Source organism: Kribbella sp. NPDC006257, assembly GCF_040613535.1.
Taxonomy (GTDB): Bacteria; Actinomycetota; Actinomycetes; order Propionibacteriales; family Kribbellaceae; genus Kribbella.
Genome location: NZ_JBEXSJ010000012.1, coordinates 1 through 56,672 on the forward strand (window position 1 = coordinate 1; position 56,672 = coordinate 56,672).

Below are 56,672 nucleotides of genomic sequence, written 5' to 3' on the forward strand. Positions count from 1 at the left end.
TCGCGGTGGTACCGGCGCGGGTGTTGCTGGGGTGCGGGTCGTGCGGCGTGGTGGTGTTGGTGGGGCGGGTGTCATGTGGCGCGGTTGCCGTGGTGCCGGGGCTGGTGCGGGGGCGGCGGGTGGTGGCGCCGGGGTGGGGGCTGTTGGGGGTGGTGGGGAGGTTCGGTAGGAGGGCTCGGGTGAGGGCTTTGATGAGGTGCTTGCGCAGGGAGTTTTGCGGGATGGGGCCGTGGTGGTCGGCTTCTCCACCGGCTGCTGGTTCGCCGTTGATCAACGCGTTCACCTCGGCAGCGGTCGCATGGATCACCACCATCGCTTCGGCACCGATCGATGCCTCGTCCGGTACCTCGGGATCCGGCCGGGCTGCGGCCTGACCAAGGTCGTCGGCGCGGTCGTCCTCGGGGTGCTCGGCCGCCGAGTCGTCCTCAGCCGGCTCGTAGTCGCGATCACCGAACGGATCGCCGCCGGCGCCGCCGAACGGCTCATAGCCACGATTGTCGAGCGCCTCGTCGCCACCGTCATCGAACGGATCCTGACCAGGCTCGCGGGACGGCTCGTGCCCGAGGTCGGGCGGCTCGTGTCCCCTGTCGGCGGGCGACTCGTGGTCACGCTCGTGAGGCGGCTGGTGGCCACGGTCGTCGAACGGGTCGTAGCGGCAGTCGTCGGGCGGTTCGGTGCTGCGGTCGTGGGGCGGTTCGGTGCTGGGGTCGTGCGGTGGTTCGGTCGCCATGGGTGGCTTGAGGTCGTGGGGCGGTTCGGTGCTGGGGTCGTGGGGTGGTTCGGTCGCCATGGGTGGCTTGAGGTTGTGGGGTGGTTCGGTGGCGGTGGGTGGCTTGAGGTCGTGGGGGTGGCTGTTGGACGCGGTGCCGGTTCGTTGGTTGCGGTGGCGTGGTTCGTGGGTGGTGCTGGCGCCCGGTTCAGCCGGGGCCGGTTCGCCCGCGCGGGTGGCGGTGCCGGCGACGGGACCTGGGGTTTGACGCTGCGTGCGTGGGAGGAGGCGATTCAAGGCGATGTCGGCGCGGAGTTGGCCGGTGGTGCGGGGGTCGCCGTTGCGGCGGGCTCGGGCGGCTGCACGGGACAGGCTGGTGGAGACCGCGGCGGCGTCGATGGCGTCTTGGTCGAGGATCAACACTGCCCGGCCGTCGCCGTCGGGGACCATCCGGACCGAACGTTCGTCGTGGGCGCGTTGGTGGCGCCTGCTGCTGGCGGCCGGGCAGCGGCGGGCGGTTTCGCGTCGGCATTCCTGCTTGAGGTCGGTCAACGGGTGGGTGCGGGCCTAGGCCAGGACGGCGGTCTCGGCGGCGCGGAGATCATCGAGGTCGTCCAGGACCGATAGCTGGTCAACGATGGTGAAGGCGGCGCGTTCGGTCAGCCACCCTTCCCGCAGCGCGTGGAGGGTGGCGGGGAAGTTGTGGACGAGTTCGCACGAGGTGTGGATCCGGGTGGTGGCGTGCGGTTTGCGGAGGTTGAGGATCAGCGCGATCTCGTCGGCGACCGAACGCAGGTCACCGGCGTGCCAGCGGCGCTCGCCCGGGGCCGCGGGGCGGTCGCCGGGCTGCGGGTGACGGTGACCGAGATCGGCAGACACACCGTGCAAGGCGTCATCGAACCCGGCGATCGCTTCGGACTTCCATGCCGCTACGCGCGAGTTCATCCGCTCCAGCGCCTCAAGCCGATCCGCCCACTCATCCGCCGACAAACCAGTCGTGTCCTGCAACGCCAAAGCCTCATACAACGCGACCCCGCCAGCAGGATCATCGGCGACGTCATGACACAGCAGACTGTTCCGGCCTGGGCGCCCGGGGACCGGCCGTGACGGACGCGACGGTCCGTCAGCTGGCCGGGCACCGGGGAATCTGCTCACGTAATCGATACTATGTTCGAATACGCTGAGTAGCAAATCCGCCACTCAGCCAAGCAGAGTCACTTGTCGAAGGCGTCCTTGGCCTTCTCGGTGGCCTGCTTCAGGTCCGCCTTGCTCTCCTCGATGCGGCCCTCGGCCTGCAGGTCTTCGTTGTCCGTGGCGTCGCCGTACTTCTCCTTGGCCTCGCCCTTGAGCTTGTCGGCCGCGTTCTTGATCTTGTCTCCGGCTCCCATGGGGAACTCCCTTCACTAGGCCCACCCAGTGCCCTCGCAGCCGCGGACTATGTGTGTCGCGCGCGGGCGAAGTTACTCGGACGCCAAACGTGGAGACGCAGGTCACGTTGGCGGCTTGTTACGTTTGCGGATTCGCGGGTGTCAACGGGGTGTATCCATCAGCAGAGTTAAGGAGCCACCTCCCATGAACGCGCGTATCAACGACATCGATCAGGCAGTCGCGGGACACATCGTGAAGTACGTCAACTCCGCCAACAAGGTGATCGCCGACTCGACGCTGCCAGTTGCGACCCAGGAACTGGTGAAGCTGCGCGCGAGCCAGATCAACGGCTGCGGTTTCTGCACCGATATGCACAGCAAGGATGCGATGGCAGCCGGCGAGACCCCGCAGCGGCTGAACCTCGTCGCGGCATGGCGGGAAGCAACGGTCTTCACCGAGGCGGAGCGGGCGGCGCTCGAGCTGGCCGAGGAGGGCACGCGGATCGCGGACGCGGCCGGCGGCGTCTCGGACGAGGTCTGGGAGGCCGCTCGGAAGCACTACGACGCCGACCAGCTCGCCGCACTGGTCGGACTGATCGCGTTGATCAACTCCTACAACCGGATGAACGTGATGCTCCGGACGCCGGCCGGCTCCTACCAGCCCGAGGCTCACTAGCATGATGAGCAGGGTGTAGTCACGTCTTGACACCGGGTTCGCGGCGTTCGATGATCTGTGAGCTATACCGGTTTACCTCTCCGGTCCAAAGGCAGCCCTTGTGGCGGGCTGAGGGTGGTTAACCGGTATAGCACTCCCGTCCGCCCGAAGAGGAGTTGAGAATGAGTCAAGAACTCATGCGGCGCAGGACCCTGCTGTCACTGCTCGCAGCCGGCACCGCCGCAGCCGCGACCGGCGTGACCGCGGCCGGTACCGCCGCCGCTGTGCAACCGGCCTGCGCCGGGGCCGCGAAGACCGGCCCGATCTCGGTCGCCTACGTCGAGGTCAACAACAACAGCATGGTGAACGTCGGTAAGTACACGCTCGCCAACGGCGGCGCCCAGGTGTTCGACATCGGGGTGATCTTCGCGGCCAACATCAACTACGACGGCACGAAGGCGTACCTGTCCTTCAACGAGAACGTCCAGCGCGTGCTCGACAACGCGGCAACTGAGATCCGCCCGCTGCAGGCCAAAGGCATCAAGGTGCTGCTGTCGATCCTCGGCAACCACCAGGGCGCCGGCTTCGCGAACTTCCCGAACAAGGCGGCCGCCGAGGCGTTCGCACAGGAGCTCGCGAACGCTGTCACGAAGTACGGACTGGACGGGATCGATTTCGACGACGAGTACGCCGAGTACGGGAACAACGGCACCGGTCAGCCGAACGCCAGCTCGTTCTTCTACCTGGTCTCTGCGCTACGCCGGAAGCTGCCGAACAAGCTAATCACCCTGTACGACATCGGCCCGTCGGCGGAGCGGCTGACCTACAACGGCCAGAGCATCGCCAACACCTTCAACTACGCCTGGAACCCGTACTACGGAACGTGGTCCGTGCCGCGCGGCCCGAGCGACAAGTCGAAGCTCTCCCCCGCCGCGATCCAGATCAACGCGACGAGTACGACGACCGCTGCCAGCCTCGCGACCCGAACGAAGAACGAGGGGTACGGCGTGTTCCTTACGTACGACCTCGGCGCGTCGGACAGCCACACCTACATCTCGTCCTTCACCAACAAGCTCTACAACAGCGCCGCCGTCTACAAACCCTGATCGACCCGCTGCCCCCTCCACGTGTTGCGATGGAGCGATTCATCCGCGTGGAGGGGAGCACTGGCATGGGGCGATCGAAGCCGATCGAGCCGCCCAGCGGGCCGTTGACCGACGGGGTCGTGGCGGTACGGCTGCGGCGGGAGTCCGATCTGGGCGCGATCATGGCGGCGAGTCACGATCCGGAGAGCCTCCGCTGGCTGACCGACCCGCCGATGAACGACGAAACCCGGCAAACGAGCCTGGCCCGCGTCGCCGAGGCCTGGGAGACCGGAACCGCAGCCCCGATGATGATCGCCGCCGCGGAGACCGATGAGCCGGTCGGGATCGTGAACCTGCAGTTCCGCGACGACGATGTGGCGGCGATCGCGTACAGCGTCTTCCCCGCACACCGCGGCCAGGGCATCGCGCCCCGAGCGGTCGAGGTGGTCAGCGCCTGGGCGCTGGGCGAACTCGGCCTCACCCAGCTCCTCCTGGAAGCCGATGAGGGAAACGCGGCCTCGCTGAGGGTCGCCGAGAAATGCGGCTTCGAGCGCATCGGCACCCGAACCGACGAGACCGGCCGAAAGATGGCGGTTTTCGCACGCTTCGCGAGCTGACCACCCGGCGTACGGAATCGCTTGCGTTTGGCAACTGGAGCGGTGGGCACCTGGGTCGCGTACGACGTCTCGGCTCCGCCCAGACGGTACGACGGGGCGTAAGACCAACGGGAAGGAAGTTCAGCGAGATGGGTGCTTTCGACAGCTTCAAGGACAAGGCGGCCGACGCGGTCGACAGCCAGGGCGACAAGATCGGCGAGGGCGTCGACAAGGCCGGCGACATGCTGGACGAGAAGACCGGCGGCAAGTACGGCGACAAGATCGATCAGGGCGGCGACATGGCCAAGGACCGCCTCGACTCGCTCGACGGCGAGGACGACGACATCAGCTGACCATCGCTGACATCAGCTGACAAACCGCTGAAAGTACGGGCCGCCGGCAACTACCGGCGGCCCGTCCGCGCCTCGAGCACCGCCAGGTCGCGGGTCGCGTAGCGGTGGTGTTCAATTTCTTCCTCCATCACGACCCACAGGCATTCGGCTACGGGGTGAGGCTCTTCGGGGTAGCCGGGTGCTGGGGTGCGTTGGCAGAGGCGGCCGAGATCTGCGTCGGTGAGATCGTCGAGGATCCGGCGGATCACCGCCATCCGGTCGGCTCTCACCGCCAGCACTTCGTCGTACGACGGGGTCGCGTCGCTGTCGATGCCGAGGGCTGCTGCGTCGGACGGTTTGTACCAGCTCTGGGGGATGCCGAGCGGGTGGTACGGGCGCTCCTGGTCGAGGATCGTCCGGCTCGCCCAGGCATCGGTGATGAAGATGAGATGCCGCAGCGTCTCGGCGAAAGACCACTCGCCGTCGACCCGCTCGTGCTGCCCCCTGTCCTTCCTTGCAAAGTCTATCGAGTTCGCGCTCGCCTCGACCGAGTTATCCACAGGCAGTCGCTCGGCGCGGGCTGTGGTGTCGGACCAGAGGTTTTCGATGGTGGTCCACAGGGCTCGGAAGTCTTCGATCGAGCCGAGGGAGCGTAGTTGCAGGCGTTCCGGGTGGCGCCGGTTCAGTTCCTCTTCGACGTACGCCGTGACGTCGACACCGTTGATGACGAAGTTTTCGAGGTAGCCGGAGATGTCCACGTTCACCAGCGTGGAGTCGATGATCTTGGCGCCGGTCAGATCGCAGTCGCGGAAGCGCGCGCCGCGGAGGTCGGCGACGTCGAAGGTCGCGCCCTGGTACTTCGTGATCTCGTCGCCGCCGCCCGAGAAGCGATGCGGGCCGTACTGAGCATCCATGACATCAGCGTAGAGCGGGTTCCAGACGTTCTCCGTCCTGTTCAAACCGACGGGTCCACCCAGGCGCAGGTTGACAACCAGGCAGCGCGTCGCGTGCAATATATTGCATGCCGATCCCCCGAACCCAAGGCCTCGTCGCCCGGTCCTTGCTCCGCGACGATGCCTACCGAGCGATCCGGGACGCGATCGTCGACGGGACCCTGGCGCCGGGCGAGCGCCTGAGCGACCCGGAACTGGTCGCCTGGCTAGGCATCAGCCGTACGCCGATCCGAGAGGCCCTCGCGCGCCTCGAACAGTCCGGGCTCGTCCAAACCAAGCCGGGCAGATTCACCATCGTCAGCCCGCTCGATCACCGCGAGACCCGGTCGGCCCAGCTGGTCGCGGCGGCGATGCACGAACTCGCCGTACGGGAAGCTGTTCCGCTGATGTCGGATCACGAGCTCGCCGCGATGCGCAAGGCGAACGAACGCTTCGCCCAGGCACTCAGGGACAACGACGTCGACGCGGCGCTCCAGGCCGACGACGACTTCCACGAGGTCGCGGTCGTCGCCAGCGCGAACCCGATGCTGCGCGCGGTCCTCGAACAGGTCACCCCGATGCTGCGCCGGATCGAGCGCGTGCAGTTCTCCTCGCTGTCGGGGCGCTCGTCGGTCGCGATGCACGAACGGATCATCACCTTGGCCGCCGCCGGCGACGCCGAGGCCGCCGGACTCGCCGCGCGCGAGAACTGGCAGACGCTGGAACCCTTGCTGGCGATGGAATCGGAGCGCGACCAATGAGCCTGAACGACTTCCCGCGGTACCCGCTGACCTTCGGCCCGAGCCCGATCCATCCGCTGAAGCGACTCTCCGACCACCTCCAGGGCGCCGCGATCTGGGCGAAGCGCGAGGACTGCAACTCCGGGCTCGCCTTCGGTGGCAACAAGACCCGCAAGCTCGAATACCTCCTCCCCGAAGCGCTCGCGCAAGGTGCCACCCACCTCGTGACGATCGGCGGCGTCCAGTCCAACCACACCCGACAGGTCGCCGCAGTCGCCGCGCATGCCGGTCTCAAGGCACGGCTGGTTCAGGAGAGCTGGGTGGATTGGCCGGACGCGGTCAACGATCGCGTCGGCAACATCCTGCTGTCGCGCATCATGGGCGCCCAGGTCGAGCTGGTCGACGCCGAGTTCGGGATCGGCTTCAAGGAGAGCTGGGAGAACGCGCTCGAGGAGATCCGGTCGGCCGGCGGCGTCCCGTACGCGATCCCGGCCGGCGCCTCGGACCATCGGCTCGGCGGACTCGGTTTCGCCAACTGGGCCGAGGAGGTACGGCAGCAGGAGGCCGAGCTCGGCGTCTTCTTCGACACGATCGTGGTCTGCTCGGTGACCGGTTCGACGCATGCGGGGATGATCGCCGGATTCGCCGGCCAGGACCGGCCGCGCCGGGTGATCGGGATCGATGCATCCGCCAAGCTCGCCGAGACCCGCGCGCAGGTGGAGAAGATCGCCCGCAGTACGGCGTCGCTGATCGGCCTCGGCCGCGAACTCCGCGACGACGAGATCACCGTCCTCGAAGGCTGGGCCGGCCAGTACTACGGGATCCCGGTGCAATCCACGCTCGACGCGATCCGCCTCACCGGCAGCCTCGAAGGCGTCATCCTCGACCCCGTCTACGAAGGAAAGTCGATGGCCGGCCTGATCGACCTGGTCAGCTCCGGCGACATCCCTCGTACGTCGAACGTCCTCTACGCCCACCTCGGCGGCCAACTCGCCCTGAATGCCTACAGCGCGCTCTTCAAATCCTGAGATCCGGGTACCTGGCTCGGGACAGTACGGAACCGAGAGGGTGAACGGATATGAAGATCGCGTTTCTGGTCGCCGCCGAGGGCATCGAGCGAGTGGAACTGACCGACCCTTGGGAAGCGGTGGAGAAGGCCGGCCACCAGCCGGTACTGCTCAGCCCGAAGACCGGCGAGGTACAGACCTTCGATCATCTGACCGCCGCCGAGAAGCGACCCGTGGACCAGGCCGTCGGCGAGGCATCGGTCGACGACTTCGCGGCGCTCGTTCTGCCCGGCGGTGTCGCGAACCCCGACGCATTGCGTATGGATGAGAGCGCCGTGAGCTTCGTGAAGGGCTTTGTCGAGTCGGGGAAGCCGGTCGCCGCTATCTGCCATGCGCCGTGGACCTTGGTGGAGGCTGACGTCGTCCGGGGCAAGACGGTGACGTCGTGGCCGAGCCTGCAGACCGACCTGCGCAACGCAGGCGCCACCTGGGTCGACCAGGAACTCGTCACCGACGGCAACCTCATCACCAGCCGCAAGCCGGACGACCTCCCCGCCTTCAACGAGGCGCTTCTCAAAGCGATCGGCTGAACCTCAGCTCCTCCACTCTCCCGCCGCGGCGAGCAGCTGCGGCGGGACCGGCCTTGCGGAAACGGACTGCGGTCCGTAAGCTGCAGAGCGAACCGGACTGCGGTCCGAGTGAAGCCGGGAGGGTGCATGGAGTTGGACGAGGGGCTTGGGCTGGTCCGGGAGTACGGGGCCGCGGACAGTTGGCTGGCGGTGCTGGTGACGTTGCGGGACTCGGGTGAGCCGGCGACCAGCGTGGTGAACAGCGGGATCGTCAAGCACCCGGTCAGCGGCGAGGATGTGGTCGCGTTTGTTGCTCGTGGCAACACTGCGAAGACGCGGTATCTCAGACGGCGTCCGCTTGCCACGTTGGTCTTTCGGGCTGGGTGGGAGTGGGTGTCGGTGGAGGGTGAGGTCACTCTTGCCGGGCCCGACGACAGGCTCGATGGGCTGGACGAACCGGGGCTGACGAAGTTGCTGCGGGACATTTACCTCGCGGCGGGTGGGGAGCACGACGATTTGGCGGAGTACGACCGGGTGATGGCGAGCGAGCGGCGTACCGCCGTACTGGTCACGCCACGGCGCTTCCGGACGAACCCTGCCGGCACAGAACACCAGGAGCACGGATGAAACTCGCGGAGGATGGACGGGTGGGGACGCCCGTCGACGGGACCATTGAGATCTGGTCGGATCTTCTGTGTCCGTTCGCTCATGTTGCGGTGCATCGGTTGTGGGAGACGCGGGCGAAGCTCGGGCTCGAGGAGGCGGTGCGCTTCGATCATCATGTGTTTCCGCTTGAGTTGTTCAACGGGCCTCATCCGCGGCGTGGGACCGATACCGAGGCGGTCGGGCTCGGGCAGATCGCGCCGGAGGTGGGCTTTCGGGTGTGGGCTGAGGCGGACGATCTTTATCCACATACGGTTCTGCTGGCGGCTGAGGCGGTGCTCGCTGCCAAGGCGCAGAATCTGCGGGCGAGTGAGTTGCTTGACCGAGCGCTGCGGATCGGGTTCTGGCTGGACAGCAAGTCGATCAGCCATCGCGCGGTGATTCTAGAGATCGCCGGTGGAGTCGACCTGGATCTCGCCCGGCTGGCCGAGGATCTCGACGATGGGACCTATCGGCGGGCGCTGATGGACGACTTCGCGACCAGTCAAACCGACGAGGTGCAGGGCAGTCCACACCTCTTCCTCCCCGACGGCTCCTCTGCGCACAACCCCGGCATCACCGTCCACTGGGAAGGTCCTTGGGCGGCCGGCTATCCGGTGGTCGACAGCGACCGACCAGGAATCTACGAGGACCTCCTGCGACGCGCGGCGAAAAGATGAGCGCCGCCACGGGGCGGCTCCCCCAGGTCGGCGGACCTACGGCGGACGCGTGAGCGGGGGAGGTTGGGCGGGGGTGGCGGCCGGCGGACGCGTGTCAGTCGGCCGGCGAGCGGCGTGACGGCGGGCAGACGCGGGTGCCGGCGGGTGGGCTGGCGGTGGTTGAGCGCCAAGGGTGGTGAGGTCGGGGTGAGCGAGGTCGTACTGCGGCGGTGCGTGGTTGGTGCGTTGGAGACCAATACCTGGATCATCCAGGCGGCGGGTGGGCGGGATGTGTTGGTGGTGGATCCGGGGGACGATGCGGAGCGGTTGGCGGGTGAGGTGGAGGGGTTGCGGGTTCGGGGGATTTTGTTGACGCATGCTCATTGGGATCATCTCCTCGCGCTGCCCAGGCTGGTGGAATTGGTGAGGGCGCCGGTGTTGGCTCATCGGGCGGCGGTGGAGGTATGGGCGCGGGAGCTGGAGTATGCGGGAGAGCATGGGTATTGGGATGCGGGGACTGCTACCGAGGAGCTTTTGCCGAGCGGCGTCCTGACGGTGGATCCGAAGCTCAAGCTGTGGGACGGGCGGATTGACGAGGAGCTCGCTGACGGGCAGGAGTTGAGGGTTGGTGGGCTCGTCGTACGGGTGCTTCATACACCAGGGCACTCGCCTGATGGGGTGACACTCGCACTACCGGGGCATCTGCTGACCGGGGACACCTTGTTTCCTGGTGGGCCGGGGCTGACCGGGTGGCCGTTGTCGGACTTCGACACGATCATGGAGTCGGTCGAGCACCTACTGACGGCGTACGACGTTGCCACCGGCATCCATCCGGGGCACGGGAACTCCACGACGGTCGGCGCGGAAGCACCGTCGCTGGAGGAGTGGCGGGCCCGCGGCTGGTAACGAGCAGGCCGTCGATCAACTGGCGGGCGAGCTGGACTCGCGGACGATCAGCTGCCACGGGAAGTCGAAGACCTCGCCGGGTGCGCCCTCGCGCGTGCTGAGCCGGTCGACGATGATCCCGCCGAGGGCCTCGTTGAAGCCGACCGGGCCGACCGTCGACAGCGACGGGTCATAGTGCTCGCCCTCCGGGGTATTGCCGACGCCGATCACCGCGAGATCCCCCGGTACGTCGAGGTGCAACCGATGGGCGACCCGGATCGCCGCGATCGCCGCGAAGTCGGTCGTGCAGTAGAGCGCGCTCGGCCGGTCCGGCTGGGTCAGCAAGGCCCGAGCCGCGCGATAGGCGCCTTCGGGATGCGGCTCGAAGGTCGCCACCGGACCGATCGGCAGCCCGGCCGCCGTCATCGTGTTGAGGTACGCATCGAAGCGCGGGAAGCCCTCGGTCCTCGAGGTGAGCGCGCCGACCCTGGTATGCCGTTCCAGCAGGTGCTCGACGGCCAGATGGCAGCGCGGCTCGGCACCGGACCGGATCACGTCGAAGCCGCGTGGTTCGAGGACTTCACTGAAGGCGACGATCTGTACGCCGCGCTCCGCGAACCTCTCCAGGTCGGCGACGAGCTCGGGATCGTCGGCCACGTGATCGATGAAGATCACGTCCGGCGTACGGTTCGACAGCACCGTCCGCCAGTCACCGTCGGCCACGATCAAGGCGGTCTTGCCCAGTGGCGTCACCGCCGCGCTCACCTCAGCGGCGACAGCCTGCGCCCACGGGTCGGCGAGAACGCTGAGTGACAGCAGGACGAGGTCGGACTTGCCGGTGCGGATCGCCCGCGCCGCGTCATTGCGCCGGTAGCCGAGCTGGTTCGCGGTGTCCCGCACCCGGCGCGCGGTCGTCTCGGAGATCGCCTGGCTGCGCGGGTGGCCGGACAGCACGTACGAGACGGTCGCGATCGACACCCCGGCCGCGGCGGCCACCGTGCGGAGAGTCGGCTTGTCGGACATGGTTCCGATTCTCTCAGCCCTTGACCGCTCCGGTGATGACCCCCTTGGTGAAGTGGCGCTGGAGGAACGGATAGACCATGGCGATCGGTACCAGCGCCACCACGACCACCGCCATCTGCAGCGATTGCGGCTGCGGCGGCGGAGTCACGCCGAGCTGGTCGGCCGAGAGCGACTTTCCTTGCAGCACGTACGTCCGGAGGATCACCTGGACCGGCCACTTCGAGGTGTCGTTCAGATACAGCAACGCGTTGAAGAAGGCGTTCCAGAACCCGACGGCATAGAACAGGCCGACGACCGCGATAACAGCCTTCGACAGCGGCATCACGATCCGCCGCAGGATGGTGAAGTCACTAGCGCCGTCGATCCGGGCGCTCTCCAGCAGCTCGGTAGGGACATTCATGAAGAAGGTCCGCATCACGACGAAGTTGAAGGCCCCAAGAGCGCCGGGCAGGATCAGCGACCACAGACTGTCGATCAGCCCCAGCTGCTTGACGATCAGGAACATCGGAATGATGCCTGGGGCAAACAACAGCGTGAACAGCACGAGCAGCAACACCGGCCGACCAAAGAGCACGGGCCGAGAGGTTGCGTAGGCGAGCGAGATGGTGGTGATCAGCGCCAGCGCAGTACCGACCAAGGTCACGAAGACGCTGACCATGATCGCCCGGCCCATCAGACCGCCGGAGAACAACGTGTCGTACGCCTTCAGCGTCGGATGCTTCGGCCAGAGCACGTACCCGCCGGCCTCGATGATGTCCTTGTCGCTGGCCAGCGACGTCGACACCACGACCAGGATCGGCACGATGATCGCGATCGCGAACCCACCGAGCACGAGCGCCTTGATCGTCTGGTACGCCGGAGCGGGACGCTCCTTCCAGATCGGTCTCGCCGTCGCCTTCGATGCCCGCCTGACGCGACGGCGCTCCGACACACCAGCGGCGGCCTGAAAAGTCGTCATTGTGCGCTCCGCTTCTGGAAGATGCCCGGTTCGCCGAGGCGGTGGGCGATCGAGTTCGCGCCCCAGAGCAGCAAGGCGCCGACGACACCCTTCGCCAGACCGGCCGCGGCTCCACTGCTCCAGTCACCACCGACCACGCCCGCGTAGTACGTGAAAGTGTCGAGGACCTCGGCCGCGCCAGGGCCGACCGAGTCGCGCTGCAGGATGAACTGCTCGAAGCCGACGCTGAGGATGTCACCGATCCGCAGAATGAGCAGCAGCACGATGACGGTCCGCATCGACGGCAGCGTGATGTGCCACAGCCGGCGCCACCGGCCCGCGCCATCCGCGGCGGCCGCCTCATACAAAGAAACGTCGACCGCCGACAGCGCCGCGAGGAAGATGATCATCGCCCAGCCGGCGTCCTTCCAGATCAACTGACCGACGACCAGCAAGGGGAAGGTGTCGGGGTTGGTCATGAAAGGAATCGGGTCGAACCCGGCCTGACGGAGCAGGTTGTTGATGAACCCTGCCCCGCCCAGCGATTGCTGGAACAGAGCGATGACCAGGACCCACGAGAGGAAATGCGGGAGGTAGGCAATCGTCTGGAAAGCACGCCGGATCCGGTTGCTGATCAGCGAGTCCACAATCAGAGCAAACGCGAGCGGCACCGGGAAGAACAGCAACAATTGAACGCCCGCCAGCACCAGCGTGTTGCGCAGCGCATCCCAGAAGTCCGGATTGTCGTAGAGGTTGAAGAAGTTCTGCAGGCCGTTCCACTCGCTGTGCATGATCCCGAGGTACGGCTGGAAGTCCTGGAACGCGACGACATTGCCGAGCACCGGGAGGTAGAAGAACACCACCAGGAACAGCACGCCCGGCACCATCATCAGCACCATCTGCCAGTCCCGGCGCCACCTGACGCCGAGTGGCAGCTTCACGCGCGCACTCAAGAGACCGGGACGCTCGCCGGCAGCACGGCCTCGAACTCGCCGCGCATCTTGTCACCGCCGCCGCTCTTCCAGCGCTTGAGCGCCTCGTCGTACGCGCCGATCTTCTGCCGTCCGGTGACGATGTCGACGATCGTGTCGCGGAACGCCGCGGTCAGCTTGGGGCCGACCTTGCTGCTGGTGTCGGAGTAGGTGCCGGCGGTCGGGTTGCGCATCGCGTACTTGAGCAGCTCCTGCTCGGTCGCGTGGATCTTCTTGGTGTCCTCGGGGAAGGCCGGGTTGAAGATCACGCTCTCCGGCGATGTCATGATCTGCAGCGCGCTGACGAGGCCCGGAGCCTGCTGGTTGCCGGCCTGGGTGAGCACCGGGTTCTTCTTGGCGTCCAGGGTGTACTGCTGCCCCGCAGTACCGAAGTTCTTCTGCAGGTATTCCTTGGTGCCGAAGGGTGCGGAGAGATAGTTGATCAAGGCAAGGAGTTCGCGGATGCGGCCCTCGTCGGTCTTCTTGAACGGGGTGAAGCCGACGGTTCCGTAGCCCATGTCGTAGACCGGCTTGGCCTTGCCGTCATGGCCGAACGGGATCATCGTCTCGACGAACAGGGTCGGGTCGAGGACCCGGAAGTCGGCGGTCGCCCGCGGACCGACGGTGACCTGGGCGGCGATCTGGCCGTTCACCGTCTTCGGGGTCGCGTCGGCCAGGTTGAGGTCGGGGTAGAAGACCTTGGCGGCCCAGAGCTTGGCGGCGTACTCGACGGCCGCCTTGTAGTTCTCGGTCTCGTAGAGGTGGGTCAGCGAGCGGTCCTGGTTGACCTTCCAGGTGGTCGGGGCGCCGAACCACTCGCCGAACATGTGCAGCATGTTGATGATCGCCGGCTCGAGCGCGTAGTTCGTCCCGTGCGTGAGTTCCTTGCACTTGGCGAAGAACTCGTCGGCCGTCCTGCACTGCAGGCCGCCGACCTTGGCCCAGGTCTTCGGGTTGCCCATCATCACCTGGCCGAACGGCGTGGATGGGATCGGAGCGCCCCAGATCTTGCCGTTCACCACCGCGGTCCGCCAGGAGGCGGGCTTGAGCGCCGCAAGGTTCGGGTACTCCAGCACCGCGTCGCCGGAGAGGTACTTGGTGAGGTCCTGGAACTTGGCTTCGAGCATCGGGCCGATGTTCGGGATGCCCTGGTTCGGCGGCAGCCACATCAGGTCGGGGAGCGAGTCGCTGGCCAGCAGCGTCGCGAACTTCTCCGGGTAGCCCGGGTCGGTGCCGATGGTCAGCTTCAACTCACCACCGAGCGCCTGGTTGAGCGCCTGCCACATCTGGTTGCTGCCCATCGGCGGCGGCGGGGTCGCGAACGTCTCGGTGAGCGCGGTCACCGAGCTCTTCAGCGGCGGCGCCTTCACGCTGGCGATCGCATTCTCAGGGAACTGCAGGAACCCCGGCTCGAGACCGGTCTCGGCCCCCGGCAGATCCGGCGTGAGCCCTTCGAACGCCTTGTACGTCGGAAGCTTGAGATCCCCCGATGCCTTGGCACCACCATCGGCCGCGCCGCCGTCGCCACAGGCGGCCAGGGTCGCGACCGCCCCCGCCGCGACACTCAACTGCAGGAACCGCCGCCGGCTGACCTGACTCTCCGAAGACCGAAACATCGCTGACCTCACCTCGATCGCTGACCGTTACTGATCTAATTCTGTTCGAACCGCTCATGAACGCGCATTTAAACGTTAACCGGGACCGTAAACCCGACACCACCTCCCGCGCAACCCATCACGCCGCTTCCTCTGCTCCCAGCACCGACGGAGCCGTATCCTCCTGCGCAGGGGGTGGAGGAAATGTCACAAGCACCGAGCTCGCCCACGGCTGGGCCGTCGCCGTCGTTCTTCGAGGCCTTGCAATGGGCGGAGGCCTCCGCAGCGCTCCGCGGCTCCGGACCCGTCACCGAGCCCGATCTCTTCTTGGGCGCCCTGCTGGCTCATCCGGACCCGGACGGCGAGATGTACCGGCTGATCTCCCACTTCGGCCTGAAGGCGCGCGATGTCCTCCCCGACAACTTTCCGCAGATCACGGCGGAGAGCCTGCGCCGTGCCGCGGCCACGGTCGGTACGACGGTCCTGTCCCGCGGCTCAGACGCCGACGTCGACGTCATCATCTCGGCGGCGCAGCAGCGCATCACCACCCTCGGTCCCCGACCCAACCTCGCTCACCTCGTCGGCGCTCTGCTGACTGAGTCGCCGAACTTCCAGGCGGCATTGCGACCTGCCCTCGATCGATCGGGAGTCTCGCTGAACGCCCTGATCGCCGACTACGACGCCTTTCTGCGGAACCTGCGTCCGGATCAGGAGGTGGCGGGCCGTGAGTTGGGCGAGCGGCTCGCGCGTCGCTTCCCCCGGCGGCCGGCCAGTCTGGCGGGATTCAGCAGCGATGTGGTCGACCCGAGCGCGGACTTCGTCGACATCAGCAACGAAGCCGATGCCTTCGCCTACCTGATCTCGTCCCGTGGTCTGGTGCCCCCGCTGGCGGTCGGCCTGTTCGGCGAATGGGGCAGCGGTAAGAGCTTCCTGATGGCCAAGATCCGGCACCGGATCGAGCAACTCGGCGTACTGGCCGGTTCGACCGCCGATGCCGACCTGACCATCTGGCCCACCATCGCGCACATCCAGTTCAACGCCTGGGAGTACGTCGAGACCAACCTGTGGGCATCCCTGCTGGACAAGATCTTCGACGAGCTGAGCCCCGCCGCGCGACAGAAACTGTCCGACCGGCGGCGCGCCGACACCTTGGCGAAGCTCGACGCCAAGGAGAAGGACGTCGCCGAGGCCGAGCACCAGGTAGAGGCGTTGCGAGCCGCTGAGACCTCGGCGGCAGCTACCGTCCGCACGGAGGAGAAACAGGTCGACGAGGTCGTGCGGACCACCGCCCGACTGAGAGACAGTCTGATCGCAGGCGAGCTCGAAGCCAGTGCCGGTGCGGCCCTGGTCCAGACAGTGGTTGCTGTAGGCAAGGAGAAGCTGGGCGCCGAGGTGACCGACGCGGTCGCCGACGTACGGCGGGCCGCGGTGGCGACCCGGACGAGTCCTTGGCTGCACCAGAGGTTCTGGACCGGCAAACGAGTCGCCGCTGTGCTGCTGGCAGCAGCCGTCGTACCGGTCGTCGCCTTCGTGATGGACTGGCTTTCGGCTCCCCCGCTCGCCGGCTTGCTGACAAGCCTGGCCCCGCTGATCCCGTTGGCAGCCCTGGCGGCCAAGGCTGCAGCGACCTTCGCCACCGGCCAGCAAGAAGCGCTCGCACAAGCCGAGCGCAAGGTCGACGAGCAACTCGCAAAGGTTGTCGACACAGTCAAGGAGAGCCTGACCGCTGCCGGCGCCCAGCTCGACAAAACGCGGGAGGATCTGGCCGCGAAGGTCCAGGAGGTCAATGAAGCGCGGGAACAGCAGGCTGAGCTCGAGCGGGAGCGAGAGCGGCTCACGGTCGGCAACATCCTCGTGGAGTTCCTGGAAGAACGCGAAGCCAGCGACGACTATCGCAGCCACCTGAGCCTGGTCAGCAAGGTGCACCAGGACCTGCAGGATCTGGCCGACCTGACCGCCGAGTTCAATGCCGAAAATCCGAGAGGTGCGGGCGGCCCGCCGAACCGGATCGTGTTGTACATCGACGACCTGGACCGCTGCCCGCCGGCGAAGGTGGTCGAGGTCCTCGAGGCAGTGCACCTGCTGCTCTCGTTCCCGCTCTTCGTCGTGGTCGTCGCGGTCGATACGAGGTGGCTCACATCCGCTCTCCGCGCAGCACTGCCGGCCTTCCAGGTCGTCCAGGACGCCTCCGGTTCGCTGCCCGATGCGATGGACTACGTGGAGAAGATCTTCCAGATCCCGTTCTGGGTAGAGCCGCTCGACGACGATGCCCGCCGGCGGCTCCTGCGAGGCCTGCTGTTGCCGTCGGTAGCGGCGGAGACAACCGGAGACGGCGGCGCAGAGGGCGGGACCCTGTCGGTCGGCAAGCGCGAGGAAGAACTCGTCAAGACGATGCTGACCGGCTACGGCGCCGGGCTGGACCTCGATGCCCGGCAACTACTGCTCACCGCAGACGAGCTCGCCTTCATCGAGTCACTCGCACCCTTGATCGGTGGCACTCCACGCCAGGTCAAACGCTTCGTCAACATCTGCCAATTGCTCCTCGCGATGGCGCCGCCGCTCTCCGCGGACGTCGACGATCCGACGGAACGGGACCGCCCCTCGGAACGCATGGCCACCTGCTTCATGGCCGCCCTCCACGAGGGCCTCCCCGCTCTGGCCAAACGCCTCGCCCTCTCCGAAGCCCTCACCCTCCGAGAGGCCATCACGGGCCTCGACCCGGACATTCCCAAGGGAAGCCTCGAGTCCTGGCTGATCACCCGCCGCCAATCCGCACACCCCGGCGCGGCCACCTTCGACGGCACTCCCTTGAGCATGTTCAGCGCCCGCTTCGACCTGATCCGGCGGCTGACCTTCAAGGTCGGCATCAGCTGACATCACACCTTCCCACTCACTAAGGCCAGACCTGTGAGGTTGTGTTCATCGGGGTGTTACAGGACGAGCCGCGGGGGGAAACACCGAGCAGTTGGACTAATGGGGACCCGCCGACGACGGTGGGGCGCCCCTAGGGTTCCGCTTCCGGTGACGGGAGGGCTGGTCCGAGAGGGGAGACGGAACCGGTGGTTCCGTTCCACGGCGGGACAAAAGCCCGGGAGGCCTTGATGGCCCGGGTTGCCGTGTGCGTTCCGGGCCGACGAGCGGGAGGCCCGACATGTCAGCAACCCTCGATCCGATCACCGTCACCACACCGGACAATGTCAGCGCGGCCGAACTCGGTGGATTCGGCTACGAGCAGCAGTTGCATCGGCGGGTCGGGCGGTACGCCTCGTTCGCGGCGGGGTTCTCCTTCGTCTCGATCCTGACCACAGTGTTCCAGCTCTTCGGGCTGGGCTTCGGGTTCGGCGGTACGGCGTTCTTCTGGACCTGGCCCGCCGTCCTCGCCGGCCAATTGACCGTCGCCCTGTGCTTCGCCGAACTCTCCGCGCGCTACCCGTTGTCGGGCGCCATCTACCAATGGTCGCGGCGACTCGGCGGCGCGGTCGTCGGCTGGTTCGCGGGCTGGACGATGGTGATCGCGCAGATCATCACCGTCGCCGCGGCCGCAATCGCCTTGCAGGTGGTCCTTCCGGCCGTCTGGACCGGCTTCCAGCTCATCGGCACCGACCCGTCACTCGCCTCCCGCGACGGCGCGGCCAACGCAGTACTGCTCGGTTGTCTCCTGCTCGTCGTCACCACCACTCTCAACGCGGTGAGCGTCCGCGTCACCGCGATCGTCAACTCGGTCGGCGTCACCTGCGAGCTCATCGGCATCGTCCTGCTCGTCATCCTCCTCTTCAGCCACGCCAACCGCGGCCCGTCCGTCGTCCTGCACACCACGAACCTCGATCACACGACCGGGTACGTCGTACCGCTGCTGATCTCCGCCTTGATGGCCGCCTACGTCCTCGTCGGTTTCGACAGTGCCGGCGAACTCTCCGAGGAGACGCACAAGCCGCGCGCCACCACGCCGCGCACGATCATCCGCGCGGTCGTTGCCTCCGGCATCGGTGGCGCCTTCCTCATCGTCGCCGCCCTGATGGCCGCACCATCGGTCACCGACGGCGAACTCGCCCTCGGCGGGCTGCCCTACGTCCTCACCAGCAGCCTGGGCACGACGACCGGCAAACTACTCTTGCTGGACGTCGCCTTCGCCGTCTGCGTCTGCACCCTGGCGATCCAAACCGCCGCGGCCCGGATGATCTTCTCGATGGCCCGCGACAACGTCCTGCCGTTCTCCGGCCAACTCCGTCGCGTCTCAGCACGAACCGGTACGCCGGTACTCGCGACCGTCGTACCCGGCGTCGGTGCCGCCATCTGCCTGGTGGTCAACGTCGGCAACGCCGGCCTCTTCCTCGGTCTCGCAAGCGTCTGCATCACGCTGCTCTACATCGCCTACCTGCTGGTCACCGTGCCGCTCTTCCTCCAGCGCCTCAAGAAGAACTCGGTGCCCGACGGTGTCGACGAGAACGGCCAGAAACTCTTCTCCCTGGGCCGATTCGGCCTGCTGATCAACGGCATCGCGGTCGTCTACGGCCTCGCGATGGCGATCAACCTCGGCTGGCCGCGGGCGGAGGTGTACGACCCGGCCGGCGATGGCTGGTACCTGCACTACCTCCCGCTCATCACGTTGGCGATCACCGCGATCGGCGGCGTACTGGCCTTCCGCTACCAGCGCACGCGGTACTACGAATCCATCGGCGCGAACGCATGAGCTACCAGCACGAGATCCCTGGTGGCGGATTCTGGTCCTTCCCCGTCCGCACGGACCGCATGATCAAGCTGACGGCGCTGGGCCCGGACGCGAACGCGACCATGCTCCTCTTCGGCCCCGACCGGCTGGACCGGCTCAACATTCCCGACACGATGAAGGCGCAAATGTCGGCCCGCATCTGCCCTCCGATGGTGCTGATGTCGGACCGCGGCCTCGCCCTCGCCTCGGTCGTCGCATCGACCAGCGACTGGCACGACTGCCTCAACGGCTTCAGCGCAACAGCACGGACAGGTCTGCTGATCGAGCTCGCCAAACACGGCCTCACCGAAGACGACCTGCACGGCAGTATCAACTTCTTCACCAAAGTCGCCCTGGACGACGACACCAAGATGACGCATGTCCAAAGCGCGCCGGGCGGGACGGTCGAACTCCGCACCGAGCAGGACGTCCTCGTCGTCCTCTCCACTGTTCAGCACCCGCTGTCCCAGCAAGACCCAGCAGGCATCCGCATCGAAGTATTGCCGGCCACAGAACAGCACCAACCACAACGCGACGAAGCCGCCCGAGCGCTCGAGATGTCGAGGAGGACCCTCGCATGACCTACGACACCACCATCGAGGCAGGCGACGGCGCGCTAGTCGAGGTCCCAGCAGGCGGCCGGCTCCGCATCGTCGACCTGTACGGCAACCAGGCCGTCGACACCCTCCTCTACGACGCCCACGACATCGCCAACCGGTACTCCGCCTTCGACACCATCCGCGACCAGCAAGCCGTCTTCCTCACCACCGGCTCCAGACTGCTCTCCACCCGCCTCGACGAACTAGCGGTCATCTCCGACGACACCTGCGGCCGGCACGACACCATCGGCGGCGCCTGTTCGCAGGAGAGCAACGTCATCCGGTACGGCGAAGCGACGCGCCACCAACACGCCTGTCGCCAGACCTTCCTTCGGTACGGCGCACAAGCCGGGATCGGCCAACGCCAACTCGGCCACAACCTCAACTTCTTCATGAACGTCCCGGTCGACCCGGACGGCAACCTGAAGTTCGACGACGGCCTGTCCGCCCCCGGCAAGTACGTCGAACTCACCGCGTCCCGCGACCTGCTCGTCCTGATCAGCAACTGCCCCCAGCTCAACAACCCCTGCAACGGCTGGAACCCGACACCCGTCCAGCTCCTCGGCTGGTGGGGCTGATGGCACAACTCACCATCATCCAGCCAGGAATGCAGACCACGATCCAGGACCTCGCCGGCCGCCAAGGCCTCTGGGACGTCGGCGTACCCCCCTCAGGTGCCGTCGACGAACTCACCTTCGCCCTCCTCAACGCGGCCGTCGGCAACCCTGAAGCCGTAGCCGGCCTCGAATGCGTCGTCACCGGGCCGACCATCACCTCGGACGAGGATCGACTCGTCTGTGTCGGCGGCGCGGCAACCCAAGCAACCATCGACGGCCGACGCCTGCGACCGGGCAGCGTCGCGATGCTCACCAAGGGCGCAATCCTCGACGTCGGCCCGCTCGACGGTCCAGGCATGCGTGGGTACGTCGCGATCGAAGGCGGTCTGGACGTTCCGAGAGTCCTCGGCAGCCGGTCCACCTTCACCCTCGGCGGATTCGGCGGTCTCGAAGGCCGAGCCCTCAAGCCCAGAGACACGATTCCCCTTGCCAGGAAGGAGAATCTCGTTACTCCAGCACCGATCACTCTCCCCCAGCTCACCAACGATTGGACATTGCGCGTCATCCCCGGCCCGCACGGCGCGCCCGATCACCTCACCGACGAAGGCGTCGAGGAGTTCTTCCGGACAACGTGGCTGGTCGACCATCGCTCCGATCGCACCGGCGTCCGCCTCGTCGGCCCCACCCCCGGCTGGGCGAGGGAGGATGGCGGCGAGGCCGGCCTGCATCCCTCCAACCTGCACGACTCCGCCTATCCGGTCGGCGGCATCATGCTCTCCGGCGACACCCCGGTCATCGTCGGCAAGGACGGCCCGTCCCTCGGCGGCTTCGTCGTACCGGCTGTAGTGATCGAGGCCGACCGGTGGATGCTCGGCCAGCTCCGGCCAGGTGATGCCGTCAATCTCCAGCCGGTGTCCCCCGACGAAGCTGCAGAAGCCATCCGCGTACGCCGTACGTGGCTCGCCGATCTTCGCCAGGAATCCCCCGCGCCCCAAGCCACTGCGGCCGGCCCCGAACGCCCAGCGGTTCTCCACCAAGCTGCGGGGTCGCGAAACGCACCGGCGTACACGATCAGGCGATCCGGCGACCGGCACCTGCTGGTCGAGGCAGGGCCGACCGAACTCGACCTCACCGTCCGCGTCTGGATCCACCTTCTAGCCGAGGCGCTACGCGGCGACCGACCCGACGGCGTCGTCGAGATCGTCGAAGGAGTCCGGTCGGTGCTGGTGTCGATCGATTCGGCCCGGCTCGGTCTTGACGAGCTGGCCAAGCACCTCGTCACCTTGGCGGCCGATCTCGCCGATCCGGCCGCGGTGATCCTGCCGGCGCGCGAGGTGATCCTGCCGATCGCGTTCGACCATCCGCTGGCCCACGAGGCGATGCGGCGGTACCAGACCTCGGTCCGGGCGGACGCGCCCTGGTGCCCGGACAACGTCGAGTTCATCCGCCGGGTCAACGATCTGGACGACCGGGCCGAGGTGTTCGACATCGTTGCCGCGGCCACCTATCTCGTGGTCGGCCTGGGCGACGTCTATCTAGGCGCACCGGTCGCCGTCCCGCTCGATCCACGGCACCGGCTCGTCACCACGAAGTACAACCCGGCCCGGACCTGGACCCCGCAGAACGCCGTCGGCATCGGCGGGATCTACCTCTGCGTGTATGGCATGGAAGGACCCGGCGGCTATCAGCTCGTCGGGCGCACCGTGCCGGTCTGGCGGCTGCCGGTTCGTGAACGAGGGACCGATGATCGCGGACACGCCGGGGATCAAGGGACCGATGAACGGCCTTGGTTGCTCCGGCAATTTGACCGGATTCGGTTCAGGGCGGTCAGTGCGGAAGAGCTGGCGCGGGAGCGGGGCGAGATCAAGGCGGGGCGCGCGGACCTGGAGACCAGGCCGGCGACGTTCTCGATCGCCGACGTGCGGCGGATCGAACAGGAGGCACCGATGGACATCATCTCGTTGCGGGCGAAGCGGCGCGCCGCGTTCGACGCCGAGCGGGCGAGGTGGGGCGCATGACGGTCTGGATCACGCGCGTCCCGCCGACCGAGGCGCGCCCCGGCCCGCTGCATGGGTTGACGATGGCGATCAAGGACAACATCGACCTGGCCGGCGTACCGACCACGGCCGGCGATCCTCGGAGTACGACGCCTGCGGCGGAGAGCGCGTTCGTGGTGGAGCGGCTGGTCGAGGCCGGTGCGGTGCCGGTGGGCAAGACGAACCTGGATCAGTACGCGACCGGGCTGGTCGGCACACGTTCGCCGTACGGGGCCTGTCATTCGGTCTTTTCCGCGGAGCACATCTCCGGTGGTTCGAGTGCGGGCAGTGCTGTCGCGGTGGCGTCGGGAGAGGTCGACTTCGCGCTGGGGACGGACACCGCAGGCAGTGGGCGGGTCCCGGCGGCGTTCAACGGCATCGTCGGGATCAAGCCGAGCAAGGGGCTCGTGTCGACGTCGGGGGTGATCCCGGCCTGCCGGTCGCTCGACTGCGTGACGGTCTTCGCGCGCGACGTCGCGACAGCTCGGCGGGCGTTCGAGGTGATGGCGGTCTACGACCCGGCCGATCCTTACGCGCGGGAGTTGCCCCGGGTCGCAGCGAAGGGCGCGCCGCTGATCGGCGTACCGGATCGGCCGTTGGGGCTGGACCCGTTGCACGAGCGTGCCTGGCTGGAGGCATTGGATCGCGCGGCCGAGGTCGGCGTCGTCGTACCGGTCGACATCGGCGTGCTGCTCGAGACAGCCGACCTGCTGTACTCCGGGCCGTGGCTGGCCGAGCGATGGCTCGCGTTCGGCGACAAGCTCGACGACGACCCGGCGGTGGATCCGACCGTGCGGTCGATCGTACGGCGAGGTGCCGGGCTGACCGCGTCGGAGACCTTCGCCGGGTTCGACCGGCTGGCGGCGCTGACCCGGCAGGCTCAGCCGCTGTGGACCCGGATCGATGCGTTGCTGCTGCCGGTGACCGAGTCGCATCCGACGCTGGCCGAGGTGGCCGCCGATCCGGTCGGCGTGAACAACCGGATGGGCCGGTTCACGAACATGGTGAACCTGCTCGATCTCTGCGCGATCGCGTTCCCGGGTCCTGCGCGCGAGGACGGCCTGCCGTTCGGCGTACAGCTGCTGGCGCCCGCCGGGCACGACGACCTCGTCATCGACCTCGCGGCGACCTGGCTCGGTGAGGCTGTCGAGGAGCGGACGCCCGACGGGATCCTCCTCGCCGTCGCCGGTGCCCACTTGTCCGGCGAGCCCCTCAACCACGAGCTCGTACGCCGTGGTGCCAGGTTGGCGTTCACTAGCCGCACGGCTCGCGACTATCGGATGTTCGTGGTGGAAGGCCCGCGTCCTGGAGTGACGCGCACGCTTGAACCGACCGACGGTCCGGGAGTCGAGGTGGAGGTCTGGCGGCTACCTCCCGCGGCGCTCGCGGACTTCCTCACCACCGTCACGCCGCCGCTCGCCATCGGTCCGCTAGACCTTGCCGACGGCCGACAAGTCCTCGGATTCCTCTGCACGGCCGACGCCGCCGATCCCTCGCGGGAGATCACCGCGGCCGGGAGCTGGCGCAACCACCTCGCACCAACCCGTGCTGCTGCGGGGACCGGAGTTGTGCCAGGGTGGTGGAATGCAGGGGAGTCCGCGGTTTCGCGGGCCACAGGGTGTGGGTGAGAGGAGTGTGGATGTCCGACATCGCCGGGATCCGGCCGGAGGTCACGCCGTCTGGGGATGGATGTGTCGAGTGCTTGGACGGTGGCGGGTGGTGGTTCCACCTGCGGCGCTGTGCCGAGTGCGGGCACATCGGCTGCTGTGACAGTTCGCCCGCTCAGCACGCGAGCAAGCACGCCGCGCGTGCCGGACACCCGATCATTCGCTCGTACGAGCCGGGTGAGGACTGGTTCTGGAACTACGTGACCGAGGAGTACGTCGACGGTCCCGACCTCGCCCATCCAGACAGCCACCCGGTCACCCAGCCCGTCCCAGGCGGCACCGTTCCCCCCGACTGGGTAGACCACGTCCGACAGTGAATGACCTGGAGGCTGCTCGGGATGGGGAGGATGGGGCGTTCGAGCGGTTGGTGGGGCCGTTGCGGCGGGAGCTGCATGCGCACTGCTACCGGATGCTCGGGTCGTCGCATGACGCCGACGACGCCCTCCAGGACGCGTTGCTCCGGGCCTGGAAGGGGCTGGCCCGGTTCGAGGGCCGGAGCTCGGTCCGGTCGTGGCTCTACACGGTCGCGACCCGGACCTGCCTCGACCTCGTCGAGCAACGCGGCCGGCGCGCGCTCCCGATGGATCTCGGCCCGTCCAGCAACCGCGTCGTACTGGACAACCCACCGCTGACCGAGATCGCCTGGCTCGGCCCGTACGCCGACCAGCCGGGCGATTCGTACGAGCAACGCGAGTCGGTCCAGCTCGCCTTCGTCGCCGCCCTGCAGCATCTCCCGGGGAACCAGCGGGCGGCGCTGCTGCTGTTCGAAGTACTGGATTTCAGCGCCGCCGAGATCGCCGAGATGATGGCCACCTCGACCGCCTCGGTGAACAGCGCCCTGCAACGCGCCCGCCGGGTCATCAACGAGAAGTTGCCGGGCGTCAGCCAGCAGAGCATCCAGCGGGAACTCGGTGACGCGCGGGTCCGCGACATCGTCACGCAGTACTCGAGGGCGCTCGAACAAGGCGACTCCGAGTCGTTCATCGCGCTGCTGACCAAGGACGTCACCTGGTCGATGCCGCCGCTGGGTCACTGGTACGCCGGCATCGAGGCCGCCGCCTCCTTCTCCGTGGTCCCGCTGACGATGTGCCCGAGCTGGCAACACCGCACGGTCACGATGAACGGCCAGCCCGCTGTTGCCGGCTACCTCGGGGTGAGTGCCGACAGCGATCACTTCCCGTGGTCCGTCGACGTTCTCACGCTGGACGGCGACAAGATCGCGGGCATCACCTCGTTCATCGACCCGACCCTGTTCGCTCTGCTCGACCTGCCGCTGCTGCTGGGGCCGATTCAGCGGATCCGCTGAAGGGCCCGTTCGCGACGACTCGCCACCGCCGAGCCGGATTCGCGCCGAGCCATCCGGCGCAGTACGACGGGCGCGACGAGCAACCCGGCAACCGCCCAGGCTCCGAGGACGCCAATGGTCTCGAGGTGTCGCCAGGAGTCGCCGATCTCCACGCCCACAAAGGAATCCGGCAGGAACGCGGACCGCATGCCCAGGCCGAGCCAGTAGATCGGGAACACCTGCCCGAGCCCCTGCACCCAATCGGGCAGTGCGGTGATCGGGTAGAAGATCCCGGAGATCGCGATCAGCCCGAGCACCGGCAGCTGGATCAGCCCTTGCGCGCGAGCGGTCGGGAACACCGAACCGAGCACCGCGCCGAGCGGCAGCGTCGCGATCAGGCCCAGCAGCAGCAAGGGGATCCAGGAGGCATCGACCGACAAGCCATGGACCAGCAGCAGCCCCGGAACGAGCAGGATCAACAGGTCCACCAGCAATCCGCCGGCTACCGAGATGACCTTGCCGACGAGGTAGCCGAGCATCCCGTTCGGCGTGGCCTTTGCCCTGAGCAACGTTCCGTCCTCGCGATCCGCGGTGAGCAGCTGACTCATGCTGACCATGCCCATCGCCGTGTTCATCCCGACCATGCTCGGCAGCACGATCGCACCGAGCTGGAACCCGCCGAAACTCCTGTCCCGCAAGAAGAACAGCGCGATCAGCAGCAACACCGGCCAGAGGAAATGACTGACCAGCTCCGCCGGATTCGTGAACGACTGCCGCAACTCGATCCGCCCCTGCGCGATCCCGCTCCGCACCGCCTGGGCCTTCATCACGCCACCTCCTGTCCGCGGATGAGCTGGAGATAGGCGTCCTCGAGCGACGCCCGCCGGTCCCCGGCGATCTGCTCGGTCAACTCGGCCGGGGTTCCGTTGGCGATGATCCGGCCGCCGGAGAGGATGAGAATGCGATCCGCCAACTTGCCTGCCTCATCCAGGTCGTGCGTGGTGAGCAGCACGGTCGTCTGCCCGCGAAGGCTTCGCACCAGTTCGTGGAACTCGTACCGCGCGACCGGATCGAATCCGACCGTCGGCTCGTCGAGGAACAGCACCTCGGGCCGCCCGACGATCCCGATCGCCACATCGAGCCGGCGCCGCTGCCCACCCGACAACGTCTTGATCTTCTGCCGAGCCTGCCCGGTCAACCCGACCGCGTCGATCAACTCGGCCGCATCCCAGGGTCGCGCTACCGCGGCGGTCGCGTACGGCGCGTAGTACGAGCCCAAGTGCGCAAGGAGTTCCTGCACTCGCCAGTTGCCGTGGTCACGCCACGACTGCAGTACGACGCCCAGCCGTGAACGCCAGCGCTCGTCCCCTGTCGCCGGGTCGGTCCCGAGTACGGAGACCTCCCCCGCCGAGCGTCGGCGGAATCCTTCCAGGATCTCGATCGTCGTGGTCTTCCCGGCACCGTTCGGTCCGAGCAGGACCAGCACCTCGCCCAGCCTCGCCTCGAACGAGACATCCCGCAGTACATCGGTCGCGCCGTACCGCATTCGCAGCCCGTCGACCTTGAGCACAACTTCACCAGTCATGCGTCGGAAACTACGTTGCGTTTCATTGCCCGGCAACAAACTTCTCAGTCTTGAGGGGATCTTTCTGGGCCTTGTAAGGCTATTGTTGCAACAGAAATGACGGTGAACGCAAAGGCTCGTTGCAATGAGCTGTTGATGAAAGCAACCGGGAGGACCGATGCCAGGAGGCAGGCTCCGGCGCGAGGACCGGCACGCCATCGCTGCCGGGCTGGCCGACGGTCTCGGGTACGCCGAGATCGCCCGGCAGCTCGATCGGCCGACCTCCACGATCAGCCGCGAGGTAGCACGCAACGGCGGCCCTGGTGGCTACCGCGCGGATCACGCGCACTATGCGACCGAGAGCCGCGCTCGCCGGAGCAGGCCCGCGCCGGTCGCTGTTCCAGTCGAGCCCGACCAGTACGGCCGTGATCCCCAGCTGGTTCGCGAGTACGCCGAGCAATTCGCGTTGCTGATGGTCGAAGCCGGTCTCCCCCGGATGGTCTCGCGCGTCCTCGCTCACCTCTACACCACGGATTCACGCAGCCTGACTGCTGCCGAACTGGTCCAACAGTTGCGCGTCAGCCCCGCCTCGATCTCCAAGGCAATCGCCTACCTCGAACAGGTCGAGATGGTCGAGCGCCGACGCGATTCCGGCGAACGGCACCAGTACTACGTGATCGAGGACGACGTCTGGCTTCGGGCGTGGACGACGAGTGCCCGCAAGAACGCGAACTGGGCCGAAGCCGCGCAGTACGGAGCCAAGCTCTTCGGTCTCGACACCCCGGCAGGTGAACGGCTGGACAAGATGGGCACGTTCTTCGCCCAGCTCAGCGACGACATGAGCGGCGGCCCCACCGCCCTCGCCGCCGACGACGCCCTCACCCTCTTGGCCGCTCTCCTCCACGCCGGCACGCCACTCACCGCCGCCCAACTCAGCAGCGCTCTGGCTTGGCCGCGCACCCGCGTAGACGACGCCCTCACTGCGGCCGAAACCTACGCCTTCTTCACCGACCCGGTAGTCATCGCCCGGCGCCCCAACAACACCTACACAGCCACCGCCAAACCCCTCCGCCTCACAACCTCCCAGCGAACCGCCCTGACCAAAGCAGCCCACGCACCACCCGCGGGCTGATCCGCCCATTCGCCAACCCAATCTCCACCAAGTCGTCAAACACCCCCTGCTCCCTGGCCGCCGCCCGAATCCCCCGATCCAGCACCACCCCAGACCGACAGAGCACCGCGGTAAGCGCGGTATGCCGCAGATGAGCCCCGAGCAGCTTTCCCGCCGAACGCCGGTACGCCGCACCAGCATCACCGGATCTGATCGCTTGGGCAGCAGATTGGCCGGCTAGGAGGCCGCTGGCTATTGCGTAGTAGATGCCTTCGCCGGTCATCGGGTTGACGAGGCCGGCCGCGTCGCCTGCGAGGAGAACCCTGCCGTTGCGTGGGCGCCAGGACCAGGAGGACAGCGGCAGGTGATGTCCTCGCCAGTCTGTTCCGCCAGCGCTTGCTCCTGGTAGTAATTTCTCCAGGCGCTCGAGTATTTCAGCTCGTGTCGGGTGTGCGCGGCTCGGCAATAGTTGTTCGCCGTAGCCGACGTTCGAGAGTCCGTCGCCGCGGTCGAAGGACCACGCATACGACGGCTGCCGACCAAGCCCGAACACGATCTCCTGCGACCCAGCCCGCTCCACCGGAGTAGGCGCATATCCCCGAATCGCCAACGCCACCGGCCCAACCCGACCACGGCGTACGACGGAGTTGGCGCCGTCCGCGCCGACCACGATTGCGCCGGTGAGGTCGTCCACCTGCACGCAGTCTGCGTGTACCTCGACTGTCTTGACCCGGTGCCGGACGAGATGGGCGCCGGCTGATTGCGCGGCTTCTACCAAGCGGTGGTCGAAGATCTTTCGGGGGACGACCCATGCTGGGCGCGCCATGTCACGGGCGACGGCGAGCTCACCGCGGCGGAGGGCGAGGCGGCGTACCGGCGTACGGTCGTCGAGTAGTCCGCTGACGCCGACGGATTCGAGCAGGTCGAGCACCTGCGGGGCGATCCCATCGCCGCACGCCTTGTCGCGCGGGAAGTCGGCCCGGTCGACCAGCAGTACCGAGAGCGACGGATCCACCGCGAGCGCCCCGAGCGCAGTCGCCGTACCGGCCGGTCCCGCACCCACCACGACCAGGTCCCAGACGAGCTTCACACCAACCAGTCTGCCTGGTTAGCGGTCGCGGCGGCCTGGGCGGTGGGGGCGGCGGGATGGGGGGACGGAGGGGGCGCGGCGGGGGCGGGGTACGAGGCGGTCGGCGTGGGGGGTGCTTTCCGAGCGGAGGACTACCTCGCGGGGTTCGTCCAGGTCGACGATCTTCGGTGGGGGTGGGACGAAGGCCGGTTCGGCGTACGGTTCCTCGAGGAACAGGGTGTCTTCTGGCTCGGGTGCGGGCGGCGCCGGTTTGGCTCGGGCGGCGGCTTCCTTGCTGACTGGCGGCTTCGGTGCGGCCAGCGCCGGCGGCGGGACGTAGACCTTCTTTTTCTTCTGCGGCAGCTTGGTGCGGAGGTCGATGCCGAGCCGCGGGATCAGGTTGCCGATGACAACGATGGTGATCGCGACCGCGAGCACGCTGCACCCCGCCAGCAGGATCGAGCGGAAACCGGCGGCCCAGTCCGACGGCCCGGTCCGCCGCATCGCCGCGATCATCGCGACCACCACTGCATTGGTGATACCGACCGCGATCGTTGCCGCGACCGTCCAGCCGAGCACCTTGCGTTCGAGACCGACGTCGTCCGACGCGGCGACCAGCCCCGCGATCAGACCGGCGAGCACAGGAACGGTGTAGACCAGGGCAAGAGCAAGGCCCGGGCTGGCGACGAGATAGAAGACGTCGAAGACCAGCGCGGTACCGGCGAGAGCCGCGGCGAAGCAGATCACGATCGGCGGGTACGCCCGCACGATCGCGACCGCGTCGGCGGGCACCGTCCTGATCATCCGGAAGTGCACTGGGTCCCTATCCGTAGAAGCTGTCAGCCTCATTGTGCCGGTACCCGGTACGCAGCGTCACAATCGGCACACCACTTTGCTTGCCGTCGACCACCAAACACGCGTAAGGCGCGCGACCACCGTGGTCGCGCGCCTTACGGAGTACGGAAAAGAAGGGTCAGGGCTTCTTGGCGATGCCTGCCATCAGGATGCGCTGGTACGGCTGGAGGTCCTCGGCGGCGGGGATGTCACCGTCGGGGTCCGCCGGGTTCCAGCGGGCCAGGAAGTCGATGCCCGGCGGGACCAACGGCATCCCGAGGAAGTGCTGCTCGATCCGCTCGGGCGTCCGGATCCAGCCGTTGCCCAGGCTCTCCAGGCCGGCCTGCTCCATCGCCTTCTGCAGCGGTTCGCCGGTGTCGACGAAGTCGCTGATGAACAGGTAGCTCCCGGACGGCAGCGCGTTCATCAACGTGCGGACCCACTCGTCCGGCTTCTCGTCGTCGTGGAAGTGCATGTGGATGCCGTAGACCATCAGCACGATCGGACGGGTGAAGTCCAGGTGCGCCTTGATCTCCTCGTTGTCGAGGATGCTCTGCGGCTCCCGCAGGTCCGCGGTGACGACGATCGTGCTGTCGTCGGTGGCGAGCAGGGCGCGGCCGTGCGCGAGCACGATCGGGTCGATGTCGACGTAGACCACCTTCGCCCTGGGGTTCACCTCCTGCGCCGCCTGGTGGGTGTTCTTCTGGGTCGGCAGGCCGCTGCCGATGTCGAGGAACTGGTCGACGCCCGCCTGGCCGGCGAGGTACTGCACGCCACGCACCAGGGCGGCCCGGTTGTCGATCGCACAACGACCGGCGTCCGGGACGTACTTCAGGTAGGTCGCCGCGCCCTCGCGGTCGGCGGCGAAGTTGTCCTTGCCACCGAGCAATGCGTCATAGACGCGCGCGATGGTCGGCTGGGAGGTGTCGAAGCCAGGAGTCGCATCCGGGCCGTCGGGAGTCGCCATCGGCGGAGCCTTCGTGTCGGGGGGATTCGTTCTGGTCAGCCTAGTGCATTTCCATACCAGTGGAAGCCTGGACCACCCTCCCCGGGAGTGTTTCTGGCAAGGATTCCAGGTTCCCTCGTGATTTACCTGATCCCTCAACCACACAAGCCCTTCCGTACGCCGATCGCCCGCGCCCCCGCACTCCATTCCCCTGCCTTTGTGCTCCGGAGGGATGAACAAATCCCGAGGCGCAGTTTGCTCATCCCAAGCACAAGGTCGCACGAAGCCGCGCTACGCAACGCGGGGGGGGTCGCGAGGGCGGAGGGCGCGTTTTCGCGCGGAGTACCGGGGTTTTTCTTCACCGTCAGCGACCGGCGCGCCGGGGGTGGGCGGGACGAGAGGGCACGCAGCGTAATGGACCGGACACGGGACCCTCTAACGTGTACGATGCAAATGCAAGCCCAAATGCACGTGCATATGCCAAAGACGTACGGAAGGTGCAGCTGATGACTGCTATCTACAACGGCATGCCCGGGGACGCGATGAGCGAGCTGATCTGGCGGAAGAGTCAGCGGAGTGGCCCCAACGGCAACTGCGTAGAGGTGGCGAAGCTGGCGGACGGCGGTGTCGCAATGCGGAACTCGCGTTTCACGGCCGGTCCGGCACTGGTGTTCACCAAAGCGGAGATCGAGGCTTTTCTCGGCGGAGTCCACGACGGGGAGTTCGACGATCTCGTCTGACCAACAAACCCCAAGACAAGAGGCCCCTTCACCAGGCGAGTGGTGAAGGGGCCTCTGACGTTCCGAGCCGGCGCGCCCTCAAAGAAGCCGGGCGCCCCCAAAAGAAGAGGACCAAGCAAAAGGCCGGCCTTCAGCAGAAGGCCGACCTTACGTAGTACTGGAAGAGTAGTAAGAGCTACTGCACCGTGAGCCGCCAGAGCTGCTCGGAGCTCGGGAGCTCTGAGACCGCGCCTGCCGTGGCTGCGTTGTCCACAGTGATCCGCAGCCCGGTGAACTTGGGCGTCATGATCCGCTGGTACCGCGACGCCCGGTCGGGCTCCGCGACGTACTCGGCGATCAGATGGTCGCCCAACCAGATCCGCACCATCTTCCGGCCTCCTGTTCGGTCGCTGCTCATCCCAGGCTCACAATCGGATCCCCGTCGAGTTGACGGACGCCGCGGAGCCAGCCTTCGAAGGCCCAGCGCTGCTGCTCGGGGCAGCGGGCGACCAGTTCCTGGATCTCCCGCTCGGTCAGCTCGTCGGGCGCCCGGTCATCGCGTGCGCCGGAAACGGCTTCGATGTCGTGGTTGCTCATCGACTCGGGATCCCCAACCAGTCGGGTCGGCGTCTCCGCCGACGATCTATGGGACCGGCCTGCCGGCTCACGCGATGTCACTGATCGCGAGTTCCAGCTCACCTTCTGTGCATGAAGTAATGATGGCGGTCGCACAGTACGAATGCAAGCGCCCGATGCACGTGCATCCGCACGTTTTCGAGTTGTGACCCTTTTGAGCCCTCTCACACGCTCAAAACAGCCCCCGCGGCCGTTTCAAACACCCGAAACCGGGACAAAACCGACCCAACTTTGTCAGGACATGTAGACAGACTGGCATCGATGCCGGAATTCGCTATGCTGACGCTCAGTGACGACGACGGCGACCACGACCACTCGAGGCCACTCTTGTGTAAGAACTTCGACAGTTCGGTGCGAGGACGTGCGATGATTTGGTCGGGGTGGGCAGACCGTCCGCTACGGGTGAGCTGGGGCGTCGGAGGTGGGCGTGACTGAGTCGGGCGCGCAGAGCGGACCGACAGCGCTGCGGATCATCCTCGGAGGGCATCTGCGGCGGATGCGGGAGGCCGCGCAGATATCCCGGTCGGATGCCGGCTGGGAGATCCGCTCCTCGGAGTCGAAGGTCAGCCGGATGGAGCTGGGCCGGGTCGGCTTCAAGGAACGCGATGTCGAGGACCTGCTCACGCTCTACGGCCTGGAGGACGGCGAGGAGCGCGAGCGGCTGATGGCGCTCGCCCGGGACGCGAACAACCCGGGCTGGTGGCACCGCTTCGGTGACGTGCTGCCGAGCTGGTTCCACTCCTATCTCGGCCTCGAAGCAGCCGCGCAACTGATCCGTACCTACGAGCTGCAGTTCGTCCCCGGCCTGCTGCAGACCGCCGAGTACGTTCGCGCCGTCGTCCAGCTCGGTCGCGGCCTGATCCCGGCCGAGGAGGTCGAGCGCCGGGTCGCACTGCGCGTCTCCCGGCAGGACGTCCTGCATCGTGCGCAGGGCCCGGTCCGGCTCTGGGCCGTCGTCGACGAGGCTGCCCTGCGCCGCCCGATCGGCGGCGTGAAGGCGATGCGGATCCAGCTCGAGGCGCTGCTCGAAGCCACCGACATGCCGAACGTGACGCTCCAGGTGATGCCGTTCGCGTCCGGCGGGCACGCGGCCACCGGTGGTGCGTTCAGCATTCTCCGTTTCCCCGAGCAGGACCTGCCGGACATCGTCTACATCGAGCACCTCACCAGCGCGCTCTACCTGGACAAGCTCGAGGACCTCGACCAGTACACGGCCACCATGGAAGCGCTCTGCATCGCCGCTCCCCCACCAGCCAAGACCCGCGACCACATCTCGCGGATCCTGAAAGAGTTCGACGAGTAAGAGTCAGGCGTTGTCGCTGATCCAGTCGAGGAACGGGCGGGTGGCGCGCCAGTCCTTGCGGATCTGGGCGACCAGGTCGGGGCTGTGGATGATCGGCTCGAAGCCGTAGGACTTGCCGAGCGTCATCGACTTGTGCCGGAGCAGCTCGATCCGCGGGTGGTCGGCGTCGTACCCGCGCGGGCTCGTCTTCAGTTTGTCGCCGCCCAGCGTCCAGCCGGCCTTCTGCAGTTTCGCGAGCAGCTTCTGCAACCCGGTCCCGCGCCGCTCGTCGTCGATCGCGGCCCGGAACCGCGCCAGCCGTTCCGCCGACGCCTCGTAGAACCCGGCCCCGACCCGTACGCCGGGCGCGGACACCTGCACGTACCAGCCGGTCGACGGCCCCAGATCGATGAACGCGCCCTGATGTGTCTTGTACGGCGTCTTGTCCTTCGCGAACCGGACGTCGCGATACGGCCGGAACAACTTCGCCGTCCCGAACTCCGCCTCCAGCTCGGCCAGCAGCGCGGTCATCGGCGCCTTCACCGACTCCTCGTACACCTGCTTGTGCTCGTTCCAGAACGTCTTGGTGTTGTCCATCTCCAGGTCGTCGTAGAAGTCGAGCGCGGCGGCGGGGAACCCGGTGAAACTCATACCGCTCACGATAGTGACCGCAGTTCGCGCACCAACGCGCGGACCGCGGTACTGCGAGCAAGCTCCGGCGCCGCCACATACCCGACCGTACGCCGCGGCGCGCCGGCTCCGAGATCCTCCCGTACGACGTCCGCGCGATCCGCCGCGGTCGAGCGCGGCACCACGGCCATCCCCAGACCGTGCGCCACCATCGACAGCAACACGGTGTCGTCGGCAACATTGATCGTGGCCGAAGGCAACCAGTCCTGCGCCGCGAACCACTCCTTCGTCGACGCCGAACAGTTCTCGGTCCAGTCGATCACCGGCAACGACCGCGGATCCGGATGCCCCGGCGGATGGATCAGCACATACGGCTCCTCGAGCAACGTCCCGCCGACCAGCCCGGTCGAGGCGGGCAATCGATGCGGCAGGTTCACGATCGCGATATCGGCCCGCCCGGCAACAACCTCCTGCGCGGTCCCGCCACCCACGTCGCGCACGATCGACACATCGACAGCGAGCTGCGGGTAGCGGGCCCGCAACCGGGTCAGCGCCGGAGGCAACAATTGCGCGGCGGCGCTCCGGAACGCCGCGATCCGGAGCCGGGCCGCCAACTCAGCACCGGATGCCGCGCGCGTGTCCTCTTGGAGCACCGCCATCAGCCGCAGTACTCCGCGCCCGTGCTTGATCGCGCGCTCGCCGGCCGCCGTCGGCCGGGCGCCCTGCCTGCCACGCTCGAACAGGACCGCGCCGACCTTCCGCTCGGTCCCGCGCACCGAGTGCGAGACGGCGGACTGGGTCAGCCCCAGCTTGGCCGCGGCGGCCGAGAAACTGCCCTCGGAATCGATGGTGGCCAGGATGCGCAACTCCGCGGCGGTGAGATCGTCCAGCACGAATTCAGGCTAGCCGAGACCATGAGCGGCTCTCATGGATCATCGAATTCCATCGACTTTTGTCTCTACCCGGCCCGATCGCCCCCTCCGTACGTTTGCATGGCCACGACGTCGACGAACGGAACCAGCCATGCGCGCCATCCAGGTCAGCCGGTACGGCGGACCCGAGGTCCTCGCCCCCACCGAGCTGCCGACTCCGGTCGCCGGTCCGGGTCAGCTCCTGGTCGAGACCAGTGCGGCCGGCGTCAACTACGCCGACACCCACCGCACCGAGGGCTCGTACCGCGGCGGCTCCCCGCTGCCGTTCGTCCCCGGTGTCGAGGTGATCGGCCGGACCGCGGACGGGCGCCGGCTGCTCGCACCGATCTTCGAGGGCGGCGGGTACGCCGAAGCGGCGGTGATCCCCGAATCGCGGGCGATCGACGTACCGGATGACGTCAGCGACGGCCAGGCGCTCGCGCTCCTCATCCAGGGACTGACCGCCTGGCATGTGCTCCGGAGCTCGGCCCGCCTGGCACCCGGCGAGACCGTCGTGGTGAACGCGGCAGCCGGCGGCGTCGGAACCCTGGCGATCCAGCTGGCGAAGTTCTTCGGCGCCGGCCGGGTGATCGCCGTCGCCTCGACCCCGGTGAAACGCGAACTCGCCATCACGCTCGGCGCCGACGCCGCCGTGCACAGCTCCCTCGACACGTACGCCGAGCAGGTGCTCGCCGCCAACGACGGACGGCCGGTCGACGTGATCCTGGATTCCACCGGCGGCAAGACCCTGCTCGCCGGACTGGAGGTACTCGGCGGATTCGGCCGGCTGGTGTCGTACGGCAACGCGGGCCGCGAGGGCCGCCCGCTGATCGACGCCGGTGCACTTGCCGAAGGCAACCAGTCGGTGGCCGGCTTCTGGCTGAAACCGGCGATGAACTACCCCGGCGGCTACCGAGAACCGCTCACCGAACTCTTACAGCTCACCGCGAACGGCACGATCAGCCCGATCGTCGGCGGCGAGTACGCCCTCGACCAAACCCGGCACGCCCACGAGGACCTCCTCGCCCGCCGCACCACCGGCAAACTCATCATCCGCCCGCGCCGCTGACCGAGGCGAAGAAGGCCGTGATGTCACCCGCCAGCAACTCCGGTTGTTCCATCGCGGGGAAATGGCCGCCGCGGTCGAAGGTGGTCCACCGGACGATGTTGGTGGCTGGTTCTGCCAGGTGCCGCAACGGGATGAAGTTGTCTCGCGGGAAATCCGCCATCGCCGTCGGTACCGGCGACGGTTCGTCCGGTTGACCCCAGTACGGCGCGTGCGCACGTTCGTAGTAGATCCGCGAGGACGACCCCGCCGTACCGGTCAGCCAGTAGAGCATCACGTTGGTCAGCAGGAGATCCCGCTCGATCCCGCCGTCGCTCCACTCCTCGAATTTCTCCGCGATCCAGGCGAGCTGGCCGACCGGCGAATCGGTCAGCGCGTAGGAGAGCGTCTGCGGCCTGGTCGACTGCACATCGGCGTACCCCTGCTTGTCCTTCGCCCAGCCCTGGAACCGCTGCCACGAGGCGATCGTCCGCTCGCGCTCGGCGAGATCCAGCGGAGCCAGTTCGTCCTCGGTCGGCTCGTGGGTAGCACCGGCACCAGGGATGAGATTCAGGTGCACGCCGATCACCCGGTCCGGATGGATCCGCCCGACCTCGCGCACGATCGCGGCACCCCAGTCGCCGCCCTGCACGCCGTACCGTGAATATCCGAGTTCTTCCATCAGTACGCCGTACGCGGCCGCCACCCGTTTGTGCTCCCAGCCGGTCTCGCGGGTCGGCCCGGAGAGTCCGAATCCCGGGATGCTCGGGATCACCAGGTGGAAGGAGGTCAGCAACCCGGCGAGCTCGGTGAACTCGGCGATCGATCCCGGCCAGCCGTGCGAGATGAGCAGCGGGATCGCGTCCGGCTCCGCCGATCGTAGATGCGCGAAATGAATCCGGGCGCCGTCGATCGTGGTGACGAACTGCGGCCACTCGTTGAGCTTCGCCTCGGCCGCACGCCAGTTGTAGGAGTGCCGCCAGTAGTGCACCAACTCCTGGAGATACCCGAGCGGTACGCCGTACGACCAGCCCACGCCCGGGAGTTCGTCGGGCCAGCGCACCCGGTCCAGCCGGTCGTGCAGATCGTCCAGCGCCGGCTGGGGAAACTCGATCCGGAACGCCTCGATGCTCATGCCGGCCTGCTCAGACTGCATCCACCCGGTCGCGGACGACCTTCAAGGTGATGGCGCCGGCCACGGCCAGACCGCCGATGACCATCAGTACGGTGACCAGGGTGGCGGAGTTGTTCAGCCGGTTGTCGCAGGCCATCGGGGTGATGCCGCGGGCCGGCTGGAAGACCGAGCCGCAGCTCGTCGCGTCCGCCGAGACCGACCGGAAGCCGAGCGCCAGACCACCGAGCAGCAGGATCACTCCGCCGATCGCGAGGATCTTGTTCAGCGTCGTCATGACGGTGCCGACGCCGGTTCCCGCAGGCATGCCGACGGCACGACCTGACTGCCCCGTTGCACTTCGCTCACTCCTGACTTCGACTGACACCTCTCCGAACTTACGGCCGCTCAGCCGAGGATCCACAGCGGCAGAGCCGTCAGCAGCCAATCTTCACTAAGTCCTTACTCAGGACATGAGCGACCGTAACTAGGGTCTCAGAAGCCATCGCGGGCTGTGACACTGGCATCGCTGTGCCACAGCCCGCCGTCCGGTGAGAGCGGGTCAGAAACCGCCCGTAGTCGTACCTCCACTCCCTGTAGCCGGGGTGGTGAAGGTGATGTTGGGGTCAGGACCCCATTGGTCGGCGGTTGCCGGATAGTTCGTCTCCTGGCGTTTGATGCACTTCCACTCGACGGAGGTGTTCGGCGGGAGGTTGGAGATCGTGCCGGTCCAGGTCGGGTAGCTGGTCGGCGCCAGCTTCACCGCACTCGCCACCGACCAGGCGCCGAGCTGCGGCACGTTCCCCACGACGTACACGGATTGACCGCTGGTCGTGGTCCCGTTGCTGCAGCTGAACGTCTTGGAGACGACCGCCTGGCCGAGGGTGAAGACGAACGACTTCGCCGTACTGACTGCCGTCGAAGCCGACTTGGCGACGACGAGGTTGCCGCCGGCGTTGTACCAGCCGCTGGCAGCCGCGTCGAAGGCTGCCTTGTTCGCGTACTGCGTGAGCGCGGACCCGTTGAGCGCGACGGCCGACGCCTGCGTGTCCGTCACCAACTCCACAACATTCGAGCGGCTGCTGGGTGCTCCGGTGTAGGTGCCGGACGAGGCAGCAATACCGACGGTCTGCGTGGTGCCCGAGCGCTGCTGGGTCAGGTCCGTGGTCCGCTTCGACCCCGTCTGGTATCCGACGGTCGAACCGTCATCCTCGGCCAGGGTGAACGAGGAGGCAGTCGTGTCGCCATAGACGCGGGCCACCAGCTCGTTGCGCGTCGTACCGTCGGCGCGTTTGCCCAGCACGTTCATCGTCTGGTCGTCGACGTACATCTTCGGGATGATCGCGCCTGCTCGCGCATACGCAGGGAGCTGGAACTTGCCGTTGCGCCACAGCGGTACGTCGGTGAGGTTCTGGCCGGTGCTGACCGTCTTGGTGTTGGTGTAGTAGTCGTACCAGGTCCCGGCCGGCAGGTAGACGTCCCGCTTGCGCTGGTTCGCTCCGGCAGCAACGCCGACCAGCAGGTCCTTGCCGATCAGCTTCTCGTGACCGGTTTCGCGGACGTTCGGATCGTTCTGGTATTGGTAGACCAGCGGCGGCATCAGCGGTTCGCCGGTCGTGTACGCCTTGTGGGCAAGGGAGTAGTAGTACGGCGTGAGCTCGTACCGCTGCCTGATGTTCGCCAGGTTGCTCGGCACGTCGCCGATCGAGTCCGGTGAGGTCTCCGCGCAGTTGCAGAGGTTCTCGGTGTGCGGCCGGATCGGAACGTCGAACCAGGACGAGTTCGCGAACCACTGGGTATAGAGCTCGTTCAGGTCGGAGTTGAGCATCTCCCGCCGGAAGCCGCCGATGTCGGAGCCGAAGTAGTCGATCCCGGACATCGACATCTGCATCTGGACGTTCTGCTGCGAGGCGAGCGCGGTGAGCTTCGATCCGATGTCGCCGGACCACATCGCCGTACCGAACCGCTGGATGCCACCTGCCGCGGAGCGCGCGAGCATGAACGTCCGTTGCTGGACGGCGTTGTCCGTGTAGCCCTTCGCGATCCCCTTCGCCCATTCGAGGTTGTAGAGGTTGTGGTAGTCGGAGTGGGCGTGCTTGCCGGCCAGTACTCCGGATGTCCAGTCGTTCGCGTCGTACATCTCCGGCTCACCAAGGTCGAGCCAGTGACCCATCACGCCGTCATTGATCAACGGCTGTCGCTGGGTGTTGTGCCATTGCGCGCTAGCGGCCGGCTGGGTCCAGTCGATCATGCCGCCGCGGCCCCACCAGTCGTTCCCGGTCAGATACACCGGGTTGCAGCTGGAGCAGCCTGCTCTGATCAGATAGCCGGCGTTCGCCATGTCGGTGTGCTCGGGGAGGTTCTTCCCGACGTACGACTCCTCGATCGTCATCACCCCGACGCCATTGGTGTTCTTGTACGTCGCGAGCTTGGTCGCCGGATTCGGGAAGTTGACCGGATCCCACTCCAGCGTGCCCATCCTGGTGTTGTCGGAACCGGCCGTGACGCCGCCGAACCAGTTCACGTCGAGCATCACGCCGTCGGTCGGGAACTTGTTGGTCCGCAGTCCGCTCAGCGTGGTGTCGATCTCGTTCCAGTTGTCGTAACCGTACTCCGACATCCACAACCCGAACGCCTTCTTCGGCGGCACCGGCGGGCGACCGGTGAGTTCCAGGTAGTCCTTGCGCAGGTCGGGGAGATCCGGGCCGGACATCACGTACCACCGGAGCTGATCGCCGTACGTGTCCATCGTCCAGGGATCGCCGGTCAGGTTCCAGTCCTGCTTGTAGACCTGGTCGACGAACATCCCGTAGTTGGTGGTGCTCGCACCGACCGCGAACAGCACCGGGATCTGCGCGTTGCCGACCGGACCGTTGTCCGTGTCGTAGAGCATCGCGTTGCCGTAGGTCCCGCTGGTGCGTTGGCGTCCGACCCAGTCGCCGTCCGCACTACCACCCATGAAGAACTGCTCGCCGAGCCCGTAGGCGTTCTGCATGGACGACTTGGTGAAGCTCAAACCTTTCCAAGCCTGGCTGAGGTTCCGCGGGCAGGTTGTATTGAGTAGGAGTTGTGGCGAACGGGTCGTGTCGGTGACGGTCGCGCAGAGGGTAGTTGCGTTGACGTCCACCTTGAGCCCGGCCGTCGTCAGCGTGTTCCCGGTCTGGTTGAAACTGGTCGGCCCCGTGTAGTTCGTCTTGGCGATCTGATCAGTGGTGAAGATCGGCGAACCACTTCCCGGCCCGGCGCCCGCTCCCATCTCGAAGTGCACGAGATCGTCGTCGAGGAACTCCACCACCAGATAGTTGCCCCCGGCAGTGAACTGCACTCTTTGAACCGCAGCGTGCGCCGCCTGTGTAGGTAAGACAACTAGGAGAGGTAGTAAGAGGAGAAAGGCTGCTAGTCGTTTCATGGTCGCGCCACCGTGACGTTGTCGAGGTTGATGCCACCTGAGCCGTACAGCACTTTGACCACGCGTTTACCGGTGGTGAGGCTGGTTGTCAGCGTTGCTGTCCCCCAGGTATCCCAGTTGCCCGTGCTCGGCAGGTTGACCGAGCCGACGGACACACCGTCGACCTGGATCGTGCGAGTCGCGGTAGTGGCGGCGCCGTTGGCGTACCGGAGCTTGATCACGTGGCCGCCGGTGACGTCCGCGTTGGTGTCCACCTGGACGAAGTCGCCGGCCGTCTCGAACCCGTCCACGAACCCGGTCCCGGTGTAGCCCGGGTGATCCGTGTTGGTCGTCGTACCGCTGTTGGCTCCGAACTCGGCCTCGTACCCCGCCTTGTCCACACCATTCAGTACGACGGAACGCGTCGCCGCACTGGATGCCGTCTTGACCAGCGTGAGCTGCTGGACCGGGTCCCAGTACCAACCCTCGGTAGCCCCTTGCAGAGCAGCCAGAGTCGCATGCGCGGTCATCGTCGTACCGTCCTTCGTCACGCTCGTCGGCTTCGACGACGCGACCTGCAAGGTGCTCTTGGTCGCCAGCGGCGGCACGCTCACGGTGACCTGGTGACCGGCGAAGTTCTCGGTGGAGGTGACCGTCCGGGTCTGGTTCGCCGAATCCTCGAAGTACCCGTAACTCGTCGTACCGGATGGGTACACCCGGAATGCGAGATTCGTGTATGTGTCGACGCTGTTGCCGATATTGCCGCCCAGCTCGTAGTTCGCGTTGAGGTTGAGCGGAACGATCGCGCCGGCCTTGGCGTAGACGGGGATCGTGCCGGTGTCGGCGTTGTAGACCTTCGTTCCTGCGCCCTGGGCCCGGCCGCCGTTCCAGAAGTCGTACCACTCACCGGCCGGCAGGTAGACGTTCTTGCTGGTCGCGCCCTGGGCGGTGATCGGTGCCACAAGCAACTGCCTGCCGAACATGTACTGCTGATCCTGGGCCGCGGCCGTGGCGTCGTTCGGGTAGGCGATACTCATCGCCTGCATCATCGGAAGCCCTGTGGTGGAAGAGTTCTTGGCCTCCGTGTAGAGGTAGGGGATCAGGTTCATCCGGGTGTTGGCGAACTTGCGGAACTTGGGGATCACCGTGGTGTCGCCGGAGCGGGCCTGCACGTTCCACGGCGTACGGGCTTCCGAGACGCCCGGGTTCGACTTCTCCGAGTGGTACTGCATGATCGGCGAGAAGGTCGACTGCGCGGCCGCCCGGAGGTACAACTCGCTGCTTGGGAAGGTCCCGGTGAACCCGGCCATGTCCCAGGACCAGAACGGCACGCCACTTGCACCGGCGCTCTGCCCTGCCCGGACCGCCTGCTGGAAGGCGTCGAAGGTGGACGACTGGTCGCCGGCCCAGAAGATCGAGTTGGCCTGGGCGCCCGACGTACCGCCACGGCTGAACAAGGTGCCCTGGGCACCCTTCTTCGTGGTGACGAAGTCGTTGTAGGCGCGGGTGTATTCGTTCGGGTAGCCGTTGTGCAGCTCGTCACCCTTGCGGCCGGAGCCACTCGTGACATTGCGGCCGAAGACCGCCTCGCTGCCGTCCGTCTTGAGACCGTCGATACCGATGTCGTCGAACAGGTAGGCGCGCTTGCTCATCCACCAGTTGGTGGCCGTGGTCTTGGTGAAGTCCGGCACCGTGCTGTTGCCGAACCACTGCCCGGCCGGGATCCGATAGGGGCCACCGGCACCGTCACCGAGAACGTAGCCCTGGGCAACGGCATAGTCGCGGTCATTGATGTGCTGTTGCGGTGGAGTCGCCGGATTGGTGTCGAAGTCCTGTTTGAGCACAGGGATCTGCCAGAGCACCATCTTGACGCCCTGGTTGTGAGCGGCCGTCACCATCGCCTTCGGATCGGTCCACTCACCACCGGCTGGGAACGTCAGATCCGCGTAGGTGAGCGCCTGGTTGCCCGGCTTCGGCGTGTAGGTCGCGCCGTGCCACAGGTAGAAGGTTGCCTCGTCACTCCACTGCTCGAGCACCATCGCGGTGTGCGGGATCTGGTTGGAGGTCATGTTGGCGAGTTCGGTGTTGACCTCGGACTGGGTGTTCCACTCGTTCGCGGATCCCCAGAGTCCGAAGGACCACTTCGGCGGAAGCTTCGGCCTCGCGGTCGTAGCCGTGTATTGGTCGAGGATCTCGGCCCGGGTACCGGTGAAGAAGTAGTAGTCGACGGTCGAGTTGAGAGCACCGCCGGTGTCGACGGTGAAGCCCGCCATGTCACTGAGGTGTGTCCCGAGGTTGAACACGGAGTACCGGGTGCTCGGCACGAAGATGCCGTAGCCGGCCGAGTTCGTGACGAACGGGACGCTGAGGTAGGTCCGAGCGGTGGGGCCCTGGTCCTGATACTGGTTGTAGACGTAGTTGCTGACGTCCTTGCCGCGCTGGTTCAACGCGTCGTACCGCTCGCCGAGCCCCTCGAAGCGCTCGGTCGTCGGTGAGAGCCAGTGGTCCTCGACCTTGGTGACCGTCGTACTGCCGTCGCTCGCCCAGCCGGTGTTGCGGAAGGTCGCCGGGTCGTATTGCCGCGCGATCAGCGTCGTACCGTCGCCCTTGTAGACCGCGACGCGATAAGGCGACTTCTGGATCTTCAGAACCACCTTCGTGGTGGCGATCTGGAGAGTGCCCGCACTGTCGGTCACCGTGTACGCCGAGGAGCCGCTGATGTTCAAGCCGCTCCCGGTCGGCGCGACCTGGACATGGAAGCGGTCGATCGCGGGGAAGGCGAACCGCACCTTCGGGGTGAAGCTGCCCGCGGTGTCGCCGGTCGTCACGTCGACACTGGTGCCGTTGTTGACGAAGCCGGAAACGTTGCTTGTTCCGGAGTACGAGGTGACCGCGAAGGAGAACGGGCCGGTCGTCTTCTGGTTGGCGCCGTCCACGTCGGCATTGACCGTGTAGGTGATCTGGTCGCCGCGGGCGAAGGTGCCCATCGAGAGCTTCCAGTAGGTGTTGTTGCCGCTGTTGTAGTCGAAGGCGGCACCGATCGGCGTCTGGTTCACGCCGTTCTTGGTCCAGGTGATCCAGACCGTCTGACCGGACGAGATCGGCCAGGTGGTGGCCTTGATCTGCACGGCCTCGCCGGCCATCGGGTCGCGCGGCGCGCGCTCGGTCAACGCGGTGTTGTAGAGCTCATCGGCGCCGTACGGCGCGTGGAAGACACCGGTCAGCGTTCCCGCCCACGCGGGGACCGGGGTGAACTGGAAGATGACTGCTGCGAGCACCAGGAACGCAGCAATCCACCGCTTTCGCGGCATGACGGCATGCCTCATCTACTGCCTCACTTCTCTCCGGCCACCGACCGGACGTTGTTAGCTGGCGGAGCGGGCGGTCAAGGAGGGGCGGCCTGCCTCGTCCGGTCGCAGGTTGGGCTGGAACAGCTCGCCCAGGAAAAGGCCCGCGGCGCCTTGCGCCCAGGCTTCGTCGTCCCAGTCGTCCACCACGACCTCCAGCTCTCGCTGGAGTCCGTCGAAGACGCTGCTGTGCAATGCGTCGTCGAAGGCCGGAAGGAACAGGTCGCTTGCGCGGGTCCCCTCTCCGGCCAGCACGATCAGTCTCGGGTTGAGCAGGTTGACCAGATTGCCGACGGCCGTCCCCAGGATCCGGCCGACTTCTTCGAAGATGCCCTGGATCTTCTCGTCACCCTTGCGGGCCTTGTCGATTGCTTGCTCGATAGTTGCGGTGCCGGCCCGCGCGCAGATGGCCGGCTCACCGATCAATGCTTCCAGGCAGCCCCTGCCGCCGCAGGCGCACAAGGGGCCGTCGGCAACGACCTTGGTATGGCCGAACTCGCCCGCGCCACCGCCGGCGCCGCGGTACAGCCTGCCGTCGAGCACCATGCCCAGCCCGATACCGCGACCGATACTGACCACGGCCACATCGGACACCCCACGCCCGGCGCCGAACCATTGCTCGCTCGCCACCAGGGTGTTGACGTCGTTGTCCACCACCACCGGCAGCCCGAGCTTCTTCTCCAGCAGCCCGGCGAGATCCACGTCATGCCAGTCGGAATACGTCCCGTGCCGGACCATCCCGGTAGCCCGGTCGATCACACCCGCCACGCCGACCCCCACGCCGTACACGAGTCTGTTGGCCTTCAACGACCGGACGGCCTTGGCGACAATCCGTACGACGGTGCCGACGTCGTTCGCGGTGACGTTCTCCGTGGCCCGTTCGACAATCCCTGCGTTGAGATCAGTCAGTACTGCGATCACCCGCGTCTCGGTGAGCTTGATGCCGATCACATACCCCGCATCAGCCTTCAACCCGAGCAACACCGGCCTCCGGCCCCCACCGGAACTCGCGGTCTCCCTCTCCTCAACCACCCCGTTGGCCAGCAACTCACCAACAATCTCCGACACAGTAGGCAGGCTCAAACCGGTCCTTTTCGCCAACTCGGTCCGCGAAACCAACCCACCCCGGAGCTCCCCGAGCACCAGCGACGAATTGATCTCCCGAATCAGCTCCTTGCTCCCCACCCGCACCGGCTGCACCCGCCCACCCCTTACTAAGGTCACCGAAGGAAGTCCCCCGGACGCTAACCCCGGTACCTGCGGATGGTCAACAGCTCAGCCCGTAACCTGCGCGTCTCCTGCGGTCTACCCGGCGGAAACATGGGCTTCTTACCTTGAGGGTCCTATCGGGCGCGTGAGGCGGTGAGCCTATGTACGAGCACGTTGATCCGTTCATCGGGACCGGAGCGACGGAGCTGCCTGAGCCCAAGGGGTTGGCGGGGAGTTGGTGGTGGCCGAAGCCGCAGGTGGGGAATACGCATCCGGGGGCGGTGCACCCGTTCGGGATGGTGTCGGCTTGCGCGTACTCCGGGGCTTATCCGACCGGTTATGGGCTGTATGACTTCAACACGGAGGGCGTGCCTGGTCTGTTGTACGACCGGCCGGTCGCCTCTGGGTTCACTCATTTCCAGCAGTCGGGTACGGGCGCGATCCGGAAGTACTACAACTACTTTCGGGTGACGCCGATGCTTGGGCCGCTCGACGACCTGGGTACTACCTGGGACTTGTTGGACGAGGTGGCTGAGCCTGGTTATTACGCGGCGACCTTGAGTTCGGGGGTGCGTTGTGAGGTGACGGTCGGGCCCAAGTCGGCCGTTCACCGGTACACGTTCCCGGCGCATGACGCCGCCCGGATCGTCATCGACGCGTCGACCGGTGGTCTGGCGATCCCGCATGGCCGGACCGTGCCGTTGAAGGCGCACCTGGCGATGCTGGAACCGGGAGTGGCCCAGGGAGAGATCCACGTCGAAGGGGTGCCGCTGGCCGTGCACCTGGAGGTCGACGCTCCCGGCTGGCGGCAGCTGTTGTGGTACGACCGGCGCCTGATGCCCGGCGGTACGCGGCTCGACTTCGACTACATCCGACCGACCACGTTGCGGCCGTTCGGGCTGATGTTCATGGGCCCCTCACGTGCCGAGCAGACCATCGAAGTACGGCTGGGGTTCTCCCTGCGCGGATGTGAGGCCGCCCGCGACAACCTGCACGCAGACGTCGGCCGTACGCCGGCCACCTTCACCGGGCGACGCGACCGAACGACAGCCACTTGGCGCGAGCACCTTGGCAAAATCGAGATCACGACCGAATCTGATGAGCAGGCAACGGTTTTCGGCACCGCGCTCTACCACTCGCTGGTCAAGCCGTGCTTCGCCCCGGACGAGAGCCCGTGGACGACCGAAGGCCCGTACGCGTTCGACATCTGCACCATGTGGGACATCTACCGCACCCAGCTGCCGCTGATGACCACGCTGTTCCCGGAGCGTTCGGTCGCGCTGGCCAACTCGATGCTGTCGATCTGCGAACAGGAGGGGAATCTGCCGATCGGCTACCGGATGGCCAAGGGCGCCGACCGGTTCTCCCGGCAGGGCAGCGCACTCGCGCACACCTTTCTGGCCGACCTGTGCCAACTGGATCTGCCGGGCATCGACTGGGACTGGGCCATGGTGCATCTGGAGATGGACCTGCGCCGGACGTACGGCGAGGACTACCTGGTGCACGGTGTGGCGCACCCGATCAGCCACACCCTCGACTTGGCGTACGCCTACCACTGCACCGCGGCGATTGCCCGCAAGGTGCGCGACCGCACGCTGGCGCAGCAGATGGGCGACCACGCTCAAGGCTGGCGGGCGGCGTACGACCCTGGCACCGGTCTGCTGCGCGACTCCACGTTCTATGAGGGCGGCCGATGGAACTACTCCTTCCGGCTGCTGCACGACATGCGCGCCCGGATCGCGCTCGCCGGCGGCGACGAGGCGTTCGTGGGGCTGCTCGACAAGTTCTTCGGGTACGACGCCGTGCCGGTCACCCAGCCTGGAGTGGCGCCGAGCGTGGCCGAGATGAACGCCGGCTATGAACTGTGCCGGTTCGAGGGACTCAACAACGAGCCGGACTACGAGGCGCCGTGGTCCTACCACTACGCCGGACGGCCGGACCGGACCGCGGAGGTGGTGCATGCCGTTATCGCCAACCAGTTCGGCACCGGCCGGGGCGGGCTGCCGGGGAACGACGACTCCGGCGGACTGTCCGCCTGGTACGTGTGGGCGACGCTCGGGCTGTTCCCGGTGGCCGGGCAGAACTTGTTCCTGATCAGCGCTCCGGCCGTCGCGGAATCCACTATCCGGCTGCCGGAAGGCGACCTGTCGATCACCACCACAGGATTCGAGCCGGTCGAGGCTGGTGGACCGGTCTCCTACGTCCAATCCGTCGCAATGAACGGCAAGACCCTCGAACGCCCGTGGATCTCCGGCCGCGAACTGCGGCGGATCCGCACTCTGCACATCGAGCTCGGCCCTCAGCCCTCCGGCTGGGGCACCCAGATCAGGCCACCGTCCACATCCGATCCGATGCACACCACTGGAGGTGAGGCATGAACACTCCCAACCGCCGCCTGGTCATCGTCGTCCGCGCTGACCCGGTGATCTGCGGACACTCCGGTGAGGCGCGATGCCTCGCCGAAGTGGCGCTCACCCGCGGCTTCGACGACGTACGGATCGTCACCTGGCCGCTGGATGCGCTCCAGGCGGCCGGGCTGCCGTTGAAGCCCCTCGATCGAGTGCTGCCGTACAGCCCTGGCATCACGGTGGAGCGGCCCGAACCTGTGGGTGACTACCGGGTTCCCGACGGACGGTACCTGTCCGGGCTCATCGGGCGGCTGGTCGAGTTGTTCAGCGACGGGGTGCCGACGGTGGCGATGTCGCTGTATCTGAGCCCGCACGCGATCGCCGTACAGGAAGCCGTTCAGGTGGCGCGCCGGATCGGGCCTGCGCGGGTCACGACGGTGGCTGAGGCGGTGGGCTCCGACATCACCAACGTGGTGCGCGAGTGCGTCAGCTCCGGCCGGTTCGGGGCGGCCGCGCACATCCTCTCGGTCTACCTGGAGGCCGACCATTGCGTGGCGGTGTCGGAGTACACAAGGGAGCTGATCGTGGCGTCGGCGGCGACGCTCGACAGTTTGCACGGTACGACGTTCGCGCAGCGCTGCCGGGAACGGATCGCCATCTCCTATCCGGCGGTCGACTCCTGGTCCTACTTGTCGCTCACCGATGACCAGATCGCCGAGACACTCACCCGACGCGGCCTCTCGCGGGACGGCTACGTGCTGTTCCTGTCCAGGATCGCCTCGGCGAAGGGGGTCGACGACCTGATCGACGCGTACGCCGGGTCGCGGTCGGCCGAGCGGGTGCAACTGGTCCTGGCCGGACGCGGGCCGCAGGAAGCCGAGGTGGTGGCGCGGGTGGCGGCAGCCGGCCTGGGCGAACGGGTGCGAGTGCTGACCGACGTGGACGACGCGGAGAAGCCGGCGCTGATGGCCGGGAGTGCGGCATTCGTGCTGCCGACCCGCGAGCAGCCGGAGTTCGTCGAGACGTTCGGGATCGCGCTGGTCGAGAAGGCGCTGGCCGGCGGCGGCCCGATCATCACCTGCGCGACGGGCGGCGTACCGGAAGCTGTCGGCGATACGGCTCTGCTGGTGCCGCAACGTGACCCGGCGACGCTGCGGACAGTACTCGACGAGGTCGTGTGCGACTGGACCTCGGAGCGGCGGGCGTCAGCCGAACAGCGCGCCCGGGAGCACGCTTTGCAGTTCGACCGGGTCCAGGTCTTCGACCGCCTCTTCGCCCTCACGGAGTCTCCGGCCGTCATCGTCGCTTGACCTCGAGGTCTTGACAGTTGGTGGGGATCGGCTTACTTTTTGGCTAAATTTAGTGCCGAAGTAAGTCGGGAGCTGCGCTGTGGTGAACCTGCAAGGTCCTATTCCCAGGGGTGACCTGGTGCCGTCGGGCATCGTCGGGTTGCTCGGGACGCAGGGGCCGACGGCGCGGACGGACATCGCGCGGGCGCTGGGGTTGAGCCCGGCCACGGTGACGCAGGTGACGAAGGACCTGATCGCGCGGGGGTTGATCGAGGAGCTGGAGTCGGTACCGTCCAAGGGCGGGCGGCCGTCGCGGTTGCTGGGGTTGCTGCGCGACGCGGGGGTCGCGCTGGGGGCGAAGGTGACCGCCGATCACGTCGCGGTGGTGACGGTCGAGCTGGACGGGACCGTGCGGTCGTCGACCGAACACGCCTACGACCCGAGTGGACCGGACGCGATCGAGCGCCTCGGCCAGCTGCTGGCGAAAGAGGTCGCCGGTCTCGACGACCGGTTGCTCGGCGTCGGCGTCGGCGTACCGGGTGCTGTGGATTCGCAGGCCTCCGGAGTCGTCGATGCCCCGACCCTAGGCTGGCAGTCGGCGCAGGTAGGTCCCGTACTACGAACCGCCATCGGCACCCCGGTCCTCGTCGACAACGACGTCAACACGCTGGCCGCCGCCGAACGCCTCTACGGCATAGGCCGGGACCACTCCTCCTACCTGGTCGTCACCATCGGCCGAGGAATCGGCTGCGGAATCGTCGTCGACGGCGGCATCTACCGAGGCGCCAACGGAGGCGCCGGCGAAATAGGCCACATCCCTGTCTGGCCCTCCGGCGCCGAAGAACCGCCGTGTACTTGTGGGTCTACGGGGTGTTTGGAGGCTCATATCGGGAGTGCTGGGTTGGTGCGGACTGCTCGGGTTCGGGGGGTGGTCGGGCCGCGTGGGACTGCTGCGACTTTGTTGCGGGCGGCAAGTGGTGGGGATGTTGCTGCGCGGGAGATCTTCGAGGAGGCGGGCGGGATGTTGGGGCGGGCGTTGGCGGGGGTGATTCATACCGTCGACCCGGAAGTTGTGGTGTTGATGGGTGAGGGAGTCGACGGGTGGGAGTTCTGGGAGAGCGGGTTCGAGCCGTCGTTCCGGCGATCGTTGCTTCCGGCCCGCAAAGCCGTTCCCGTCGTGGTCGAACCGTGGACGGAGATCCAGTGGGCCCGCGGCGCCGCCTCCCTGGTCCTCTCCAGCCCCTTCGACTCAGCCGGCAACGGCGGCGAACAAAGCCGCCTCGTCCGAGCCCGCCTGGGCGCAGGATGAAGCAGAACCGCGTGCCGGCCACGCGCCGTAGTACAAGCTCCATAAAGCTGAAGAAGGCTGGGTGGGTGGCGTTCTTCTTGTTGCCTAGTGCGGTTCCCTTGTTTGTGTTCACGTTGGTGCCGATGGTTTCTAGTTTGTGGGTGAGTTTGCATCGGTGGAATCTGATCTCGCCGATGGAATGGGTGGGTTTGCGGAACTACAGCAATCTGCTGGGTGACGAGATGACACGGCGGGTGTTTCTGCACACGCTGGTGTATGTCGTCGGGTATCTGCCGATCGTGTACGCCGGTGGGCTGCTGTTGGCCCTCGCGTTGAACCAGAAGCTCAAGGGCCGTTCGTTCCTCAGGGCGACGTATTTCCTCCCGGTGGTGACCAGCTGGGTTGTGGTGGCACTGGTCTGGAAGTGGTTGCTCAATCCAACGAACGGGCTGGTCAACCAGCTCCTGGGAGGACTAGGACTCCCCCAGCCCGGCTGGTGGACCGACCCGCATTGGGCGCTCCCGGCGGTGATCCTCTCGTCCGCCTGGAAAGACCTCGGGTTCGTGATGGTGATCCTGCTCGCCGGGCTCCAGTCCATCCCGACCGACTTCTACGAAGCCGCGAAAGTGGACGGATCCAATGCCTGGCAACGGTTCTGGCGGATCACTTTGCCGCTGTTGTCGCCGTCGACCTTCTTCGTGGTGGTGATCTCGTTGATCAACGGCTTCCAGGTCTTCGACCAGGTGTACGTGATGACCGCCGGCGGCCCGGCCGGTTCCAGCCAGGTCGTGGTCGGCCAGATCTACGATCTGACCTTCCGCTACGGCCGGGCCGGTGAGGCGTCCGCGCTCTCCTGGATCCTGTTCGCGGTGATCCTGGTGATCACCGTCTTCCAGATCCGCGGCCAGCGCCGGTGGGTGCACTATGCGTGACAGCAGATCGCTTCCCGCGAAGATCGCCCTGTACGCCGCTGTGCTGGTCGGCGCCGCGATCATGCTCTTCCCGTTCCTGTGGACGGTAATCACCTCGATCACCCCGGAAGGCTCACTCGCCGACGGCCCGACCGTCTTCGTCGACCACCCGACCCTGAACGCGTATCGCACCCTGCTCGACGCGATGCCGATCTGGCGCATCCTCGCCAACTCGCTCGTCATCGCGCTGGTCTCGACGCTGCTCCAGCTGATCACCGGCTCGATGGCGGCGTACGGATTCGCCCGGCTGCATTTCCCGCTGAAGAACGTCATCTTCGGCTTCTACCTGGCAACCCTGATGGTGCCGCTGCAGGTGCTCGTCGTCCCGTTGTTCATCGAGATGAAGACACTCAACCTGCAGGACACGTACTTCGCGTTGCTGGCACCCACGATCGCCTCCGCGTTCGGAGTCTTCCTGCTCCGGCAGGCGGTCACCGCGGTACCGATGGAACTCGACGAGGCCGCCACCATCGACGGCGCCGGCCATCTGCGGATCTTCACCACCATCGTGCTGCCGCTGATCCGGCCCGCGCTCGCGACCGTCGCGGTGTTCGCGTTCATGGGCAGCTGGAACAGCTTCCTCTGGCCACTCGTCGTGATCCGGTCGCCGGAGTTCATGACGCTCCCGCTGGGCCTGTCCACCCTGCAGGGCCAGTTCACCACCCAGTGGGACGTCGTGATGGCGGGATCCGTCGTCTCGATCGTGCCGATCGCCATCGTCTATCTGCTCGCGCAGCGTCACATCATCGCCGGTGTCGCCCACACAGGCATCAAGTAAGAGAGAGTGAAGGAAACCGCCATGCGTCACCTCAAAACCGTGGGCCTCGGCCTGACCGCAGTGCTCGCACTCACGCTGACCGCTTGCGGGCAAGGCTCAGCGACCAAGGAAGCCGCCGCGCCGGAGGGCAAGTCGGTCGTTCGGTACATGAACTTCTCGTCCAACGACGGGCACGAGAAGGACCTGACCGCGATCGTCAATGCCTTCCAGACGGCGAACCCGAACATCACCGTCCAGGTCGAAACCGTTCCGTACGCCGACTACTTCACGAAGCTGCAGACCGCGGTTGCTGGTGGCACCGCGGCCGACGCGTTCGAGCTGAACTACGAGAACTTCGTGACGTACGCGAAGAACGGTTCGCTGGCCGAACTGAAGAACGTGGACACCGCGGCGTACAAGAAGTCGCTGGTCGACGCGTTCAACGACGGCGGCAAGCAGTACGGCGTACCGGAATCGTTCTCCAACGTCGTGCTCTTCTACAACAAGGCGCTCTTCAAGAAGGCTGGAGTGGCTGAGCCGACTGCTGATTGGACTTGGAAGGACGAGCAGGCTGCCGGGCTGAAGCTGTCCAACAAGGCGACCAAGACCTGGGGCGACTACCAGCCGGTCTCGTACAACGAGTTCTACAAGGTGCTCGCGCAGAACGGCGGCGAGTTCCTGAACGCCGACCGGACCGCGGCCACCTTCAACTCCCCGCAAGGCGTCGAGGCAGCGAAGTTCCTGATCGACAAGGTCGGCAAGACGATGCCGACCGAAGCGGACGGAGCCGGTACGCCGGACTTCGACTCGAAACTGTTCAAGTCCGGCAAGCTCGCGATGTGGCACACCGGCATCTGGATGTTCTCGGCGATGGCGGACGCACCGTTCGACTGGGACGTCGTGGTCGAGCCGGGGAACACCAAGAAGGCATCGGCGATGTTCGTGAACGGACTGGTCGTGTCGGCCGCCTCCAAGAACACCGAGGCCGCGCAGAAGTGGGTCACCTTCCTGGCATCCTCCGACGACACCACGAAGACGCGGCTTGCCAGCTCGTGGGAGCTCCCGCCGGTCGCCGACGAGGCGAAGCTCGCGCCGTACCTCGACCAGAAGAAGCCTGCCAACCGCAAGGCCGTCTTCACCGCTCTCGAGGACACCGTGCTGCCGCCGGTGATCGAGCGCCAGCAGGAGATGCAGGACCTGGTCACCGCTGAGCTCACCTCCGCCGCAGCCGGTCGCAAGCCGGTCGAGAAGGCACTCGCGGATGCCCAGACCAAGGTCAACGGCCTGCTGAAGAAGTGAAGGAACCGATGATCTCCGCCCTGGATCTGTCCGAACTCACCCGTCTGCAGGAGCTGGCCAAGCACAGTCACGCCGTGATCACCGAGCACCAGGATGACGGGGGCGCGTATCCCGCCGCGCCCACCTTCTCGGCGTACCGGGGTTATGCCTGGCTGCGCGACGGATCGTTCACGGCGGAAGGCATGTCGCGGTACGGCGATCAGGTGTCGGCCGGCCGGTTCCACGACTGGGTGAATGACGTACTGCGGCGTCGCCGCGCGCAGGTGGATGCGCTGCGCGCGGCTCGGGCCCGCGGCGAGGTGCCGTCGAACGAGGCGATGCTGCCGACGCGGTTCACCTTCGACGGGCAGGACGGATCAGATCCGTGGTGGGATTTCCAGACCGACGGGTACGGGATGTGGCTGTGGTCGGTGGTGACGCATGCCGCGCGGTACGGGCTGGATCTGGCGCGGTGGCGTGAGGGCATCGACGTGGCCGTCGACTATCTGGTCGCATTCTGGGACCGGCCTTGCTACGACTGGTGGGAGGAGCATGTCGAGCATCGACATGTCTCCACGCTGGGGGCGATCCATGGTGGATTGGTTGCCGTTGGCACCTGTGAATCGTTGCGGTCGGCACCTTGGTCGGCGGCCGCGTTGAAGGTTGCCGCCGACATCCGTTCGCTGGTGACGGCGGAGGGGATCGTGGATGGGCACCTGGTGAAGTGGTTGGGGAGTTCGGCGGTCGACGGGTCGTTGCCGGCTTGCGTCGTACCGTTCGGTCTGGTGTCACCTGATGATGATCTGGCGGCGATGACGCGTGCTGCGGTGGCGAAGGATCTCGACTTCGATGGTGGGGTGCATCGCTTCACCGCGGATGTCTTTTATGGCGGTGGGCAGTGGATCCTGTTGTCCGCTCTCCTCGGCTGGAACCTCGCGGTCGCCGGCGACACTGCTGGTGCTCTCCGGCATCTTCGCTGGATCGCTGATCAGGTGGACGAACATGGCGACCTTCCCGAACAGGTTCCCCATCACCTTCTCCACCCCGGTTCCCGCGACGAATGGCTGGCCCGGTGGGGAACCGTCGCAACCCCACTCCTCTGGTCCCACGGCATGTACCTGATCCTCGCCGACGAACTAGGCATCACCACCGCGGAGGACGCACGATGATCACCCACCGCCCCTACGGCGTGGAACACCCCTACGCCACGTCCCCCGACCAGCGTGTCCCTGTCCTGCCGCTCACCGGTACGCCGGTCCGCCTGGGCGTCATCGTCAGCCCAGACATCACCCGCGTCGTCTGCGAGTGGAACGACCAGGAGTTGGAGCTGACGCCAGCCGAAACCGCTGCCGCAGACGCCGCAGCCCTAGCCGGCGGCGAAGGTCACCTGAGCGCTGCCCAGGCAGGCGCCTTGGGCGGCGACGGCGGCTGGTCGGTAGTCACTCCACCGGTAGACAAGCCGGTGCGCTACCGCTTCCGCGCGGAGGGGTCGGCGGAAGAGGTGACCGAGTGGTTCGAGGTGGCGCCGGCGGTGTGGATGAGTGCTGGGGGTGAGGTGCGCGGGGGTGATGGGCGCGTGCGGGGGGTTGAGTGGTTGGTGTCCGACCTTGGCGTGCAGCGGGGGCGGTTTCGGTTGGGGTTGCGGGACGGGGATCGGCTGGTGGGGTTCGGGGAGAGGTATGACGCTCTCGACCAGCGGGGGAAGACGCTGGATGCGGTGGTGTTCGAGCAGTACAAGTCGCAGGGCGTGCACGGGCGGACGTATCTGCCGATGCCGTTCGCCCAAGTGACCAACCCGGACGGTGAAGGGTGGGGTTTCCACGTCCGGACCTCGAGAAGGACCTGGTACTCGTCGGAGGGCGACGAGTTGACGGTCGAGGTGGAGTTGGGCGACGAACCGGTTGTCGACTTGGGGATTTATGAAGGCGGCCCGACCGCAGTACTGAAGCAGTTCCTCGACGAGGTAGGACGCGCCGAAGAGCTCCCGGACTGGGTCTTCCGGTTATGGGCCTCAGGCAACGAATGGAACACGCAAGAGCTCGTGATGGCGCGGATGGATGCCCATCGCGACCTCGCGATCCCGGTCGGCGCCGTGGTGATCGAAGCCTGGAGCGACGAAGAGGGCATCACGATCTGGCGGGACGCGCGTTACGAGGTGAACCAGGACGGCAGCGCGCACAAGAGCACCGATTTCGAGTATCGCGTGGACGGCGCCTGGCCGGACCCGAAGGCGATGATCGACGAGCTGCACGCCAGAGGCATCAAGGTGATCCTCTGGCAGATCCCCTTGCAGAAAACGGAGTTCAGCACCGGCCAGGTGGCTGCCGATGCCGAAGCGATGGTGCGCGAAGGTCACGCCGTACTGGAGTCCGACGGTACGCCGTACCACAACCGCGGTTGGTGGTTCCCGAAGGCGCTGATGCCTGATCTGTCCGTCCAGCGCACTCGCGACTGGTGGACCGAGAAGCGCCGCTACCTCGTCGAGGATCTCGACGTCGACGGCTTCAAGACCGACGGCGGTGAGCACGCGTGGGGTCACGACCTCCGGTACGCCGACGGCAAACTCGGCGCCGAAGGCAACAACCTGTTCCCGGTGCACTACGCCCGCACGTTCGGCGACCTGCTCCGATCCGCCGGCAAGGCGCCGGTGACGTTCTCCCGTTCCGGCTTCACCGGATCGCAGGCGCACGGCATCTTCTGGGCGGGTGACGAGGACTCCACCTGGGAGGCCTTCCGCTCATCGGTCACCGCGGGCCTCACTGCGGCGACTTGCGGAATCGTCTACTGGGGCTGGGATCTCGCCGGTTTCTCCGGCCCGGTCCCCGACGCCGAGCTGTATCTCCGCGCAGCCGCCGCCTCGGTCTTCATGCCGATCATGCAATACCACTCGGAGTTCAACCATCACCAGCTCCCCCTCCGCGACCGAACCCCTTGGCACGTGGCGGAGACGACGGGAGACGAGCGAGTCGTCCCACTATTCCGTCAGTACGCCGTACTGCGTGAGCGCCTCGTCCCCTACCTCGCCGAAGAGGCGGCCAAGACGATCAGTACCGACCGCCCCTTGATGCGCCCCCTCTTCTTCGACCACGCCGACGACCCCGAGATCTGGAACCATCCTCACGAGTACCTCCTCGGCGACGACCTCCTGGTCAACCCGGTGCTCGAACCCGGCGCCACCACCTGGACGACCTACCTGCCGGCCGGCGACTGGATCGACGTGTGGACCGGCGAACCGGTGACCGGCGGCGCCGAAGTCACCCGTGACGTCCCGCTGGACGTCGTACCGGTCTACGCAAGGACTGCACGCTGGCCCGGCCTGAGCGGAGTCTTCAGCTAGGTGGCTTGAGGATGTTGACGAGATCAGCCAGGGTCGAGTAGCCGCA

52 protein-coding genes, 1 pseudogene and 1 riboswitch (1 of these 54 running past the window's edge) are annotated in these 56,672 nt (G+C 66.7%); of the genes and pseudogenes, 30 read left to right on the forward strand and 23 right to left on the reverse strand.

Annotation, left to right across the window (positions count from 1 at the left end; translation table 11 throughout):
- The 3 genes and pseudogenes from ABZ004_RS16495 to ABZ004_RS16505 all read right to left on the reverse strand — a co-directional run.
- Positions 1-1,261, reverse strand: a pseudogene (locus ABZ004_RS16495) (hypothetical protein); the annotation flags it as partial.
- 15 nt (positions 1,262-1,276) lie between these two features.
- Positions 1,277-1,654: a DUF222 domain-containing protein gene (locus tag ABZ004_RS16500; protein WP_355680703.1), complete on the reverse strand. Its 378-nt coding sequence runs from the start codon at positions 1,652-1,654 to the stop codon at positions 1,277-1,279.
- A gap of 269 nt (positions 1,655-1,923) precedes the next feature.
- Positions 1,924-2,097: a CsbD family protein gene (locus ABZ004_RS16505; protein WP_355680704.1), complete on the reverse strand. Its 174-nt coding sequence runs from the start codon at positions 2,095-2,097 to the stop codon at positions 1,924-1,926.
- Between the two features lie 184 nt (positions 2,098-2,281).
- Between ABZ004_RS16505 and ABZ004_RS16510 the strand changes: the two genes are divergently transcribed.
- The 4 genes from ABZ004_RS16510 (at position 2,282) to ABZ004_RS16525 (ending at position 4,765) form a co-directional block, all read left to right on the forward strand.
- Positions 2,282-2,752: a carboxymuconolactone decarboxylase family protein gene (locus tag ABZ004_RS16510; protein WP_355680705.1), complete on the forward strand. Its 471-nt coding sequence runs from the start codon at positions 2,282-2,284 to the stop codon at positions 2,750-2,752.
- 161 nt (positions 2,753-2,913) lie between these two features.
- Positions 2,914-3,837: an endo-beta-N-acetylglucosaminidase H gene (locus ABZ004_RS16515; protein ID WP_355680706.1), complete on the forward strand. Its 924-nt coding sequence runs from the start codon at positions 2,914-2,916 to the stop codon at positions 3,835-3,837.
- Between the two features lie 65 nt (positions 3,838-3,902).
- Positions 3,903-4,433 (forward strand): GNAT family N-acetyltransferase, encoded by a 531-nt coding sequence (locus ABZ004_RS16520; RefSeq protein ID WP_355680707.1) that lies wholly within the window; start codon positions 3,903-3,905, stop codon positions 4,431-4,433.
- A gap of 128 nt (positions 4,434-4,561) precedes the next feature.
- Complete coding sequence (locus ABZ004_RS16525; protein ID WP_355680708.1) at positions 4,562-4,765, forward strand: antitoxin; 204 nt, start codon at positions 4,562-4,564, stop codon at positions 4,763-4,765.
- A 50-nt stretch (positions 4,766-4,815) separates the two neighbouring features.
- Here ABZ004_RS16525 and ABZ004_RS16530 read toward each other — a convergent pair whose 3' ends face one another.
- Complete coding sequence (locus ABZ004_RS16530) at positions 4,816-5,658, reverse strand: DinB family protein (RefSeq protein ID WP_355680709.1); 843 nt, start codon at positions 5,656-5,658, stop codon at positions 4,816-4,818.
- Positions 5,659-5,765: 107 nt separating this feature from the next.
- Between ABZ004_RS16530 and ABZ004_RS16535 the strand changes: the two genes are divergently transcribed.
- The 6 genes from ABZ004_RS16535 (at position 5,766) to ABZ004_RS16560 (ending at position 10,199) form a co-directional block, all read left to right on the forward strand.
- The gene (locus tag ABZ004_RS16535; protein ID WP_355680710.1) at positions 5,766-6,437 is read left to right on the forward strand and encodes a GntR family transcriptional regulator; all 672 of its coding nucleotides are present in this window, start codon (positions 5,766-5,768) and stop codon (positions 6,435-6,437) included.
- Complete coding sequence (locus ABZ004_RS16540; protein WP_355680711.1) at positions 6,434-7,444, forward strand: 1-aminocyclopropane-1-carboxylate deaminase; 1,011 nt, start codon at positions 6,434-6,436, stop codon at positions 7,442-7,444. Before ABZ004_RS16535 ends, ABZ004_RS16540 begins: the two co-directional genes overlap by 4 nt.
- A gap of 50 nt (positions 7,445-7,494) precedes the next feature.
- Positions 7,495-8,013, forward strand: a complete 519-nt coding sequence (locus ABZ004_RS16545) for a type 1 glutamine amidotransferase domain-containing protein (RefSeq protein WP_355680712.1) — start codon at positions 7,495-7,497, stop codon at positions 8,011-8,013.
- A 126-nt stretch (positions 8,014-8,139) separates the two neighbouring features.
- Positions 8,140-8,619, forward strand: a complete 480-nt coding sequence (locus ABZ004_RS16550) for a pyridoxamine 5'-phosphate oxidase family protein (protein ID WP_355680713.1) — start codon at positions 8,140-8,142, stop codon at positions 8,617-8,619.
- Entirely contained in the window at positions 8,616-9,314 is a 699-nt protein-coding gene (locus ABZ004_RS16555) for a DsbA family protein (protein ID WP_355680714.1), read from the forward strand. Before ABZ004_RS16550 ends, ABZ004_RS16555 begins: the two co-directional genes overlap by 4 nt.
- A 144-nt stretch (positions 9,315-9,458) precedes the next feature.
- Positions 9,459-10,199 carry an MBL fold metallo-hydrolase gene (locus ABZ004_RS16560; RefSeq protein WP_355680715.1) on the forward strand — a complete coding sequence of 247 codons (741 nt, stop codon included), beginning with the start codon at positions 9,459-9,461 and terminating at the stop codon, positions 10,197-10,199.
- A 15-nt stretch (positions 10,200-10,214) separates the two neighbouring features.
- On the opposite strand, the gene ABZ004_RS16565 is transcribed toward ABZ004_RS16560, so the two are convergent.
- From ABZ004_RS16565 to ABZ004_RS16580, 4 genes are read right to left on the reverse strand one after another with little or no spacing between them, the layout of a single operon-like run.
- Positions 10,215-11,201 carry a LacI family DNA-binding transcriptional regulator gene (locus tag ABZ004_RS16565; RefSeq protein ID WP_355680716.1) on the reverse strand — a complete coding sequence of 329 codons (987 nt, stop codon included), beginning with the start codon at positions 11,199-11,201 and terminating at the stop codon, positions 10,215-10,217.
- A gap of 13 nt (positions 11,202-11,214) precedes the next feature.
- The gene (locus tag ABZ004_RS16570; protein ID WP_355680717.1) at positions 11,215-12,159 is read right to left on the reverse strand and encodes a carbohydrate ABC transporter permease; all 945 of its coding nucleotides are present in this window, start codon (positions 12,157-12,159) and stop codon (positions 11,215-11,217) included.
- A complete protein-coding gene (locus tag ABZ004_RS16575) occupies positions 12,156-13,079 on the reverse strand; it encodes an ABC transporter permease subunit (protein ID WP_355680718.1) in 924 nt (307 codons plus the stop codon). The genes ABZ004_RS16570 and ABZ004_RS16575 overlap by 4 nt, the downstream gene beginning before the upstream one ends.
- A gap of 8 nt (positions 13,080-13,087) precedes the next feature.
- Entirely contained in the window at positions 13,088-14,725 is a 1,638-nt protein-coding gene (locus ABZ004_RS16580) for a sugar ABC transporter substrate-binding protein (RefSeq protein WP_355680719.1), read from the reverse strand.
- A gap of 183 nt (positions 14,726-14,908) precedes the next feature.
- Between ABZ004_RS16580 and ABZ004_RS16585 the strand changes: the two genes are divergently transcribed.
- From ABZ004_RS16585 to ABZ004_RS16620, 8 genes are all read left to right on the forward strand, one after another.
- Entirely contained in the window at positions 14,909-17,578 is a 2,670-nt protein-coding gene (locus ABZ004_RS16585; RefSeq protein ID WP_355680720.1) for a P-loop NTPase fold protein, read from the forward strand.
- A 119-nt stretch (positions 17,579-17,697) separates the two neighbouring features.
- Positions 17,698-17,801, forward strand: a riboswitch (guanidine-I (ykkC/yxkD leader).
- Between the two features lie 54 nt (positions 17,802-17,855).
- Entirely contained in the window at positions 17,856-19,394 is a 1,539-nt protein-coding gene (locus ABZ004_RS16590) for an amino acid permease (protein ID WP_355680721.1), read from the forward strand.
- On the forward strand, positions 19,391-19,993 hold the full coding sequence (locus tag ABZ004_RS16595; protein ID WP_355680722.1) for a DUF1989 domain-containing protein: 603 nt from the start codon (positions 19,391-19,393) through the stop codon (positions 19,991-19,993). The genes ABZ004_RS16590 and ABZ004_RS16595 overlap by 4 nt, the downstream gene beginning before the upstream one ends.
- Positions 19,990-20,589, forward strand: coding sequence for an urea amidolyase associated protein UAAP2 (locus ABZ004_RS16600; protein ID WP_355680723.1), 600 nt, complete (start codon positions 19,990-19,992; stop codon positions 20,587-20,589). The genes ABZ004_RS16595 and ABZ004_RS16600 overlap by 4 nt, the downstream gene beginning before the upstream one ends.
- On the forward strand, positions 20,589-22,586 hold the full coding sequence (locus ABZ004_RS16605; RefSeq protein ID WP_355680724.1) for a 5-oxoprolinase/urea amidolyase family protein: 1,998 nt from the start codon (positions 20,589-20,591) through the stop codon (positions 22,584-22,586). The genes ABZ004_RS16600 and ABZ004_RS16605 overlap by 1 nt, the downstream gene beginning before the upstream one ends.
- Complete coding sequence (gene atzF / locus ABZ004_RS16610; protein ID WP_355680725.1) at positions 22,583-24,232, forward strand: allophanate hydrolase; 1,650 nt, start codon at positions 22,583-22,585, stop codon at positions 24,230-24,232. Before ABZ004_RS16605 ends, atzF begins: the two co-directional genes overlap by 4 nt.
- Before the next feature lie 11 nt (positions 24,233-24,243).
- Complete coding sequence (locus tag ABZ004_RS16615) at positions 24,244-24,588, forward strand: UBP-type zinc finger domain-containing protein (protein WP_355680726.1); 345 nt, start codon at positions 24,244-24,246, stop codon at positions 24,586-24,588.
- Positions 24,585-25,577, forward strand: a complete 993-nt coding sequence (locus ABZ004_RS16620; protein ID WP_355680727.1) for a sigma-70 family RNA polymerase sigma factor — start codon at positions 24,585-24,587, stop codon at positions 25,575-25,577. Before ABZ004_RS16615 ends, ABZ004_RS16620 begins: the two co-directional genes overlap by 4 nt.
- Here ABZ004_RS16620 and ABZ004_RS16625 read toward each other — a convergent pair.
- Positions 25,562-26,383 carry an ABC transporter permease gene (locus ABZ004_RS16625; RefSeq protein ID WP_355680728.1) on the reverse strand — a complete coding sequence of 274 codons (822 nt, stop codon included), beginning with the start codon at positions 26,381-26,383 and terminating at the stop codon, positions 25,562-25,564. The genes ABZ004_RS16620 and ABZ004_RS16625 overlap by 16 nt on opposite strands.
- Positions 26,383-27,141: an ABC transporter ATP-binding protein gene (locus tag ABZ004_RS16630; RefSeq protein ID WP_355680729.1), complete on the reverse strand. Its 759-nt coding sequence runs from the start codon at positions 27,139-27,141 to the stop codon at positions 26,383-26,385. The genes ABZ004_RS16625 and ABZ004_RS16630 overlap by 1 nt, the downstream gene beginning before the upstream one ends.
- A 157-nt stretch (positions 27,142-27,298) precedes the next feature.
- Between ABZ004_RS16630 and ABZ004_RS16635 the strand changes: the two genes are divergently transcribed.
- Positions 27,299-28,252: a MarR family transcriptional regulator gene (locus tag ABZ004_RS16635; protein ID WP_355680730.1), complete on the forward strand. Its 954-nt coding sequence runs from the start codon at positions 27,299-27,301 to the stop codon at positions 28,250-28,252.
- Here ABZ004_RS16635 and ABZ004_RS16640 read toward each other — a convergent pair.
- The 3 genes from ABZ004_RS16640 to ABZ004_RS16650 form a co-directional block, all read right to left on the reverse strand.
- Entirely contained in the window at positions 28,194-29,321 is a 1,128-nt protein-coding gene (locus tag ABZ004_RS16640) for a geranylgeranyl reductase family protein (protein ID WP_355680731.1), read from the reverse strand. The genes ABZ004_RS16635 and ABZ004_RS16640 overlap by 59 nt on opposite strands.
- Before the next feature lie 18 nt (positions 29,322-29,339).
- Entirely contained in the window at positions 29,340-30,104 is a 765-nt protein-coding gene (locus ABZ004_RS16645; protein WP_355680732.1) for a hypothetical protein, read from the reverse strand.
- A gap of 169 nt (positions 30,105-30,273) precedes the next feature.
- The gene (locus ABZ004_RS16650) at positions 30,274-31,101 is read right to left on the reverse strand and encodes an SAM-dependent methyltransferase (protein ID WP_355680733.1); all 828 of its coding nucleotides are present in this window, start codon (positions 31,099-31,101) and stop codon (positions 30,274-30,276) included.
- Between the two features lie 485 nt (positions 31,102-31,586).
- Between ABZ004_RS16650 and ABZ004_RS16655 the strand changes: the two genes are divergently transcribed.
- On the forward strand, positions 31,587-31,820 hold the full coding sequence (locus tag ABZ004_RS16655; protein ID WP_355680734.1) for a DUF397 domain-containing protein: 234 nt from the start codon (positions 31,587-31,589) through the stop codon (positions 31,818-31,820).
- 175 nt (positions 31,821-31,995) lie between these two features.
- On the opposite strand, the gene ABZ004_RS16660 is transcribed toward ABZ004_RS16655, so the two are convergent.
- Together ABZ004_RS16660 and ABZ004_RS16665 are read right to left on the reverse strand one after the other, a co-directional pair.
- A complete protein-coding gene (locus tag ABZ004_RS16660; protein ID WP_355680735.1) occupies positions 31,996-32,187 on the reverse strand; it encodes a hypothetical protein in 192 nt (63 codons plus the stop codon).
- A 26-nt stretch (positions 32,188-32,213) separates the two neighbouring features.
- Entirely contained in the window at positions 32,214-32,396 is a 183-nt protein-coding gene (locus ABZ004_RS16665) for a hypothetical protein (RefSeq protein WP_355680736.1), read from the reverse strand.
- A gap of 466 nt (positions 32,397-32,862) precedes the next feature.
- Here ABZ004_RS16665 and ABZ004_RS16670 point away from each other — a divergent pair, with 466 nt between their 5' ends.
- The gene (locus tag ABZ004_RS16670) at positions 32,863-33,738 is read left to right on the forward strand and encodes a helix-turn-helix transcriptional regulator (RefSeq protein WP_355680737.1); all 876 of its coding nucleotides are present in this window, start codon (positions 32,863-32,865) and stop codon (positions 33,736-33,738) included.
- A gap of 3 nt (positions 33,739-33,741) precedes the next feature.
- On the opposite strand, the gene ABZ004_RS16675 is transcribed toward ABZ004_RS16670, so the two are convergent.
- Positions 33,742-34,368, reverse strand: coding sequence for a DUF2461 domain-containing protein (locus ABZ004_RS16675; RefSeq protein ID WP_355680738.1), 627 nt, complete (start codon positions 34,366-34,368; stop codon positions 33,742-33,744).
- Positions 34,369-34,373: 5 nt separating this feature from the next.
- Positions 34,374-35,240, reverse strand: a complete 867-nt coding sequence (locus tag ABZ004_RS16680) for a LysR family transcriptional regulator (protein WP_355680739.1) — start codon at positions 35,238-35,240, stop codon at positions 34,374-34,376.
- Between the two features lie 130 nt (positions 35,241-35,370).
- Between ABZ004_RS16680 and ABZ004_RS16685 the strand changes: the two genes are divergently transcribed.
- Positions 35,371-36,327, forward strand: a complete 957-nt coding sequence (locus ABZ004_RS16685; RefSeq protein ID WP_355680740.1) for a zinc-binding dehydrogenase — start codon at positions 35,371-35,373, stop codon at positions 36,325-36,327.
- Here the strand turns inward: ABZ004_RS16685 and ABZ004_RS16690 are convergent.
- The 5 genes from ABZ004_RS16690 to ABZ004_RS16710 form a co-directional block, all read right to left on the reverse strand.
- Positions 36,308-37,438 carry an epoxide hydrolase family protein gene (locus ABZ004_RS16690; RefSeq protein WP_355680741.1) on the reverse strand — a complete coding sequence of 377 codons (1,131 nt, stop codon included), beginning with the start codon at positions 37,436-37,438 and terminating at the stop codon, positions 36,308-36,310. The two genes, ABZ004_RS16685 and ABZ004_RS16690, sit on opposite strands and share 20 nt — an antisense overlap.
- 10 nt (positions 37,439-37,448) lie before the next feature.
- Positions 37,449-37,742 (reverse strand): hypothetical protein, encoded by a 294-nt coding sequence (locus tag ABZ004_RS16695; RefSeq protein WP_355680742.1) that lies wholly within the window; start codon positions 37,740-37,742, stop codon positions 37,449-37,451.
- A gap of 234 nt (positions 37,743-37,976) precedes the next feature.
- Positions 37,977-40,739 (reverse strand): TIM-barrel domain-containing protein, encoded by a 2,763-nt coding sequence (locus tag ABZ004_RS16700; RefSeq protein ID WP_355680743.1) that lies wholly within the window; start codon positions 40,737-40,739, stop codon positions 37,977-37,979.
- 80 nt (positions 40,740-40,819) lie between these two features.
- On the reverse strand, positions 40,820-44,113 hold the full coding sequence (locus tag ABZ004_RS16705; protein ID WP_355680744.1) for a TIM-barrel domain-containing protein: 3,294 nt from the start codon (positions 44,111-44,113) through the stop codon (positions 40,820-40,822).
- 54 nt (positions 44,114-44,167) lie between these two features.
- Positions 44,168-45,373, reverse strand: coding sequence for an ROK family transcriptional regulator (locus tag ABZ004_RS16710; RefSeq protein ID WP_355680745.1), 1,206 nt, complete (start codon positions 45,371-45,373; stop codon positions 44,168-44,170).
- Positions 45,374-45,519: 146 nt separating this feature from the next.
- Here ABZ004_RS16710 and ABZ004_RS16715 point away from each other — a divergent pair, with 146 nt between their 5' ends.
- The 8 genes from ABZ004_RS16715 (at position 45,520) to ABZ004_RS16750 (ending at position 56,626) form a co-directional block, all read left to right on the forward strand.
- The gene (locus ABZ004_RS16715) at positions 45,520-47,736 is read left to right on the forward strand and encodes a glycoside hydrolase domain-containing protein (protein ID WP_355680746.1); all 2,217 of its coding nucleotides are present in this window, start codon (positions 45,520-45,522) and stop codon (positions 47,734-47,736) included.
- Positions 47,733-49,016 (forward strand): glycosyltransferase, encoded by a 1,284-nt coding sequence (locus tag ABZ004_RS16720; protein WP_355680747.1) that lies wholly within the window; start codon positions 47,733-47,735, stop codon positions 49,014-49,016. Before ABZ004_RS16715 ends, ABZ004_RS16720 begins: the two co-directional genes overlap by 4 nt.
- Positions 49,017-49,134: 118 nt before the next feature.
- A complete protein-coding gene (locus ABZ004_RS16725) occupies positions 49,135-50,304 on the forward strand; it encodes an ROK family transcriptional regulator (protein ID WP_355680748.1) in 1,170 nt (389 codons plus the stop codon).
- A 140-nt stretch (positions 50,305-50,444) separates the two neighbouring features.
- Complete coding sequence (locus tag ABZ004_RS16730; RefSeq protein WP_355680749.1) at positions 50,445-51,215, forward strand: sugar ABC transporter permease; 771 nt, start codon at positions 50,445-50,447, stop codon at positions 51,213-51,215.
- Positions 51,208-52,032 (forward strand): carbohydrate ABC transporter permease, encoded by an 825-nt coding sequence (locus ABZ004_RS16735; protein ID WP_355680750.1) that lies wholly within the window; start codon positions 51,208-51,210, stop codon positions 52,030-52,032. Before ABZ004_RS16730 ends, ABZ004_RS16735 begins: the two co-directional genes overlap by 8 nt.
- 21 nt (positions 52,033-52,053) lie before the next feature.
- Complete coding sequence (locus ABZ004_RS16740; protein WP_355680751.1) at positions 52,054-53,310, forward strand: sugar ABC transporter substrate-binding protein; 1,257 nt, start codon at positions 52,054-52,056, stop codon at positions 53,308-53,310.
- 8 nt (positions 53,311-53,318) lie between these two features.
- Positions 53,319-54,458 (forward strand): glycoside hydrolase family 15 protein, encoded by a 1,140-nt coding sequence (locus ABZ004_RS16745; RefSeq protein ID WP_355680752.1) that lies wholly within the window; start codon positions 53,319-53,321, stop codon positions 54,456-54,458.
- Positions 54,455-56,626, forward strand: a complete 2,172-nt coding sequence (locus ABZ004_RS16750; protein WP_355680753.1) for a TIM-barrel domain-containing protein — start codon at positions 54,455-54,457, stop codon at positions 56,624-56,626. Before ABZ004_RS16745 ends, ABZ004_RS16750 begins: the two co-directional genes overlap by 4 nt.
- Here the strand turns inward: ABZ004_RS16750 and ABZ004_RS16755 are convergent.
- On the reverse strand, positions 56,619-56,672 hold the end of the coding sequence (locus tag ABZ004_RS16755) for a hypothetical protein (RefSeq protein WP_355680754.1). 3,024 nt of this gene lie beyond the right edge of the window; only the last 54 of its 3,078 coding nucleotides appear in the window; its start codon lies off the right edge, out of view — the gene reads right to left on this strand; it ends in the stop codon at positions 56,619-56,621. The genes ABZ004_RS16750 and ABZ004_RS16755 overlap by 8 nt on opposite strands.

Coding starts and splice junctions, on each gene's coding strand:
- ABZ004_RS16500 (WP_355680703.1), bottom strand. CDS start 1,654: ATGAACTCGCGCGTAGCGGCATGGAAGTCCGAAGCGATCGCCGGGTTC.
- ABZ004_RS16505 (WP_355680704.1), bottom strand. CDS start 2,097: ATGGGAGCCGGAGACAAGATCAAGAACGCGGCCGACAAGCTCAAGGGC.
- ABZ004_RS16510 (WP_355680705.1), top strand. CDS start 2,282: ATGAACGCGCGTATCAACGACATCGATCAGGCAGTCGCGGGACACATC.
- ABZ004_RS16515 (WP_355680706.1), top strand. CDS start 2,914: ATGAGTCAAGAACTCATGCGGCGCAGGACCCTGCTGTCACTGCTCGCA.
- ABZ004_RS16520 (WP_355680707.1), top strand. CDS start 3,903: ATGGGGCGATCGAAGCCGATCGAGCCGCCCAGCGGGCCGTTGACCGAC.
- ABZ004_RS16525 (WP_355680708.1), top strand. CDS start 4,562: ATGGGTGCTTTCGACAGCTTCAAGGACAAGGCGGCCGACGCGGTCGAC.
- ABZ004_RS16530 (WP_355680709.1), bottom strand. CDS start 5,658: ATGGATGCTCAGTACGGCCCGCATCGCTTCTCGGGCGGCGGCGACGAG.
- ABZ004_RS16535 (WP_355680710.1), top strand. CDS start 5,766: ATGCCGATCCCCCGAACCCAAGGCCTCGTCGCCCGGTCCTTGCTCCGC.
- ABZ004_RS16540 (WP_355680711.1), top strand. CDS start 6,434: ATGAGCCTGAACGACTTCCCGCGGTACCCGCTGACCTTCGGCCCGAGC.
- ABZ004_RS16545 (WP_355680712.1), top strand. CDS start 7,495: ATGAAGATCGCGTTTCTGGTCGCCGCCGAGGGCATCGAGCGAGTGGAA.
- ABZ004_RS16550 (WP_355680713.1), top strand. CDS start 8,140: ATGGAGTTGGACGAGGGGCTTGGGCTGGTCCGGGAGTACGGGGCCGCG.
- ABZ004_RS16555 (WP_355680714.1), top strand. CDS start 8,616: ATGAAACTCGCGGAGGATGGACGGGTGGGGACGCCCGTCGACGGGACC.
- ABZ004_RS16565 (WP_355680716.1), bottom strand. CDS start 11,201: ATGTCCGACAAGCCGACTCTCCGCACGGTGGCCGCCGCGGCCGGGGTG.
- ABZ004_RS16570 (WP_355680717.1), bottom strand. CDS start 12,159: ATGACGACTTTTCAGGCCGCCGCTGGTGTGTCGGAGCGCCGTCGCGTC.
- ABZ004_RS16580 (WP_355680719.1), bottom strand. CDS start 14,725: ATGTTTCGGTCTTCGGAGAGTCAGGTCAGCCGGCGGCGGTTCCTGCAG.
- ABZ004_RS16585 (WP_355680720.1), top strand. CDS start 14,909: ATGTCACAAGCACCGAGCTCGCCCACGGCTGGGCCGTCGCCGTCGTTC.
- ABZ004_RS16590 (WP_355680721.1), top strand. CDS start 17,856: ATGTCAGCAACCCTCGATCCGATCACCGTCACCACACCGGACAATGTC.
- ABZ004_RS16595 (WP_355680722.1), top strand. CDS start 19,391: ATGAGCTACCAGCACGAGATCCCTGGTGGCGGATTCTGGTCCTTCCCC.
- ABZ004_RS16600 (WP_355680723.1), top strand. CDS start 19,990: ATGACCTACGACACCACCATCGAGGCAGGCGACGGCGCGCTAGTCGAG.
- ABZ004_RS16605 (WP_355680724.1), top strand. CDS start 20,589: ATGGCACAACTCACCATCATCCAGCCAGGAATGCAGACCACGATCCAG.
- atzF (WP_355680725.1), top strand. CDS start 22,583: ATGACGGTCTGGATCACGCGCGTCCCGCCGACCGAGGCGCGCCCCGGC.
- ABZ004_RS16615 (WP_355680726.1), top strand. CDS start 24,244: ATGTCCGACATCGCCGGGATCCGGCCGGAGGTCACGCCGTCTGGGGAT.
- ABZ004_RS16625 (WP_355680728.1), bottom strand. CDS start 26,383: ATGAAGGCCCAGGCGGTGCGGAGCGGGATCGCGCAGGGGCGGATCGAG.
- ABZ004_RS16630 (WP_355680729.1), bottom strand. CDS start 27,141: ATGACTGGTGAAGTTGTGCTCAAGGTCGACGGGCTGCGAATGCGGTAC.
- ABZ004_RS16635 (WP_355680730.1), top strand. CDS start 27,299: ATGCCAGGAGGCAGGCTCCGGCGCGAGGACCGGCACGCCATCGCTGCC.
- ABZ004_RS16645 (WP_355680732.1), bottom strand. CDS start 30,104: ATGATCAGGACGGTGCCCGCCGACGCGGTCGCGATCGTGCGGGCGTAC.
- ABZ004_RS16650 (WP_355680733.1), bottom strand. CDS start 31,101: ATGGCGACTCCCGACGGCCCGGATGCGACTCCTGGCTTCGACACCTCC.
- ABZ004_RS16655 (WP_355680734.1), top strand. CDS start 31,587: ATGACTGCTATCTACAACGGCATGCCCGGGGACGCGATGAGCGAGCTG.
- ABZ004_RS16660 (WP_355680735.1), bottom strand. CDS start 32,187: ATGGTGCGGATCTGGTTGGGCGACCATCTGATCGCCGAGTACGTCGCG.
- ABZ004_RS16665 (WP_355680736.1), bottom strand. CDS start 32,396: ATGAGCAACCACGACATCGAAGCCGTTTCCGGCGCACGCGATGACCGG.
- ABZ004_RS16675 (WP_355680738.1), bottom strand. CDS start 34,368: ATGAGTTTCACCGGGTTCCCCGCCGCCGCGCTCGACTTCTACGACGAC.
- ABZ004_RS16685 (WP_355680740.1), top strand. CDS start 35,371: ATGCGCGCCATCCAGGTCAGCCGGTACGGCGGACCCGAGGTCCTCGCC.
- ABZ004_RS16690 (WP_355680741.1), bottom strand. CDS start 37,438: ATGAGCATCGAGGCGTTCCGGATCGAGTTTCCCCAGCCGGCGCTGGAC.
- ABZ004_RS16695 (WP_355680742.1), bottom strand. CDS start 37,742: ATGCCTGCGGGAACCGGCGTCGGCACCGTCATGACGACGCTGAACAAG.
- ABZ004_RS16705 (WP_355680744.1), bottom strand. CDS start 44,113: ATGCCGCGAAAGCGGTGGATTGCTGCGTTCCTGGTGCTCGCAGCAGTC.
- ABZ004_RS16715 (WP_355680746.1), top strand. CDS start 45,520: ATGTACGAGCACGTTGATCCGTTCATCGGGACCGGAGCGACGGAGCTG.
- ABZ004_RS16720 (WP_355680747.1), top strand. CDS start 47,733: ATGAACACTCCCAACCGCCGCCTGGTCATCGTCGTCCGCGCTGACCCG.
- ABZ004_RS16735 (WP_355680750.1), top strand. CDS start 51,208: ATGCGTGACAGCAGATCGCTTCCCGCGAAGATCGCCCTGTACGCCGCT.
- ABZ004_RS16740 (WP_355680751.1), top strand. CDS start 52,054: ATGCGTCACCTCAAAACCGTGGGCCTCGGCCTGACCGCAGTGCTCGCA.
- ABZ004_RS16745 (WP_355680752.1), top strand. CDS start 53,319: ATGATCTCCGCCCTGGATCTGTCCGAACTCACCCGTCTGCAGGAGCTG.
- ABZ004_RS16750 (WP_355680753.1), top strand. CDS start 54,455: ATGATCACCCACCGCCCCTACGGCGTGGAACACCCCTACGCCACGTCC.